Origin of the sequence: Bradyrhizobium sp. Rc2d (genome assembly GCF_900099855.1) — a bacterium.
Taxonomy (GTDB): Bacteria; Pseudomonadota; Alphaproteobacteria; order Rhizobiales; family Xanthobacteraceae; genus Bradyrhizobium.
In genome coordinates, this window is record NZ_FNCU01000001.1 from 744,317 (window position 1) to 800,951 (window position 56,635).

51 protein-coding genes and 1 pseudogene (2 of these 52 cut by a window edge) are annotated in these 56,635 nt (G+C 64.8%); 21 read left to right on the forward strand and 31 right to left on the reverse strand.

Annotated elements, in window-relative coordinates; translation table 11 throughout:
* The 4 genes in view from glgB to treY are tightly spaced (at most 3 nt apart) and all read left to right on the forward strand, a layout consistent with a single transcriptional unit that may run on beyond the window.
* A protein-coding gene (glgB, locus tag BLV07_RS03445; protein ID WP_176945314.1) for a 1,4-alpha-glucan branching protein GlgB crosses the window boundary here: on the forward strand, window positions 1-58 show its final stretch. Its footprint begins 2,081 nt before the window's first position; 58 of the gene's 2,139 nt are visible here — the last part of the coding sequence; its start codon lies off the left edge, out of view; its stop codon occupies window positions 56-58.
* Window positions 59-61: 3 nt separating this feature from the next.
* Window positions 62-2,140 carry a glycogen debranching protein GlgX gene (gene glgX / locus BLV07_RS03450; protein WP_091879658.1) on the forward strand — a complete coding sequence of 693 codons (2,079 nt, stop codon included), beginning with the start codon at window positions 62-64 and terminating at the stop codon, window positions 2,138-2,140.
* Window positions 2,137-3,891 carry a malto-oligosyltrehalose trehalohydrolase gene (gene treZ, locus BLV07_RS03455; RefSeq protein ID WP_091879661.1) on the forward strand — a complete coding sequence of 585 codons (1,755 nt, stop codon included), beginning with the start codon at window positions 2,137-2,139 and terminating at the stop codon, window positions 3,889-3,891. Before glgX ends, treZ begins: the two co-directional genes overlap by 4 nt.
* 1 nt (window position 3,892) lies before the next feature.
* Window positions 3,893-6,676 (forward strand): malto-oligosyltrehalose synthase, encoded by a 2,784-nt coding sequence (gene treY / locus BLV07_RS03460; RefSeq protein ID WP_091879664.1) that lies wholly within the window; start codon window positions 3,893-3,895, stop codon window positions 6,674-6,676.
* A 2-nt stretch (window positions 6,677-6,678) separates the two neighbouring features.
* On the opposite strand, the gene BLV07_RS03465 is transcribed toward treY, so the two are convergent.
* Window positions 6,679-6,996, reverse strand: coding sequence for a polyhydroxyalkanoic acid system family protein (locus tag BLV07_RS03465; RefSeq protein ID WP_091879667.1), 318 nt, complete (start codon window positions 6,994-6,996; stop codon window positions 6,679-6,681).
* A gap of 178 nt (window positions 6,997-7,174) precedes the next feature.
* On the opposite strand from BLV07_RS03465, the gene BLV07_RS03470 reads away from it, so the two are divergent.
* Entirely contained in the window at window positions 7,175-7,339 is a 165-nt protein-coding gene (locus tag BLV07_RS03470) for a DUF3309 family protein (RefSeq protein WP_018318514.1), read from the forward strand.
* Window positions 7,340-7,432: 93 nt separating this feature from the next.
* Here BLV07_RS03470 and ligD read toward each other — a convergent pair whose 3' ends face one another.
* Window positions 7,433-10,120 carry a DNA ligase D gene (gene ligD, locus BLV07_RS03475; RefSeq protein ID WP_091880350.1) on the reverse strand — a complete coding sequence of 896 codons (2,688 nt, stop codon included), beginning with the start codon at window positions 10,118-10,120 and terminating at the stop codon, window positions 7,433-7,435.
* Window positions 10,121-10,237: 117 nt separating this feature from the next.
* Here ligD and ku point away from each other — a divergent pair, with 117 nt between their 5' ends.
* Window positions 10,238-11,125: a non-homologous end joining protein Ku gene (ku, locus tag BLV07_RS03480; RefSeq protein WP_091879670.1), complete on the forward strand. Its 888-nt coding sequence runs from the start codon at window positions 10,238-10,240 to the stop codon at window positions 11,123-11,125.
* Window positions 11,126-11,260: 135 nt separating this feature from the next.
* Here the strand turns inward: ku and BLV07_RS03485 are convergent, their stop codons facing one another.
* The 6 genes from BLV07_RS03485 to BLV07_RS03510 all read right to left on the reverse strand — a co-directional run bounded on the left by BLV07_RS03485 (window position 11,261) and on the right by BLV07_RS03510 (window position 19,386).
* Entirely contained in the window at window positions 11,261-11,950 is a 690-nt protein-coding gene (locus tag BLV07_RS03485) for a response regulator (RefSeq protein ID WP_091879673.1), read from the reverse strand.
* Entirely contained in the window at window positions 11,947-14,670 is a 2,724-nt protein-coding gene (locus BLV07_RS03490; protein WP_091879676.1) for a DUF4118 domain-containing protein, read from the reverse strand. The genes BLV07_RS03485 and BLV07_RS03490 overlap by 4 nt, the downstream gene beginning before the upstream one ends.
* A 37-nt stretch (window positions 14,671-14,707) precedes the next feature.
* Window positions 14,708-15,310 (reverse strand): K(+)-transporting ATPase subunit C, encoded by a 603-nt coding sequence (locus tag BLV07_RS03495; RefSeq protein WP_091879679.1) that lies wholly within the window; start codon window positions 15,308-15,310, stop codon window positions 14,708-14,710.
* Window positions 15,311-15,419: 109 nt separating this feature from the next.
* The gene (kdpB, locus tag BLV07_RS03500) at window positions 15,420-17,534 is read right to left on the reverse strand and encodes a potassium-transporting ATPase subunit KdpB (protein WP_091879683.1); all 2,115 of its coding nucleotides are present in this window, start codon (window positions 17,532-17,534) and stop codon (window positions 15,420-15,422) included.
* A gap of 17 nt (window positions 17,535-17,551) precedes the next feature.
* On the reverse strand, window positions 17,552-19,255 hold the full coding sequence (kdpA, locus tag BLV07_RS03505) for a potassium-transporting ATPase subunit KdpA (protein ID WP_091879686.1): 1,704 nt from the start codon (window positions 19,253-19,255) through the stop codon (window positions 17,552-17,554).
* 41 nt (window positions 19,256-19,296) lie between these two features.
* Window positions 19,297-19,386 (reverse strand): K(+)-transporting ATPase subunit F, encoded by a 90-nt coding sequence (locus tag BLV07_RS03510; RefSeq protein WP_091879689.1) that lies wholly within the window; start codon window positions 19,384-19,386, stop codon window positions 19,297-19,299.
* A gap of 387 nt (window positions 19,387-19,773) precedes the next feature.
* Between BLV07_RS03510 and BLV07_RS03515 the strand changes: the two genes are divergently transcribed.
* The 4 genes from BLV07_RS03515 to BLV07_RS03525 all read left to right on the forward strand — a co-directional run bounded on the left by BLV07_RS03515 (window position 19,774) and on the right by BLV07_RS03525 (window position 22,783).
* Window positions 19,774-20,241, forward strand: coding sequence for a hypothetical protein (locus BLV07_RS03515; RefSeq protein ID WP_091879692.1), 468 nt, complete (start codon window positions 19,774-19,776; stop codon window positions 20,239-20,241).
* 6 nt (window positions 20,242-20,247) lie between these two features.
* Entirely contained in the window at window positions 20,248-20,376 is a 129-nt protein-coding gene (locus BLV07_RS49690; protein WP_283806504.1) for a hypothetical protein, read from the forward strand.
* A 166-nt stretch (window positions 20,377-20,542) separates the two neighbouring features.
* Complete coding sequence (gene upp, locus BLV07_RS03520) at window positions 20,543-21,178, forward strand: uracil phosphoribosyltransferase (RefSeq protein WP_091879695.1); 636 nt, start codon at window positions 20,543-20,545, stop codon at window positions 21,176-21,178.
* 33 nt (window positions 21,179-21,211) lie between these two features.
* Window positions 21,212-22,783, forward strand: coding sequence for an AMP-binding protein (locus BLV07_RS03525; RefSeq protein WP_091879698.1), 1,572 nt, complete (start codon window positions 21,212-21,214; stop codon window positions 22,781-22,783).
* A gap of 5 nt (window positions 22,784-22,788) precedes the next feature.
* Here BLV07_RS03525 and BLV07_RS03530 read toward each other — a convergent pair whose 3' ends face one another.
* The 11 genes from BLV07_RS03530 to BLV07_RS03580 form a co-directional block, all read right to left on the reverse strand.
* On the reverse strand, window positions 22,789-23,700 hold the full coding sequence (locus BLV07_RS03530) for a flagellin (protein WP_091879701.1): 912 nt from the start codon (window positions 23,698-23,700) through the stop codon (window positions 22,789-22,791).
* Between the two features lie 12 nt (window positions 23,701-23,712).
* A complete protein-coding gene (flgK, locus tag BLV07_RS03535; protein ID WP_091879704.1) occupies window positions 23,713-25,488 on the reverse strand; it encodes a flagellar hook-associated protein FlgK in 1,776 nt (591 codons plus the stop codon).
* Window positions 25,489-25,506: 18 nt separating this feature from the next.
* Window positions 25,507-25,980, reverse strand: a complete 474-nt coding sequence (locus BLV07_RS03540) for a flagellar protein FlgN (protein WP_176945315.1) — start codon at window positions 25,978-25,980, stop codon at window positions 25,507-25,509.
* Between the two features lie 8 nt (window positions 25,981-25,988).
* Window positions 25,989-26,249, reverse strand: a complete 261-nt coding sequence (locus BLV07_RS03545) for a hypothetical protein (RefSeq protein ID WP_091879707.1) — start codon at window positions 26,247-26,249, stop codon at window positions 25,989-25,991.
* Window positions 26,250-26,252: 3 nt separating this feature from the next.
* Window positions 26,253-27,518 (reverse strand): flagellar hook protein FlgE, encoded by a 1,266-nt coding sequence (flgE, locus tag BLV07_RS03550; protein WP_091879710.1) that lies wholly within the window; start codon window positions 27,516-27,518, stop codon window positions 26,253-26,255.
* A gap of 31 nt (window positions 27,519-27,549) precedes the next feature.
* Complete coding sequence (locus BLV07_RS03555; protein WP_091879713.1) at window positions 27,550-28,215, reverse strand: flagellar hook assembly protein FlgD; 666 nt, start codon at window positions 28,213-28,215, stop codon at window positions 27,550-27,552.
* Window positions 28,216-28,478: 263 nt separating this feature from the next.
* The gene (locus BLV07_RS03560; protein WP_091879716.1) at window positions 28,479-28,751 is read right to left on the reverse strand and encodes a hypothetical protein; all 273 of its coding nucleotides are present in this window, start codon (window positions 28,749-28,751) and stop codon (window positions 28,479-28,481) included.
* A gap of 166 nt (window positions 28,752-28,917) precedes the next feature.
* Window positions 28,918-29,346: a flagellar export chaperone FliS gene (locus BLV07_RS03565; RefSeq protein WP_176945316.1), complete on the reverse strand. Its 429-nt coding sequence runs from the start codon at window positions 29,344-29,346 to the stop codon at window positions 28,918-28,920.
* Window positions 29,347-29,363: 17 nt separating this feature from the next.
* Window positions 29,364-31,046, reverse strand: a complete 1,683-nt coding sequence (gene fliD / locus BLV07_RS03570; protein WP_091879722.1) for a flagellar filament capping protein FliD — start codon at window positions 31,044-31,046, stop codon at window positions 29,364-29,366.
* A 61-nt stretch (window positions 31,047-31,107) separates the two neighbouring features.
* Complete coding sequence (locus BLV07_RS03575) at window positions 31,108-31,932, reverse strand: flagellin (RefSeq protein ID WP_091879725.1); 825 nt, start codon at window positions 31,930-31,932, stop codon at window positions 31,108-31,110.
* Window positions 31,933-32,075: 143 nt separating this feature from the next.
* Entirely contained in the window at window positions 32,076-32,768 is a 693-nt protein-coding gene (locus BLV07_RS03580; protein WP_091879728.1) for an RNA polymerase sigma factor, read from the reverse strand.
* A gap of 513 nt (window positions 32,769-33,281) precedes the next feature.
* On the opposite strand from BLV07_RS03580, the gene BLV07_RS03590 reads away from it, so the two are divergent.
* The 3 genes from BLV07_RS03590 to BLV07_RS03600 are packed head-to-tail and all read left to right on the forward strand — an operon-like array spanning window position 33,282 to window position 37,621.
* Window positions 33,282-35,696 carry a hypothetical protein gene (locus tag BLV07_RS03590; protein WP_091879731.1) on the forward strand — a complete coding sequence of 805 codons (2,415 nt, stop codon included), beginning with the start codon at window positions 33,282-33,284 and terminating at the stop codon, window positions 35,694-35,696.
* Window positions 35,697-35,755: 59 nt separating this feature from the next.
* The gene (locus BLV07_RS03595; protein ID WP_091879734.1) at window positions 35,756-37,072 is read left to right on the forward strand and encodes a hypothetical protein; all 1,317 of its coding nucleotides are present in this window, start codon (window positions 35,756-35,758) and stop codon (window positions 37,070-37,072) included.
* Between the two features lie 12 nt (window positions 37,073-37,084).
* The gene (locus tag BLV07_RS03600) at window positions 37,085-37,621 is read left to right on the forward strand and encodes a hypothetical protein (protein ID WP_091879737.1); all 537 of its coding nucleotides are present in this window, start codon (window positions 37,085-37,087) and stop codon (window positions 37,619-37,621) included.
* A 99-nt stretch (window positions 37,622-37,720) separates the two neighbouring features.
* Here the strand turns inward: BLV07_RS03600 and BLV07_RS03605 are convergent, their stop codons facing one another.
* On the reverse strand, window positions 37,721-38,887 hold the full coding sequence (locus BLV07_RS03605; protein WP_091879740.1) for an acyl-CoA dehydrogenase family protein: 1,167 nt from the start codon (window positions 38,885-38,887) through the stop codon (window positions 37,721-37,723).
* 288 nt (window positions 38,888-39,175) lie between these two features.
* Here BLV07_RS03605 and BLV07_RS03610 point away from each other — a divergent pair, with 288 nt between their 5' ends.
* Together BLV07_RS03610 and BLV07_RS03615 are read left to right on the forward strand one after the other, a co-directional pair.
* Entirely contained in the window at window positions 39,176-39,628 is a 453-nt protein-coding gene (locus tag BLV07_RS03610; RefSeq protein WP_091880357.1) for a MaoC family dehydratase, read from the forward strand.
* Window positions 39,628-40,479 carry an HpcH/HpaI aldolase/citrate lyase family protein gene (locus tag BLV07_RS03615; protein WP_176945317.1) on the forward strand — a complete coding sequence of 284 codons (852 nt, stop codon included), beginning with the start codon at window positions 39,628-39,630 and terminating at the stop codon, window positions 40,477-40,479. Before BLV07_RS03610 ends, BLV07_RS03615 begins: the two co-directional genes overlap by 1 nt.
* A gap of 67 nt (window positions 40,480-40,546) precedes the next feature.
* On the opposite strand, the gene BLV07_RS03620 is transcribed toward BLV07_RS03615, so the two are convergent.
* The 5 genes from BLV07_RS03620 to BLV07_RS03640 form a co-directional block, all read right to left on the reverse strand.
* A complete protein-coding gene (locus tag BLV07_RS03620; RefSeq protein WP_176945318.1) occupies window positions 40,547-40,930 on the reverse strand; it encodes a hypothetical protein in 384 nt (127 codons plus the stop codon).
* Window positions 40,931-41,081: 151 nt separating this feature from the next.
* Entirely contained in the window at window positions 41,082-41,879 is a 798-nt protein-coding gene (locus tag BLV07_RS03625) for a fumarylacetoacetate hydrolase family protein (RefSeq protein WP_176945319.1), read from the reverse strand.
* Window positions 41,880-42,064: 185 nt separating this feature from the next.
* Entirely contained in the window at window positions 42,065-42,400 is a 336-nt protein-coding gene (locus tag BLV07_RS03630) for a hypothetical protein (RefSeq protein WP_091879749.1), read from the reverse strand.
* Between the two features lie 85 nt (window positions 42,401-42,485).
* The gene (locus tag BLV07_RS03635; protein WP_091880361.1) at window positions 42,486-42,977 is read right to left on the reverse strand and encodes an Hsp20/alpha crystallin family protein; all 492 of its coding nucleotides are present in this window, start codon (window positions 42,975-42,977) and stop codon (window positions 42,486-42,488) included.
* Between the two features lie 80 nt (window positions 42,978-43,057).
* Window positions 43,058-43,519, reverse strand: a complete 462-nt coding sequence (locus tag BLV07_RS03640; RefSeq protein ID WP_091879751.1) for an Hsp20 family protein — start codon at window positions 43,517-43,519, stop codon at window positions 43,058-43,060.
* Window positions 43,520-43,956: 437 nt separating this feature from the next.
* Here BLV07_RS03640 and BLV07_RS03645 point away from each other — a divergent pair, with 437 nt between their 5' ends.
* Entirely contained in the window at window positions 43,957-45,456 is a 1,500-nt protein-coding gene (locus BLV07_RS03645) for a glycosyl hydrolase family 79 N-terminal domain-containing protein (RefSeq protein ID WP_091879753.1), read from the forward strand.
* On the opposite strand, the gene BLV07_RS03650 is transcribed toward BLV07_RS03645, so the two are convergent.
* Window positions 45,442-46,758, reverse strand: coding sequence for an MFS transporter (locus BLV07_RS03650; protein ID WP_091879755.1), 1,317 nt, complete (start codon window positions 46,756-46,758; stop codon window positions 45,442-45,444). The two genes, BLV07_RS03645 and BLV07_RS03650, sit on opposite strands and share 15 nt — an antisense overlap.
* 159 nt (window positions 46,759-46,917) lie before the next feature.
* On the opposite strand from BLV07_RS03650, the pseudogene BLV07_RS03655 reads away from it, so the two are divergent.
* The 3 genes and pseudogenes from BLV07_RS03655 to BLV07_RS03665 all read left to right on the forward strand — a co-directional run bounded on the left by BLV07_RS03655 (window position 46,918) and on the right by BLV07_RS03665 (window position 50,688).
* Window positions 46,918-48,131, forward strand: a pseudogene (locus tag BLV07_RS03655) (ABC transporter substrate-binding protein).
* A 6-nt stretch (window positions 48,132-48,137) separates the two neighbouring features.
* On the forward strand, window positions 48,138-49,871 hold the full coding sequence (locus BLV07_RS03660) for an FAD-dependent oxidoreductase (RefSeq protein ID WP_091879757.1): 1,734 nt from the start codon (window positions 48,138-48,140) through the stop codon (window positions 49,869-49,871).
* A 22-nt stretch (window positions 49,872-49,893) separates the two neighbouring features.
* Window positions 49,894-50,688 (forward strand): IclR family transcriptional regulator, encoded by a 795-nt coding sequence (locus BLV07_RS03665; RefSeq protein ID WP_091879759.1) that lies wholly within the window; start codon window positions 49,894-49,896, stop codon window positions 50,686-50,688.
* Between the two features lie 239 nt (window positions 50,689-50,927).
* On the opposite strand, the gene BLV07_RS03670 is transcribed toward BLV07_RS03665, so the two are convergent.
* From BLV07_RS03670 to BLV07_RS03690, 5 genes are read right to left on the reverse strand one after another with little or no spacing between them, the layout of a single operon-like run.
* On the reverse strand, window positions 50,928-51,707 hold the full coding sequence (locus BLV07_RS03670) for an SDR family NAD(P)-dependent oxidoreductase (RefSeq protein ID WP_091879761.1): 780 nt from the start codon (window positions 51,705-51,707) through the stop codon (window positions 50,928-50,930).
* Between the two features lie 40 nt (window positions 51,708-51,747).
* On the reverse strand, window positions 51,748-52,491 hold the full coding sequence (locus tag BLV07_RS03675; RefSeq protein ID WP_091879764.1) for an aspartate/glutamate racemase family protein: 744 nt from the start codon (window positions 52,489-52,491) through the stop codon (window positions 51,748-51,750).
* Window positions 52,492-52,500: 9 nt separating this feature from the next.
* Window positions 52,501-53,766: an NAD(P)/FAD-dependent oxidoreductase gene (locus tag BLV07_RS03680; protein ID WP_091879766.1), complete on the reverse strand. Its 1,266-nt coding sequence runs from the start codon at window positions 53,764-53,766 to the stop codon at window positions 52,501-52,503.
* A gap of 3 nt (window positions 53,767-53,769) precedes the next feature.
* Window positions 53,770-55,431: a thiamine pyrophosphate-binding protein gene (locus tag BLV07_RS03685; protein WP_091879768.1), complete on the reverse strand. Its 1,662-nt coding sequence runs from the start codon at window positions 55,429-55,431 to the stop codon at window positions 53,770-53,772.
* Entirely contained in the window at window positions 55,428-55,622 is a 195-nt protein-coding gene (locus BLV07_RS03690) for a hypothetical protein (protein WP_091879770.1), read from the reverse strand. Before BLV07_RS03690 ends, BLV07_RS03685 begins: the two co-directional genes overlap by 4 nt.
* A gap of 96 nt (window positions 55,623-55,718) precedes the next feature.
* On the opposite strand from BLV07_RS03690, the gene BLV07_RS03695 reads away from it, so the two are divergent.
* Both BLV07_RS03695 and BLV07_RS03700 read left to right on the forward strand, forming a co-directional pair.
* Window positions 55,719-56,408, forward strand: a complete 690-nt coding sequence (locus BLV07_RS03695) for an aspartate/glutamate racemase family protein (RefSeq protein WP_091880364.1) — start codon at window positions 55,719-55,721, stop codon at window positions 56,406-56,408.
* Window positions 56,408-56,635, forward strand: partial view of a TetR/AcrR family transcriptional regulator gene (locus tag BLV07_RS03700; protein ID WP_091880367.1) — the 5' end (the start) only. 423 nt of this gene lie beyond the right edge of the window; the window shows 228 of its 651 coding nt (coding positions 1-228); its start codon is at window positions 56,408-56,410; its stop codon lies off the right edge, out of view. The genes BLV07_RS03695 and BLV07_RS03700 overlap by 1 nt, the downstream gene beginning before the upstream one ends.

The following is a 56,635-nucleotide window of genomic DNA, read 5'->3' on the forward strand; positions in this document are numbered from 1 at the left end:
CGAGCTCCGCCTCACCATTCCGCCACTTGCCGCGATCTTCCTCGTTCCAGAAAGTTGACACATGCGCTTGACTGCTGGATCGCCCGCACGCCTCGGCGCAAGCTGGGACGGACGCGGCACCAATTTCGCGCTGTTCTCCGCCAACGCACAGAAGGTCGAGCTCTGCCTGTTCGACACGCAAGGCCGCCGCGAGCTCGAACGCATCGAGTTGCCGGAGAGGACCGAAGACGTCTGGCATGGCTATCTCAACGACGTCTCGCCCGGCCAGCTCTATGGCTATCGTGTGCACGGCCCCTACGAGCCCGAGCACGGCCACCGCTTCAACGCCAACAAGCTGCTGCTCGACCCCTATGCCAAGCGGCTGGCCGGACGGCTGGTCTGGAGCGATGCGCATTTCGCCTACCGCACCGGCTCGCCGCGCGAGGATCTGTCGTTCGACCGGCGCGACAATGCGCGCGGCATGCCGAAGGCCGTCGTCGTCGACGAGACCTTCAACTGGGGCCGGCGCGAGATCCGTCCCAACATCCCCTGGGAAGACACCATCATCTACGAGGCCCACGTCAAGGGCCTGACGCAGAAGCGCGACGACGTGCCGCCGAACCTTCGCGGCACCTATGGTGGCCTGTCATCGCCGGCGATGATCGAGCATCTGAAGAGGCTTGGCGTCACCACGATCGAGCTTCTCCCGATCCACAGCTTCGTCGACGACCGCATCCTGGTGGAGAAGAAGCTCGCCAATTACTGGGGCTACAACACGCTGTCCTTCTTCGCGCCCGAGCCGCGCTACGCCCAGGACAACGCGCTGGATTCCTTCCGCACCACGGTCGCGCGGCTGCACGATGCCGGCATCGAGGTGATGCTGGACGTCGTCTACAACCACACCGCCGAGGGCAATCATCTCGGCCCGACGCTGTGCTATCGCGGCATCGACAACGCCTCCTATTACTGGCTGAACCGCGAGAACCCGCGCTATTATGACGACTTCACCGGCTGCGGCTCGTCGGTGAATCTCACCCATCCGCGCGTGCTCCAGATGGTGATGGATTCGCTTCGCTACTGGGTCGAGGTCTGCCATGTCGACGGCTTCCGTTTCGACCTCGCCACCACGCTGGCGCGCGGCCCGAACGGCTTTGATCGCGGCATCTCGTTCCTGACCGCGGTTCGGCAGGATCCGGTGCTGGCGACCGTCAAGCTCGTCGCCGAACCGTGGGATCTCGGGCTTGGCGGCTATCAGGTCGGCGCCTTCCCCTCGCAATGGTCGGAGTGGAACGATCGCTATCGCAGCGCCATGCGCCGCTACTGGAGCGGCGAAGGCAGCCTGATCGGCGACATCTCAAGCCGCATGACGGCGTCATCAGACCTGTTCAACCATGACGGGAGGCGGCCGCGCGCCGGCATCAACCACATCACCGTGCATGACGGCTTCACGCTCGCCGACCTCTTCAGCTACAACGAGAAGCACAACGAGGCCAACGGCGAGGACAATCGCGACGGCTCCAACGACAACCACAGCAACAATTGCGGCGTCGAGGGCCCGACCGACGATCCCCAAATCCTCAGCCTGCGCCGGCAGCTTCGCAAGAACGTGCTGGCCTGCCTGATACTGGCGCAAGGCGTTCCGCTGATCCTCGCCGGCGACGAGGTCGGCAATTCTCAATCCGGCAACAACAACGCCTATTGCCAGGACAACGAGGTCGGCTGGGTCGGCTGGGACAATCTCGGCAAGGAGGGCGACGACATGGTCGATTTCGTCGCCCATCTCGCCGACATCCGCCGCCGGTTCTCGCAACTCCGCAGCCATCGCTGGCTCGACGGCCGCACCAAGGACGGCATCTCCTACGGCGCGCTGTGGCTGACGCCCGCCGGGGACGAGATGACGGAGAACGACTGGAAATTCCCGGAAGGGCGGTTTCTCTCCTATGTGATGGGGCCGATGGAACCGGGCAGCGCCGCGATCTTTATCGTTCTGAACGCCGCTCCCGAAGAGATCGCATTCAAATTGCCCAAAATGACCGAATACAAGAGCTGGCAGCAGATCCTCAACACGACCGAGGCCAGGCTGAACTCGATCGACTTCCTGCCCGGAAGCGACAGCAAGGCGCCGCCGCGATCCGTGCTCGCCTTCGCGGGGGCGCTATGAGGCCATCCTTCGGGGCGAGGCCGACCAAGGATGGCGCGTCGTTCCGGCTGTGGGCGCCCGGCGCGCGTCGCGTCGATCTCCTGCTCGACAGAAGGCACGCGATGCAGCGCCGGCAGGATGGCTGGTACGTGACCGACATTGCCGGCCTGCGCGCCGGTAGCAATTACAAATTCCGGATCGACGACGAGATCGACGTGCCCGATCCGGCCTCGGCATTCCAGCCCGAAGATGTGTTCGGCCCGAGCGAGGTGATCGATCACGACGCCTTTGTGTGGCGCGCGCGCGATTGGCGCGGCCGTCCCTGGGAAGAGACGGTGCTGATCGAGACCCATGTCGGCACCTTCACGCCAGAGGGCACCTACCGCGCCATGATCGACAAGCTCGATCATCTCACGGCGAGCGGCATCACCGCACTGGAATTGATGCCGCTGGCCGATTTCGCCGGCCGCCGCGGCTGGGGCTATGACGGCGTGCTGTGGTATGCGCCCGACAGCGCCTATGGCCGCCCTGAAGACCTGAAGACGCTGATCGACGAGGCGCATTTGCGCGGGCTCATGGTGTTCCTCGACGTCGTCTACAATCACTTCGGCCCCAAGGGGAATTACCTCGGCCGCTATGCGCCGACCTTCTTTACCGACGCGCACACGCCCTGGGGCAGCACAATCGACTATCGCGTGCCGCAGGTGCGCGCGTTCGCGGTTGAGAACGCGCTGTCCTGGCTCGGCGACTATCGTTTCGATGGCCTGCGGCTGGATGCCGCCAACCACATCATGGCCGTGCCCGGCGAGCAGTCCATGCTGCAAGACCTCAGCGTCGCTGCCGGCGAGCTCGCCAAAGCCACGGGACGGCACATCCATCTGGTGCTCGAGAACGGTGACAACCGCGCGAGCCTGCTCGATGCCGCGCAGGAGCCGCCGAACGGCAAATATCGTGGACAGTGGAACGACGACTATCACCACGTCTGGCACGTGATGCTGACCGGCGAGCTCGCCGGCTACTACGCGGACTACCAGACGCCGCGCATGGATCTTGCGCGCGCGCTCGCCTCCGGCTTCGTCTACCAGGGCGAGATCTCGGAATTCTGGGGCAAGAAGCCGCGCGGCGAGCCGAGCGGCGAGCTGCCGCCGGCGACCTTCGTCAACTTTCTCCAGAACCACGACCAGATCGGCAACCGCCCGCTCGGCGACCGGCTCGAGAGCCTGGCATCGCCAAAACAGATCGAGGCCGCGCTCGCGGTCACCCTGCTCGCGCCGATGGTGCCGATGCTGTTTCAGGGCGAGGAATGGGGCTCCACGGTGCCCTTCCCATTCTTCTGCGACTTCCACGACGGATTGGCCGATGCCGTGCGCAAGGGGCGCAAGCAGGAATATGCCTGGGCCTATGAGAAATACGGCGACGAGGTGCCTGATCCGCTCGATCCGGCAACGCTGCAATTGGCCGTGCTCGACTGGAACGGCCGCACGCCCGAGCAGGACGCGCGGCTTGCGCTGGTGCGCGAGCTGCTCGCGCTCCGGCGCAAGGAGATCATGCCGCGGCTGAAAGGAGCGAGGTTCGGCGATGCCGAGGCAGCAGATACCGGCTTGCTCACTGCACATTGGCGCATGGGGGACGGCGCGACGCTCCACCTGACCGCGAATCTCTCGGACAAGGATGTCGCGTATTCCAACAGCAATGCGGGCACGCCGATCTGGGGCGGCGAGGCCGGCGAGCGGCTTCCGCCCTGGTCGGCGGTTTGGCATCTCGGAGGTTAGCATGCCTCCCGCCATTCCGCTCGCGACCTACCGGCTCCAGCTCACCGCGGATTTCGATTTCGACAAGGCCGCCGCGGTCGTACCCTATCTCAAGGCGCTGGGGATCACGCATCTCTACGCCTCGCCGGTGATGAAGGCGCGCAAGGGCTCGACCCACGGCTACGACACCGTCGATCATAGCCAGCTCAGTCCCGAACTCGGCGGCGAGGCCGGCTTCGCACGGCTGAGCGAGACGCTTCAGCAGCACGATCTCGGCCTCATCATCGACTTCGTGCCCAATCATGTCGGCGTGCATTTCGCCGACAATCCCTGGTGGCTCGACGTGCTGGAGTGGGGCCAGGCTTCACCGCATGCGGTCTCCTTCGACATCGACTGGGATCAACTTGCCTTCCGCGCCCGCGGCGGCGTGCTGCTGCCGATTCTCGGCGTGTCCTATGGCGAGGCGCTGGAGCGGGGCGAGATCGAGCTGCGCTACGATCCGGATGAGGGAAGTCTTTCCGCCTGGTATTTCGAGCATCGCCTACCTGTCGCGCCGGAGCGCTATGGCGAAGTGCTGCGGATGATCGTTAAGGAAGCGGACGCGGCAGAAACGGAGCCCGGCAAGCGCCTGCTCGCGCTCGCGGCGCGCTACACCGGACTGCGCCGTCCCAACCGCAAGGAAGCTCCCGCCTTTAAGGCAGAACTCAAGGGCATTGCGGGTGCTGCCGACATCATCGCGCGAGGTCTTGCCGCCTATCGCGCCGCCAAAGACCGTCCCGCGCACACGCTGGCGCTGCATCATCTGCTCGAGCGTCAACACTACAAGCTCGGTCACTGGCGGCTCGCCTCCAGTGACATCAACTATCGCCGCTTCTTCGACGTCAACGGGCTTGCGGGCTTGCGCGTCGAGGATCCCGGCACGTTTGCCGCCACGCACCGGCTGGTCAAGCAACTCATCGCTGACGGCAGATTGCAAGGCATCCGCCTCGATCACATCGACGGCCTGCGCGATCCCGCGCAATATTGCCAGCGACTGCGCCGGCTGGTCCGCGACGCGCAGGGTACGACGAAGCCCTTTTATACCCTGATCGAGAAGATCCTGTGCGAGCACGAACGCCTGCCGCACTTCGCCGGCGTCCAGGGCACCACCGGCTATGAATGGATGAACGTCATCACCCAGGTCCTGGTCGACGGCAAGGGGCTGGCGGCGCTGGACGAGACCTGGCGGCAGATCAGCAACCGGCCGCCCCGGCTTGCGCCTTACGTCAAGGACGCCAAGCGGCGGGTGCTGGAGACACTGCTGACCAGCGAGTTCACCGTGCTGACGCGGCTTTTGGCGCGCATCGCCAACGGGCATTACTCGACGCGCGATTTCTCCGCCGACAGCCTACGCCAGGCGCTCGAACTCTATGTGCTGCATTTCCCGGTCTACCGCACCTACCTCACGACGAGCGCGCCGACCGCGCACGATCGCAAGCTGATCGAGGAGACCATCGCGCGGGCGCGCGCAGAATGGTTCGCCGCAGATGACGGCATCTTCGACTTCCTGCGCGACGCCCTGACCATGGACCTGCTCAAGCCCGGCCGTCCCCCGCACAGCGCCCCGCGCGTGCGCCGCTTCGCGCTGAAGGTGCAGCAATTCACCGGACCTATGATGGCGAAGTCGCTGGAGGACACCGCGTTCTATCAATTCCACCGGCTGCTCGCGCTGAACGAGGTCGGCGGCGACCCCGCGAGCATCGGCCTTACCCTTCCTGCCTTTCATCAGGTGATGCAGGCCCGCGCCAAGGAATGGCCGCACGGCATGACCGCGACGGCCACCCACGATACCAAGCGCGGCGAGGATGCCCGCGCGCGTATTGCTGCGCTCAGCGAGATTCCCGGCGAATGGACCAGCGCGGTGGCGCGCTGGAAGGTGTTGAACGCGCCGCATCTCACACACCACGGCAGTTTCCGCGCGCCGTCGGCGACCTTCGAGTACATGCTCTACCAGGCCCTGCTGGGGGCCTGGCCGCTCCAGGGACCGGATGCCAGCTTCATCGAGCGCATCCAGGCCTATGCCCTCAAGGCCGCGCGTGAAGGCAAGGAGGAGACGAGCTGGCTCAATCCGCATGAAGCGTATGAAAACGGCGTCAAGAGCTTCATCGGCAAGATCCTCGATCCCGCTCAGTCCGCAGAATTCCTGGACGCGCTGCAGACCCTGGCCCGCCGCGTCGCACTGCTCGGCATGTTGAACTCCCTGGGTCAGCTCACGCTCAAGGCAACACTGCCGGGCGTGCCGGACTTCTACCAAGGCACCGAATTCTGGGACCTGTCCCTGGTCGACCCCGACAACCGTCGTCCCGTGGACTTTGTCGCCCGCCGTGCGGCCCTGAGCTCACTGGACAAGCCGGATTGGCGTGGCCTGATCAAGGCCTGGCCGGACGGCCAGCTCAAGCTGGCCTGGACGCGTCATCTTCTCGAGCTGCGCAACCGGCTTCCCGACATCTTCGTCCGGGGCGACTATCAGCCGCTCGAGGTAAGCGGCGGGCATGCTGACCACGTCATCGCCTTCGCCCGCCGCCATGGCCGCGCGGCCGCGATCGTCGTGGTCGGGCGTCACTTCGCGCCGTTCACGCAAGCGGGCCGGGAATGGCCCGCGCTGGAGGGCTTGGGTGCCACCGTCGACATCACCGGCTATGCCGCGACGGATCTTGCGAGCAACGAACTGCCGCTTGCGCAGGCTCTGCGCGATCTTCCCGCGACAATCATCGAGGCGCGCACCGCCAGTGCAGCGAAGCCGATGCGGCAGCGCGTGCGCGCCTGAGGCTACTTGCCGCCGTCCTTGGTCAGCAGCAACTGTCCGCGCTTCCTGATCGCGGCCTGGGCCATCTCGGCAAAGCGCTGCAACAGCCAGGGCAGCACCACCTCGACCCGGACGTGATCTTCGGTGACGTCGACCTGGCCGGTCGCGATCTGCCCGAGCGCGCGGATGCGGAAATTCATGCTGTCGCCGCTCCAGCGCTCCTCTTCGACTTGCAACACGGGAATGCTTGCTGCGGCGCGGCCAAGCCCCGTCTTGAGCCGGCGCACCGCCTCATCGCGGCCGAGACGATGCGGAATTGAAACGACGAGCGGTTCTGACATGGCCGTGGCCCTGCTGACTGCCCCTCACCTGATCATGCCGCATGAAATGGCAAAAGTTCCATGCATGTTGAGTTGGGGCCCATTTGCGAAGGCGGAACTTTAAAACCTGCGGCAAGTTGCCCCCGCACGACGGGACAGGTGCAACGACCCTTTCAAGAAAGGGCTGGAGGAGACTCGCATGTCTATCGGCACGATCATTCTGATCATCTTGGTCATCGCCCTGCTCGGCGGCTTCAGCGGCATCGGCGGCGGGCCGTTTTACGGCACCGGCTATTACGGCGGCGGCGGCCTCGGACTCGTCATCGTCATCCTGCTAATCCTGCTCCTGATGGGACGGATATAGGCACGCTTGTAGGGTGGGTTAGCGAAGCGTAACCCACCACGCTTCTGCGAATATTGAACGAAATTGGTGGGTTACGCCTTCGGCTAACCCACCCTACTTCACCTTCGACGCCAGCTTCTTCATGGCCGCCTTGATCGACGCGGCGGCATCATCATAACCCTCCCACGCTTTCGATCGCGCCAGCAGGCCCGGCACGGTGCGCATCGTATAACGCTTCGGATCGAGATCGCTCTTCACCTGCGCCCAAGTCAGCGGCATCGACACCGTGGCACCGGCGCGCGCACGCGGCGACAGCGGGGCTATCGCCGTCGACATACGGTCGTTGCGCAAATAGTCCAGGAAGATCTTTCCCTTTCGCAATTTCTTGGACATGTTGAGCAGATAGCGTTCGGGATCGTCATTGGCCATCCACTGGCAGACGCCTTGCGCAAACGCCTTGGCCTCCTTCCAGCTCACCTTGTCGCGCGCGCCGTGGAGCAGCGGCACCACCACATGGATGCCCTTGCCGCCAGTGGTCTTGCAGAAGCTGTCCATGCCGATATCGGCGAGCCGCTGCCGCATCTCCTTGGCCGCCTCGATGACGTCGGCGAAGTCGACGTCAGGCGCAGGGTCGAGATCGAACACCAGCCGGCCCGGCGTGTCATAGGCATAAGGCGCGCAATTCCAGGGATGCAGCTCGACGCCGCCGACCTGCGCCACCGCGGCGAGCCCTTCGATCCGATCGATCTGCAGGTACGGCTTGCGGTCGCCGGAGACCCTTGCGAGCTCCAGAAGGTTCGACGTCCCCTGCATGGCATGGCGCTGGAAGAAGCATTCACCCTTGATGCCGTCAGGAGCGCGGATCAGCGAGCAAGGCCGGCCCTTCAGGTGCACGATCATCCATTCGCCGACGGCTTCGAGATAGCGGGCAAGGTCCAGCTTGGTGATGGCACCACCATCGCCGACATCGGGCCAGAGCTCCTTGTCCGGCTTGGAGATGACGACACCCATGACCTCGGCATTGCTGCCGCTGGGGGCCGATCGCGCGCCTGGCTTCGCTTTTGCGCGCTTCACTCCTTTGGCCGAGGGTTTGGCGAGCTCGGTGTCGACTGGCGTCTCGGCCTCGACCTCCTCGGCCGGCTTGTCCTGCCGCAGGCCTTTGAAAGCCGCTTGGCGGACATTGCCGTCGGCGGTGAAGCCGGCGAACTCGATCTCGGCGACAAGCTCCGGCTTCAGCCAGTGCACGTCGCGGGTCTTCTTCGGCGCATTCTTGCCGCCGAAGGGGCTTTCCTTCGCCTCCATGGCCTTCAGTGACGGCATGATGCGCTTGATCTTGTCCGCGCCAAAGCCGGTGCCGACGATGCCGACGAAGGCGAGATGATCGCCGCGCTGCACGCCGGCCATCAGTGAGCGGAACTTGCCGTTCGTGGTCTTGTAGCCGCCGATCACCACCTCGTGGCCGGCGCGGCATTTCGACTTGACCCAGCTCTCGGTGCGGCCGGAACGATACGGGGCATCCAGCTTCTTCGACACCACCCCCTCGAGCTCGAGCTTGCACGCCGATTGCAGCACGGCATCGCCCCCGCTCTCGAAATGTTCGACATACCGGATCTGGCTCGACTTCCGCTTGCGCGATTCCAGGAGCTCCTTCAGCCGGGCCTTGCGTTCGCCGAGCGGCAGTCGACGGTAATCCTGATTCTCCGCGAACAGGAGGTCGAAGGCAAAGAAGATCAGCTCGTCGGTCTTGCCATCGGACAACGCAGCCTGAAGCGAGGAGAAGTTCGGCGCGCCGTTGTGATCGAGCGCGACGATCTCGCCGTCGATCATTACATCCGGCAGCGCGCCCGCATCCTTGGCAATGGAGGCGAACTTGCCGGTCCAGTCGAGACCCTTGCGCGTCTTGAGCGTCGCCTCGCCGTCCTCGACCCGGAGCTGGACGCGATAGCCGTCGAACTTGATCTCGTGGCACCAGCCCTGGTCGGCCGGCGGCCGCTCGACCAGCGTACAGAGCTGCGGCGCCACGAAATCCGGTATCTCTGAAACTTTCTTCGCGTTTGCTGCTGTCGTCGCCTTCTTCCTTGTCCTTCCGGCCTTCAACGCCGTGCGCGGCGCCGGCTTCACCGTGCGCCCTTTCGCCTCCTCGGCGCGGTTGGACTGCCAGACTGCATCGGCCTTGCCCTTGGGACCCCTAAGACCCTTGGCCAGCATGAAGGGTTTGGGCGCGCGGCCCTTGCCCTCGGCGATCTGCTCCATCGCGCGGCCGGAGGCGACGGACTTGTCCTGGTCGAGGATGTCGTTGTCGGCGCCTTCGCGGACATGTTCGTCGCGGTGCTTGATCAGCAGCCAGTTGGTCCGCTTTTCGCCGCCGCGGTTGCGCATGCGCACCAGCACCCAGCTTCCGTGCAGCTTGTCGCCATGCAGGGTGAATTTGAGATCGCCCTTCTTGAAGCCGGCTTCCGGATCTTCCGATTCCCAAGTGCCTCGATCCCACAGCATCACGGTGCCGCCGCCGTACTGCCCTTCTGGAATCGTACCTTCGAAATCACCATAGTCGAGCGGATGGTCCTCGACCTCGACCGCCAGCCGCTTGTCGTGCGGATCGAGCGAGGGCCCCTTCGTCACCGCCCAGGACTTGAAGACACCGTCCAACTCGAGCCGGAAGTCGTAATGCAGCCGACTGGCATCATGCTTCTGGATCACGAAGCGCCGCTGCTTCGAGGGCGCGACAGCGGTCTTGCCTGATGGCTCGGGCGTCTTTTCGAAATCACGCTTCTGTCGGTAAGTGGAGAGTTTTTGCAGCACGACTGGTCCCGCTTCTCTTTCGGCATTCAAGCCTATCACGGCCAAAGTCCCACCCGGAACCAAAACCCCACGGAAGGGTTGGGGTTCCAAAACGCCTTGAAAACGCTGGAGAATGGAATGGCCCCGCGTGCCTATTGGAAGGGAACGTTGAAGCTCTCGCTGGTCAGCTGTCCGGTCATGCTCTATCCGGCTGCGACCGCCGCGGAGAAGACTCGGTTTCATCTCATCAACCGCGAGACCGGGAACCGGCTCAAGCAGCAGATGATCGATTCCGAGACCGGCGACGTCGTCGAGAGCGACCAGAAGGGGCGCGGCTACGAGCTGAGCAAGGGCAAATATGTCGAGGTCGAACCGGAGGAGCTCGAGGCGGTCCAGATCGAGAGCAACCACACCATCGACATCGAGAGCTTCGTGCCGAGCGAGGAAATCGACCAGCGCTACCTCAACCACCCCTATTACATCGCCCCCGATGGCAAAACCGCGGTCGACGCCTTCGCGGTGATCCGCGACGCCATGAAAGATCAGGACCGCGTGGCACTCGCAAAAATCGTGCTCACCAACCGCGAGCACGTGATGGCGATCGAGCCGCTCGGCAAGGGCCTGCTCGGCACCACGCTGCGCTATCCTTACGAGCTGCGGGACGAGGATCAGTTCTTCGAGGACATCAAGAGCCCGAAGATCACCAAGGACATGGTCGAGCTCGCCGGCCACATCCTGCACTCCAAGGCCGCGCATTTCGATCCTAGCGAATTCAAGGACGAGTACGAGAACGCGCTGAAGGCGCTGGTGAAGCGCAAGGCCAGCGGCAAGAAGATCGAGCTGCCGGAGCCCGAAGAACGGCCGAGCAACGTCGTCAGCCTCATGGATGCGCTGAAGCAGAGCCTGAAGGGACGCGGAAGAGGGAAAAAGACTGCGGCGAAGTCCCATGCGCGGCGTGCGCAGGGGCGGCACCGAGCCGCCAGGAAGGCGCACCGTTCGCCGGCGCGGCACAGGAAGGCGGGCTGATTCACTCCGTCATTGCGAGCGCAGCGAAGCAATCCAGAATCTTCCCGCGGAGGAACCCTGGATTGCTCGCTGCGCTTGCAATGACGATGTGGATACAGGCTCGCGCGACAACTCAGTCGTGACCAGGGGAAGGACCTAATCCCCCGCCTTCAGCCTGTACCCGATTCCCGTCTCCGTCAGCACATATTGCGGCCGTTCCGGGTCGGCTTCGATCTTCTGGCGGAGCTGACGGACATAGACGCGCAGATATTGCGCATCCGTCAGCTCGTCCCAGAGCTCCTTGAGCAGGAAGCGGTGGGTGAGCACCTTGCCGGCGTGCTGCACCAGCACGCGAAGAAGATCGTATTCCTTCGGCGACAGCTTCACCTCGCGCTCGCCGACCTTGACGATGCGGCGCACGAGATCGACGGAGAGATCGCCGGTGCGGAACACAGGGCGCTCGCCTTTGACCTGAAGCTGGTGGCGGAGTGCGGCACGCAAGCGGGCCAGCAGCTCGTCCATGCCGAACGGCTTGGTCAGGTAATCGTCCGCGCCAAGGTCGAGCGCCTGCACCTTGCCGGCCTCATCGCCGCGGCTCGACAGCACCACGATCGGCACGCCCTCGTTGCGGGCGCGGATGGAGCGCAGCAGCTCGTGGCCCTGGATGTCGGGCAGGCCGAGATCGAGGATAATCAGCGCTGGCTCCTCGGCAAGCTTGTCCAGCGCGGTCTTGCCGTTCGACGCCTCCAGGATCTCATAGCCCTGCGTCGACAGCCCCATCCGCAGCAGTTTACGGATCGGCGGCTCGTCATCGATGACCAGGACCTTGATCGGGGCAGCACTCATGCAGCGGTATCCAATGCGTGGGTCTGCACTGGGACGGGCAGACGGATGGTGAGGATCGCGCCGCTCCGGTCGCTGCGGTTGGCGGCCGAGATCGTGCCCTGCATCGCCTCGACGAAACCGCGGGAGATGGCAAGGCCGAGCCCGGTGCCGGGCCGGACATGGTCACCCTTCTGCACGCGATAGAACTTGTCGAACACGCTCTCGAGCTCGTCGGGTGGGATGCCGCCGCCCTCATCGGCGATCTGGAGAACGACGTGATCCCGCTCGCGCTGACTGCGGATCGCAATCGTGGTGTCGGCCGGCGAATATTTCGCGGCGTTGTCGAGCAGGTTGAACAGCACTTGCTCGAACAGCACGGCATCGAGCTCGAGCATCGGCAGATCGGCCGCCAACACAAGCTCGACCTTGTGGGCAGCGAGGATCTTGGCCGCCCGCCGCAGCGCGCTACCGACGATCTCGCCGAGATCGTGCAGCGCCGTGTTGGGCACGATGGCGCCGGATTCCAGCTTGGTCATGTCGAGCAGATTGGCGATGAAGCGGTTGAGCCGTTCGGATTCGTCGATCACGGTCGCGAGCAGGTCGCGCTTCTCGGTGTCCGAGAGCGCGCCGGCGAGATCGCGCATGGTGGAGGCCGCGCCGAGCACCGAGGCCAGCGGCGTCTTCAAATCGTGCGAGATCGAGGTCAGGAGCGCCGAGCGCAGCCGCTCGGATTCGACGGTGCGCTTGACGCGGTCCATGTCCTCGACCAGCAGCACGCGCTCGATCGCGAGTGCGCCCTGGTCGACCAGCGCGTCGAGCAGGCGGCGCTGGTCCGGGGTCAATAACGGGCCGGTGCGGTCGTTGTCGATGCCGATGACGCCGATTGGCCCGCGCCCGGTGCGCATCGGCAGGAACAGCCGTTTCGCACCCGGCAGCGTGTCCGAGCCGCGGCCTGCGGGGCGGTCGTTGCTCCAGGCCCAGTTGGCGGCGGCGAGGTCGGCCTGATCGAGCTCATCCTCCGGCGGATAGCCGGATTTCACCGTGAGCAGGCCCTCTTCCGGCAGCAGCAACACGACGCGGACCTTCAGCATCAGCGCGATCTGGTAGGCGGTCGCCCACAAGACGTCGTCGAGCGTGGCGGTGCCGGCGAGCTTGCGGCTGAAGGCATGGAGCTGCTCGGTCATCCGGATCCGGCCGATCGCGGTGTCGGCCTGGATGCGCACGCGCGCCGCGACATTGGAGACGATCATCGCCACCACCATGAACAGCACGAAGGCGGCAACGTTGGTCGGGTCGGTGATCGTGAAGGTGTAGATCGGCGGAATGAAGAAGAAGTTGTAGCAAAGCGACGCCGCCACTGTTGCCATCAGGGACGGCCACAAGCCATAGCGGACGGCAACCGCGACGACCGAGGTCAGCAGCACGAGATCGACGTTCTCGAGGCCGAAATAGGGCTGGATCAGCTCGGCGGCGCCGAGGCCGATCAGCACGATGCCGAGCGCCTTCAGATAGGGCCGCGGGTTGAACGGCTCCGAGCGAGCAGCGGTCTGCACCGCGGTCTTGGGCACGGCCTCGCCGGGCAGCTCGTCACCGGCGATGACATGGACCGTGATGTTGCCGGCGCGGCGCACCAGGTCATGCACGACTGAGCCGCGCGTCATCTCGAACCAGCGCGAACGCGTCGACTTGCCGATCACGATCTGGGTGACGTTGTTGCCTTGTGCGAAGTTGACGACGTCGTCGGCGATGCGGCGGCCGACGGCGGGAATCGTCAGCGCCTCGCCGCCGAGCGATTCGGCAAGCCGCAGCGTATCGGCCAGCCGGTCGCGCTCATCGTCGGACAATTGCAGGGATCGCCGGGTCTCGATCGAGAGCGCGGTGAACGGGGCATGGAGCCGGTCGGCCAGCCGCTTGGTATAGCGCACGAGGCCAGCCGCGCGCGGATCCTCGCTGACGCAGACGAGGATGCGTTCGCCCGCTGCCCAGGGACCGGCGATGGCGTTCGCCTGCATATGGGTGAGCAGTTGCTCGTCGACCCGCTCGGCCGTGCGCCGCAGCGCGAGCTCGCGCAACGCGGTCAGGTTGCCCGGCGAGAAATAATGCTCCAGCGCCCGCTCGGCCTGCCTGGGCACATAGACCTTGCCCTCCTTCAGCCGCTGGATCAGATCATCTGGCGTGAGGTCGATCAGTTCGATCGCATCGGCCCGATCGAACACCGAATCCGGCACGGTCTCGCGCACCCGCACATGGGTGATCTGGGCGACGACGTCGTTCAGGCTCTCGATGTGCTGGATGTTGACGGCGGTATAGACGTCGATGCCGTGGGAGAGCAGCTCCTCGACGTCGAGATAGCGCTTGGGGTGGCGGCTGCCCGCCGCGTTGGTGTGGGCGAGCTCGTCGACCAGCGCAATCTGCGGCCGGCGCGCAATTACGGCGTCGAGGTCCATCTCCTCGACGACCTGGCCGCGGTAATCGAGCCGCTTGCGCGGGACCACCTCTAGCCCGCGCACCAGCACCTCGGTCTCAGCGCGGCCGTGGGTCTCGACGAAGCCGACCACGACGTCGATACCCGCCTTGCGCTTGGCGTGAGCGCTTTGCAGCATCTCGTAGGTCTTGCCGACGCCGGGGGCGGCGCCGACGAAGATCTTCAGCCTGCCGCTCGCGCTCTCCTCCCGCCGCGCTGCTTCCAGCAGCGCCTCGGGCGACGGACGTTGTTCGGGATCACGGCGCTGTTGAACCATCAGGCCAATATAATCACCCCCGCGTGCCGAGCCTAGACTACTTCGCGGCGCGGTCGAGCGCGAGATTCAGCGCCAGCACGTTGACGCGGGGCTCGCCGATCAGGCCTAGCAAACGGCCTTCGGTGTTGGCAGCCACGAGTTGCTCGACTTGATCCTCCGGCATCTTCCGCGCCTTCGCCACGCGCGGCACCTGGAATTGCGCCGCCTCCGGCGAGATATCAGGGTCGAGGCCGCTGGCCGACGTCGTGACCAGGTCGACCGGCACGGCCGCATTCGGATTCTCCGCCTTCAGCTTATCCACATCTTCCTTCAGCCGGTCGGCCAGCGCCTTGCTGGTCGGGCCGAGATTGGAGCCGCCCGAATTGGCGGCGTTGTAGGGCGCCGGAACCGTTTTGGTTGAATCATTGGGGTCCGGTGCAACCGTCGCCGAAGGGCGGCCGTGAAAGTATTTGTCCTCCTTGAACTCCTGCCCGATCAGGGCGGAGCCGATGACCTTGCCGTCCTTCTCGATCAGGCTGCCCTGCGCCTGCACGGGAAACAACGTGCCGGCGATGGCAGTCATTGCGAGCGGATAGGCAAGGCCCGTGATGGCGGTGAGCGCCAGCAACAGCACGATGGCGGGGCGAATTTCTCTGAGCATGTTAGTCTCCTATTTCTTCCGTCATTGCGAGCGAAGCGAAGCAATCCAGAGTCTTTCCATGGAGGCAGCCTGGATTGCTTCGTCGCAAGGGCTCCTCGCAATGACGGGGCTATGCCAAATGCAAGGCGGTGACGACGAGGTCGATCGCCTTGATGCCGATAAAGGGAATGACGATGCCGCCGAGGCCGTAGATCAAGAGGTTGCGTTGGAGCAGCGCGCCGGCGCCGACGGCGCGGTAGGCAACGCCCTTCAGCGCCAGCGGGATCAGCGCGATGATGATGAGCGCGTTGAAGATGATCGCCGACAGGATGGCGCTCTGCGGACTCGACAGGTTCATGACGTTGAGCACGCTGAGTTGGGGGTAGAACGCCAGGAACATCGCCGGGATGATCGCAAAATACTTGGCGACGTCGTTGGCGATCGAGAACGTGGTCAGCGCACCGCGCGTCATCAAGAGCTGCTTGCCGATCTCGACCACCTCGATCAGCTTGGTGGGGTTGGAATCGAGGTCGACCATGTTACCGGCCTCGCGGGCGGCCTGAGTGCCGGTGTTCATGGCGACGCCGACGTCGGCCTGCGCGAGCGCCGGCGCGTCGTTGGTGCCGTCGCCGCACATCGCGACCAGCTTGCCTTTGGCCTGCTCGTCGCGGATCAGCTTGAGCTTATCCTCCGGGGTTGCCTGCGCCAGGAAGTCGTCGACGCCGGCCTCCGCCGCGATCGCAGCCGCCGTCATCGGATTGTCGCCGGTGATCATGATGGTGCGGATACCCATGCGTCGAAGCTCGGCAAAGCGCTCGCGGATGCCGCCCTTGACGATGTCCTTGAGCTGGATGACGCCGAGCAGCTTGCCGTCCCTGGCGACCGCCAGCGGCGTGCCGCCGGCTTTGGCGATCTCGTCGGCAATGGTCTGGATCTCGCGACCGAGATCCGACAGCGCGGCCGGCTGGATTGCCCGCGCCGCGTTGCCGGAGGCAATGACCAGCGGTGCGCCGCCGCCGACATAATTCAGCATGGCATCGACCGCGCCCTTGCGCACCGACGAGCCGCCGGCATCGACGCCGCTCATGCGGGTCTGTGCCGTGAACGGGATGAAAGTGGCGCCAAGCTCGGCCATGTCGCGGCCACGGATGCCGTATTTCTCCTTCGCCAGCACGACGATAGAGCGGCCCTCCGGTGTCTCATCGGCGAGCGAGGCGAGTTGGGCCGCGTCCGCCAGCTCCTGCTCGGTGACGCCGCGCACAGGACGGAAGGCCGTCGCCTGCCGGTTGCCGAGCGTGATGGTGCCGGTCTTGTCCAGCAGCAGCGTGTCGACGTCGCCGGCGGCCTCGACGGCGCGGCCGGACATCGCCAGCACGTTGAAGCGCACCAGGCGGTCCATGCCGGCAATGCCGATCGCCGACAACAGCGCGCCGATCGTGGTCGGGATCAGCGTCACGAACAGGGCGACCAGCACGATCACCGAGATCGAGCCGCCGGCATAGGCCGCATAGCTCGGGATGGTGACGGTGGCGAACACGAAGATGATGGTGAGACCGGCGAGCAGGATGTTGAGCGCGATCTCGTTCGGGGTCTTCTGCCGCTCGGCGCCCTCGACCAGCTTGATCATGCGATCGATGAAAGTCGAGCCCTGGGCTGCGGTGATGCGGACGCGGATCCAGTCCGACAGCACCTGTGTGCCACCGGTGACCGCAGAGCGGTCGCCGCCGGATTCGCGGATCACGGGCGCGGACTCGCCGGTGATGGCGGCCTCGTTGACCGAGGCGACGCCCTCGATCACCTCTCCGTCGGAAGGGATGGTGTCACCGGCCTCGACCAGCACGATGTCGCCGACCTTGAGGCTCGTGCCAGGCACGAGCTTGAAGGGCTGCTCGGCACCGATCAGGAGCTTAGCCTGGCTTTCGGTGCGGGTCTTGCGCAGCGATTCGGCCTGCGCCTTGCCGCGGCCTTCGGCCACCGCCTCGGCGAAATTGGCGAACAGCACCGTGAACCAGAGCCAGACGATGATCTGGAAGGTGAAGCCGAGGCTGGCACCACCGGTGACGATGTCACGCAGGAAGATCACCGTGGTGAGCGCAGCCACGACCTCGACCACGAACATGACAGGGTTCCTCACCATCAGCCGCGGATCGAGCTTGGTGAAGGAGGCGCGGATCGCGGGCATCACGATTCTGGGATCGAGCATTGCCGACATCGGCGCACGTTTTTGCAGTTTCATCGTCTCCATGGAGGTCACTCCAACAATCAGAACAGGTTGCCGGCGTTCATCGCCAGATGTTCGACGATCGGGCCGAGCGCGAGCGCCGGGAAGAAGGTCAGGCCACCCATGATCAGGATGACGCCGACGACGAGGCCGACGAACAGGGCGCCGGTGGTCGGGAACGTGCCCATGGACGGCGGGATCGACTTCTTCTCCGCAAGCGATCCCGCAATCGCCATGGCCGGGACGATCATGAAGAAGCGGCCGACGAACATCGCGCTTGCCAGCGTCAGGTTGTAGAAGAAGGTGTTGCCGGTGAGCCCGGCGAAAGCCGAGCCGTTGTTGCCGGCCGCCGATGTGAAGGCGTAGAGCACTTCGGTGAAGCCGTGCGGTCCGGCATTCGCCATGGAGGCGACGGCCGCCGGATAGACCACGCCGACGGCGGTCCAGCCGAGGATCATCAGCGGCAGCACCAGGATGGCCAGCATCGCCATCTTGACCTCGCGCGCCTCGATCTTCTTGCCGACATACTCCGGTGTGCGACCGACCATGAGTCCTGCGACGAAGATCGCGAGAATGACGAACAGCAGCATGCCGTACATGCCGGCGCCGACGCCACCGACGATGATTTCGCCGAGCTCGATGTTGATCAGCGGGATCATGCCGCCGAGGGCGGTAAAACTGTCATGCATCGCATTGACCGCGCCGCACGAGGCGGCGGTGGTGACGACCGCGAACAGCGAGGACGCCACGATGCCGAAGCGGACCTCCTTGCCTTCCATGTTGCCGCCGGTCAGACCCAGCGCATGGAGCGTCGAGGTGCCGTTTGCCTCCGCCCAATAGGTGATGGCGACGCCGGCCAGGAACAGCACGCCCATCACGGAGAGGATCGCCCAGCCCTGGCGCTGGTTGCCGACCATGCGGCCGAACACGTTGGTGAGCGCGGCGCCGAGCGCGAAGATCGAGAGCATCTGCACGAAGTTCGACAGCGCCGTCGGGTTCTCGAAGGGGTGCGCGGCATTGGCGTTGAAGAAACCGCCGCCATTGGTGCCGAGCATCTTGATCGCGACCTGCGAGGCGACCGGCCCGACCGCGATGGTCTGCTTGGCGCCTTCGAGCGTCGTCGCCTCGATATACGGCCCGAGCGTCTGCGGCATGCCCTGCCAGAGCAGGAACAGCGCATAGACGACGCAGATCGGCAGCAGCACGTAGAGCGTACACCTGACGACGTCGACCCAGAAATTGCCGACCGTGCGCATCGAGGCACGCGAGAAGCCGCGGATCAGGGCCATCGCCAGCGCGATCCCGGTCGCGGCCGACAGGAAGTTCTGGTGCGTCAGGCCGAGCATCTGCACGAGATAGGACAGCGTGCTCTCGCCGCCGTAGTTCTGCCAGTTGGTGTTGGTGATGAAGGAGACCGCGGTGTTGAAGGAGAGATCCTCGGCGACAGCGCCCTGCCCGGCCGGATTGAAGGGCAGCACGGCCTGAAGCCGCATCACGCCGTAGATGATGAGGAAGCCACCGACATGGAACAGCAACATGGCGACCGTGTAGGTCAGCCAGTGCTGCTCGCGCTTCTCGTCGACGCCCGATACCCAGTAGATTCCGACCTCGATCGGACGCAACACCGGCGACAGGAACGTCCGCTCGCCGTTGAACACGCGCGTCATGTGCCAGCCGAGCGGCTTGGTCAGTGCAACGATAATGGCGCAAAACAGAATGATCTGGAGCCAACCGATCACAGTCATGGAGAGAGCCTTTGTGGAATTCGCGTTTGAGCGGCGCCCGCTCAGAACCGTTCGGGCCGCAGTAGCGCGTAGGTGAGATACATCAGGAGGCCGAATGAGACGGCACCGGCGAGCGCATAATCGAAGATCATGGCCCGCTCCCTCAAAGCCGCTCGCAGGCGTAGGTGTAGCCGACCGCGAGCGCGAAGAAGGCAAAGCCCAGCGCCAGCATCAGAATGTCCATCATGGAGATGATCCTCGTCGCGTCCATACGTCCGGCAATTATTCTCGGCCTGCCGGCGGCACGACGCTGACGTGCCACCGTGAACATAGGTTTTCGAGACGAGGGCCGCGGCGAAGTTATAGGAATCTCATAAAGGCCTGCGGGGCCGGCTTGCCGTGGTCGGTCAGGCAAGTGCATCCGCGCCTTTATGAAATCCTTATATCTTCCGCCCCTTCCTCACCTCGTTTTCAAATGCCGTTCCAGCCATCTTGAGACGCCGGCCGACTGACCGACGCAGATATCCACGAGCCCTAAAGTGACCGCCGCTCTCGAACGCCGTGATCTGCTCTTGCTGAGCGAACGCATTCGCGCCGCGCGCGCAATGACGCCGCCGTTGATGATCGAGATCATCGATACGGCGTGCCGACGCTTCCCCTCGCTCAGGCAAAGCGCAGGCAGGGCGCGCGTCATGTGCCTGATCGATGTCGAGGCTTGGGCCGATGCCGCGCTCGCATTGATGGAGCTCGAGCTGCCGCTTTGGCAGGTCCGCCGTATCGCCTATGACGATGGGGAGTGGCATTGCGCCCTGTCGCGCCAACGCGAACTGCCGGACTGGCTGGACTCCGCGGTCGAGGCCCGCCATGCGGACCTTGCGCTCGCCCTGCTGTCGGCCTTCGCCGAGGCGCAGGTGCTGACCGCGGAGGCAGCCCGGCCGAGCGTTCCCTCTGTTCGTCCAGCCCGCGATCCGCTCTACGAGCCGATCGGCTGCGACAATGTCGGTTAGACGCGCATGCAGACCGGCACGCGAAATCTGGAGCGAGTGGTCACCGTGATTGTCTTGACCATGACGCTGAGCCTGATCTGGGGCGCCGTGCTGACGCTCGTGATCACGCTGGCAGCACGCGGCCTGGGCGTTTAGGGTCGTGCCACCGCGCGCGGCAACTGCACGGGAGCTGACCATGGCCGCCTTTGAAGCGAGCAACCGGGCGCGCAGCGCGGTCGCGATGCCCGGTTGAGGCGGCATATCCCGCGGAAAAGACCCGGTCGATCTGGCGCAATTTCACGGAACCGTGTAGAGCGGTTTCATGAGCACAAGCAGCGTCAACGTCGTCGCCCACCCCCTGGTCCAGCACAAGCTCTCCTTGATGCGGGAGAAGGACCGCTCGACCAAGAGCTTTCGCGAGATCCTGAACGAGATCGGGATGCTGCTCGGCTACGAGGTGACGCGCGACCTGCCGCTGGAGCTGGTGGACATCGAAACGCCGATCGCGCCGATGCAGGCGCCGAAGATCGCCGGCAAGAAGCTCACGCTGGCGCCGATCCTGCGCGCGGGCGTCGGCTTCCTCGACGGCATGCTGGCGCTGATGCCCTCGGCGCGCATCGCCCATATCGGGCTCTACCGCGACCCCGAGACATTGCAGGCCGTGGAATATTACTTCAAGGCGCCGCAGGACCTGTCCGATCGCACCGTGATCCTGATGGATCCGATGCTGGCCACCGGCAATTCGGCCTGCGCCGGCGCCTCGCTGCTCAAGGCGCGCGGCGCCCGCGACATCCGCTTCGTCTGCCTTTTGGCCGCGCCCGAGGGCATCGCGAAGTTCCAGAGCGAGCATCCCGACGTCCCGGTCTGGACCGCCGCGATCGACGAGCGGCTCAACGACCACGGCTACATCGTGCCGGGCCTGGGCGATGCCGGCGACCGGATGTTCGGCACCAAGTAGACAGCTTTGCGCGATCGGGTTACTCCGATTGCCATGCTGACCGACAGATTTTCGCTGCAATCGCTGATCCGGACCGAGACCGCCAGTCCCGCCTTCGTGTTCGACGGCACGCCGGTTTCGCGCGCAGAGTTCGCAGGAAGGATCGAGCAGACCGCCGCCTGGCTCGCCGCCCAGGGCATCGGCAGGGGCGACGTCGTCGCGGTCTGGCTGGTCAACCGGATCGAATGGCTCGCACTGCTGTTCGCCGCTGCCCGCCTGGGCGCGGTCGTTGCCGCCGTCAATACGCGCTATCGCAGCGCGGAAGTCGCGCATCTGCTTCGCGTGTCCGGTGCCAAGCTGATGGTGGTCGAAGCCGCGTTCCGCTCGATCGACTTTGCCGCCATTCTCGCCGATATCGCCAAGGACGAGGTGCCCGCACTGCGACAGCTCGCGGTGGTCGGCGCGGATGCCATCCCGGCACACTGGCCTTGTGTGCGGTTCGATGCGTTCGACCGGGCCTATCCGCCCGCCCCACCGGCTCAGGACGATATCGACCTGCCGGTCCTGCTCTACACGACATCGGGCACGACCAGGGGCCCGAAGCTCGTCGCGCATTCGCAGCGGACGCTGGCGACGCACGCCGCCTCTATCGTCCAAGCGCTCAAGCTTGATCCACAGCGCCATTCGCTGCTCGCGATGCTGCCGTTCTGCGGCACTTTTGGCATGACGAGCCTGCTCGGTTTCATCGCAGCGGGCGCCGCCATCCATGTACTCGACGCCTTCGAAGCGGCGCCGGCGGCGAAGATCCTCAGCGAGTGCAGGATCACGCATTCATTCGGCTCGGATGAGATGTTCCGCCGCATCCTCGCGCTCACCGATGCACCACGTCCGTTTCCGCATCTCGAAATCTGCGGCTTCGCCGCGTTCCAGCCCGGCTGGCGCGAGCTGGCCGCGAAGACCGAGGCGCGCGGCATGCCGCTGTTCGGCCTCTACGGTTCGAGTGAGGTGCAGGCGCTGTTCTCGATCGGCCGCGGCAGCGATGCCTTCGCCGATCGCATCGAAGGCGGCGGCTGGCCGATGTCACCGGACGCGAAAGTCCGCGTCCGCGATGTCGAGACCGGCGAGCTTGCGGCCCGGGGCGTCTCCGGCGAGATCGAGATCCGCGCGCCGTCGCGCTTCCTCGGTTACTTCAACAATCCCGAGGCGACGCGCGAAGCGATCACCGCCGACGGATTCTTCCGCACCGGCGACATCGGCCACCTGCGCGGCGATGGTTCATTCGTCTACGAGACCCGCGCGGGCGATGCGATGCGGCTCGGCGGCTTCCTGGTCGCGCCCGGCGAAATCGAAGACGAGCTCAAGTCGTGCGCTGGTGTGGCCGACGCCCAGGTGGTCGCGGTCGATTTGAAGGGCCAGGCGCGCTGCGTCGCCTTCGTGATTCCGGCTGGAGAGCCACCGCGACAGGACGCGCTAACTGCCCATCTGCGCGAGCGGCTCGCCGGCTACAAGGTGCCGGCGCGGATCTATGTCGTAGACGCCTTCCCCGTCACCGACAGTGCCAACGGCGTCAAGATCCAGCGCGCCAGGCTTCGTGCCATGGCCATGGAACGGATCGCCGCCGAATAGGCCGCCTATTTCAAATAGCTCGCGAGATTGAGGCTGAGGATCTTGGCGAGTGCCGAATAGGACGCGGTGAGCTGGGCCTGGTAAGTCGAAAGCTGTGCCGTGATAGCGGCCACGTCGACGCCGGTGAGGTCGTTCGACAGCGTCTCGGCATAGCTCTTGTAGTCGCTCTGGCGGGCGCTCGCGCTCTCGATCGACGACGCCGCGCTGGACAGCTTTGCCTGCACGGCCGCGGTGTCGTCGAGCGCCGTGCCGGCGAGATCGAGCGCGCTGGCAATATCCGAGGACGAGAGCGAGGTGCTGTTGGCGACGAATTTCAGCACTCGCATCACCTCCTCGAACGCCGAATTGTCGGCGGTGACGCCGTACGACACCGTCTCATCCGAGACGACGCGGACCGAGGCGATCTCGTCGTCGCCGTAATAATAGCTGGTGTCCGCCGTGGTCGTGGAGCCGGTCCCGGACGAAAAACTCGTGAGATCGACCGGCGCCGTATCGGTCTTGCCGCCGGCGAACACATACTGGCCGTCATATTGCGTGTTCATGAGCGAACCCATCTGCTCCAGCATCTGCTGGGCGGTGGTGATCACCGAATTCGTCTCGGTCGAGCTGCCGGTCGAGGCCGCGCTGAGCTGGGAGCGGAGCTGCGTGAGAATATCGGTCATCGAGCCCACGGCCGAATACATCACCTGGATCTTGCTGTCGGCCAGCGTCGCGGCATCGATATAGGATTGCGCACGCGTCACCGAGACCTGGAGATTGACGACATGCTGCGCGTCCGCGCCGTAGCCGCCGAAATCGGTCGAGACGACGCCCGACGATTCCTGGATCTGCTTGTTGGCCATGACCGTCTCGACGCGCATCGCGTCGGCGATCATCTTGCTCGACTGCGCGAAGGTCGCAACCCGCATTGCAACCATGGCCTTCCCCTCTTACGTCGACTGCACGGCGGTGAGCAGCGCCGAGTACATCGAGTTGATGGCCTGGATCAGCGCGGATGCCGCGGAATATTTGTTCTGGAGCGTGCTGAGCTTGGCGGATTCCTCGTCGAGGTTGACGCCCGACTGCGACGCCAGCGAGCTCGCATAGGTCGACTGCGCGGTCTCCTTGGCGGTGTAGCTCGTCGACGCCTGGGACGCCTTGCTTGCGACATCGGCGACGATGGCCGAGGCGTAGTCGGTCAGCGAGCCGGTGGTGGCGGCAAGCCCACCGGTGGAGGCAAATGTCCGCGAGTCCGTCAACGCGTCGTAGAAGGCATTGACCACGGTGGCCGACCCCGACGACAGCACGGAGCTGCCGACCGTCAGGCTCGATGAGGAATCCAGCGTCGCGAGTTGGAGCTCGTTGGTGCCCGACAGGATCTTGCTGCTGACCGCGATATCCGCCGCGCTCGTTCCGGTCACGAGATCGTTGAGGCCGAAATACTCCGAAAATCCCTCACCCGAGCCTCCCACCGCGCTCGTCATCTCGTTGATGGCGACACCATTGCCTGATCCGTTCGCCGTGATCGAGAGATGGCCGTCGGAATCGACCGAGGCGGATAATCCGGAAATGCCGTTGATGGCCGTGACGAGATCCCCGACGGTGGAATAGGACGACAAATCGAGATCGCCATAGGAGACCAGATTGCCGCTCTGATCGGTGACGGCAATGCGCACCGTTCCGGTGGCGGAGAGCGCCGTAGAGCTGGTGACAGCGGTCGTGCCGGTGAGGCTCGTCGGCGCCGGCACCGACGAAGCGCCGTTCGAGACGCTGTTCATCGCCGAGGCAAGCTGCTGCGCGAGCTGGTCGAGCTGGGACTGCGCCGCCGGCAGGGTCGTGTCGCGAAGCGTGATGAGCGCGCCGATATCGCCGCCTGATATCTGGGAGGTGATGTCGACCCCGTTCACCGTGATCGCGCTGAAGCCGCTCGACGACGAGCCGGCGGTGTAGGTCGTCGATGCCGTCACGTTGGCCGCAGCGGTATAGCTGATCGTGTGCGCGGACGAATCGACCAGCGCCTGGCCCGAATTGGTGTAGATCTGGAGATCGCCGTTCGACGCAGTGAAATAGCTGATGTTCATCTTCGAGGCGAGATCCTGGAGCGCGGTGTTGCGCTGGTCCTCCAGGTCTGCGGTCGACTGGCCCGCTGCCGCCGTCTGTTTGATCTGGGCATTCAGATCTGCGATCTGCCCCAGGTCCGCGTTGACGTCGTCGATCGCGGACGCAATGTCCTGGTCGGCATCGGCGCGGAGCTTCTGGATGCCGCTCGAGGTCTCCCGCAACTGGCTCGCGACGTCGTCGAGTGCGCTGACGACGTTGGATTGCAGCGAGGCGCTGCTCGGCGTGCTCGCCAGTGACGACAGCGCCGATTCGAGCGAGGCAATGCTGTTGGCGAGCGAGGTCCCGGTCGACGAATCGTCGGTGCTGCTGGTCGAGCCATAGAGCTTCTCCAGCGATGTCAGATAGGTGTTGGCCGTGTCGGCCGAGCCGAGCTCGGAGGTCGCAGCGATCAGCGACTTCAGCAGCAGCTTATCGACCGTCGAGGTGATGCCGGTCACCGTGACGCCGGTGCCGACACCGTTGGTGACGCTGCTCGACTGGTTCGCGGTCTTTCGGGTGTAGCCCGTCGTGTCGGCATTCGAGATGTTCGACGACGTCACGCTGATCTGCACGGACGTCGACGACAGCCCGCTGAAGGCGATCGATCGTGCGATATCGAGTGACACGGCGGCTTCCTCGGCTCGTCAGGCGCTGCGGCAGGTGCCGCTGGAGACCGCGCGCGCGGCGACACGGCCCGAGGCCCCGTAGGGCGACACCGTCGCGATCTGCTCGCGGATCGCCTGCATGACCGCTTCGATCCGGCGGTTGCTGGCCTCGATCGCCGCGCGCAGGCGCACCAGGTTCTCGTCCATCGCCGCACGCAGCTTCAGGATCCGCTCCATCAGCTGCTCGCGCAGGATCCGGTCCCGCACGTTCAGGCTAGTCGTGCCCGCTGCGCATTCGGCAACGGTCCGTTCGAAGATCTCCGCCAGCTGGTTCTTCTCGTCGACCTGCCTCAAGCGCGAGGCCGGCAGGCCCTTGGCAAGCTCGGCATTCTCCTCCACGACCAGCGCGGTCAGCGCATCGATGAGCACGATCAGCGACTTGATCAGTGCATCGCCGTTCGCAGGGTTTGCCCTCGTGGCTTGGCTCTTGGCTTGGGCTACACTCATGATCATCGCCTTCTCTAGTTGTGCCGTTTGCCGCGACCGGCTTGCGAGTTGCGCAGATACGTGCCGATTGCGGTCGCCCTGACAGTGGCCCGCCTCATCTCGCCTTCGATCTCCGCGCACTCCTTCAACAGGCCGCGGCGGGTCGTCTCGAAATCGTCGAGCAGCGCGAGCAATTGCTTGCGGTCGCGGCCCGTGACGGTCGCGGCGCGGCCGACCAGCCGCCGCAACCGGTGCAGCAGCGCTTCGCCCGCCGCGCTTGCCTTTTCACCGGGCATCGCTCACCTCATCGCCGAGATCAGGGTGTCGTACATCTTATTGACGGTGGAGATGACCTGGGACGCGGCGGAATAGGCCTGCTGCGCCGAGATCATGCTCGAGAACTGGCTCGAAGTGTCGGTGGTCGAGGATTCCAGCTCGCTGCCGTAGATCGTGCCCGCACCGTTCTCGCCGGAGGCCTGCAAGGCGGCGTTGCCCGACGTCACCGTCGCCGAGTAGATGCCGTCGCTGGAAGCCGCGAGCCCGTTGGGATCGGCGAAGGTCGCCACCGCGATCTTGTAGATCGCAATGGTCTGGCCGTTGGAATAGGTGGCGTCGACCACGCCGTCCTTGCCGATCGAGATGCTGGATAGTTTTCCGTAGGACAGGCCGTCCGAATCGATGCTGGTGACGTTGACCGAGGGCGTGGTCTCGCCGGAGGCGTATTGCGTCAGACCATCGGTGCCCCCGGCGGTGCCGAGGTCCATCGTGATGGTGCTGTCGGCCGCACCGTCGGTCCAGCCCGTGATCGACACGGTGGCCGGGTCCGGGCTGGTGCTGGCCAGCGAACCGTCGCTGTTGAAGGTGATGTCGATCGTGCCCGAGACCGTGCCCGTCGCGGTCGTGGTGTCCGAGGCCGACGTTGGATTGGCGAAGCTCGCGTTCCAGGCGTTGGTCCCGGTCTTGGTCCAGGTGATCTGCATCGTGTTCGCCGCACCGAGCGAATCGTAGACCGTCATCGAGCTGGTATAGGTGTCGCCGGTGGCGGCGTCCGACGGCAGGTTCGCCGCGATCGTGGTCTTGGTGGTGGCGCTGCCACTGGTCGAGGCGACCTGGGTGTTGATGGCCTCGAGATTGCTCGCCGATTCACTGCCGACGACGTTGCCGTCGGCATCGGTGCGCCACCCCTCGAGATAGTAGCCGTTGTTCTCGAGATAGCCGGCATTGTTGATCGTGAAGGCGCCGTTGCGGGTATAGGCGACGGTGCCGCCGGTGGTGGCATTGGTCACCACGAAGAATCCGGACCCCTGGATCGCGACGTCGGTGGCATTGGAGGTCGCAGCCAGCAGGCCCTGCTGGGTGATGTTGGCGCGGCCCGAGACGGTGACACCGCCCGAGGCGTAGGAGCTCGTATTGCTGGACGCCGTCACGAGCGCGTCGAACATCGCCGAGGTGGTCTTGTAGCCGGTCGTATCGGAGTTGGCGATGTTGTCGCTGATCATCGACAGGGACTGGCTCTGGGCGCTGAGCGCCGAGATCGCCGAGGACAATGCACCGGTGAGACTCATGATGAAACTCCGAGGAAATCAGGACGTGAGATCAGGACGTGACGCCGAGGATGTTGGCGGCACTGACGGCGACACCGTTCACCGTGAGCGAGGGCGTGGACGTCGAGGTGTCGATGCCAGTCACCGTGCCGGTGACGGTCGTGTAGTTGAGCACCGAGTTTCCGGCGGAATCTGTCGCCGTCACCGAGATCGTGTACTGGCCGCCATCGGAGAGCTGATTGCCGCTGGAGTCCTTGCCGTCCCACGTGAAGCTGTTCGAGCCGGCATTTCCCGCTCCGGTGCCGGTGTAGACGACATTGCCGGAAGAGTCCGAGATGCTGATCGACACGTTCGAGGCCGCCGAGGACAGCGAGTAGCCGAAGGTCGCCGAGCCGTTGCTCAGGGTCGACGTGTCGGTCTTCGCTTCGACGGTGTGGCCGATGTAGTTCACCGAGTTGAGCGTCACGAGGCTCGAGAACGAACTCGCCAGCGACGACATGTTGGAGTTGATCGACTGCTGCTGAGTGAAATTGGCGTATGAGGTGAGCTGATTGATGAAGTCGGTGGTCGACGTCGCGTTCAGCGGATCCTGGTTCTGAAGCTCACTGACGAGCAGGCTGAGGAAGTCGCTGGAGGTCAGCGTCGAACTGGACGACGTGCTCGACGACGACGTCGTCGTGGTGGCGGTCGAGACGGCGCTCGTTGCGGAAACGGTCATCAGTCACTCCGGTTCTCGTGCGGCCGGCGGTGACGATGTCGGCGGGCGGCACGTGAAATCTGTGTGCTGATGAAACGCGTGGGCGCGTGGATTCAGGCGCGGATTCGCCCGCGCAAAAACCGCTTTTGACACGGCAAACTCTGCCGTGCGCGCGCTTAGAAGTGCGATGATGTCAGGTTGATTTAGCGGCGCGCTGCCGCTGCGTTCCCTCTCCCCGCCTGCGGGGAAAGGTGAAAGAGACACAATTTGTCAGAAGGAGCCGCTCAGCTCTCCGCCGTCTCGCCTTCGGTGCGCGGCTCGGCGGTCTCGTCTTTCATTTTCGCCGCCGCAGCGACGATGCGGTCGGCGAGGCCTTTGGGCGCTTGGACCGGAGGTACGGCGAGCGCATGGCGCAAGGCGCGTGCCTGTTCCAGCAGCGCTTGCGCGGCGGACGATTGCGTCAGCAGCTCTTCGGCGGGCAAACGCCGGTCATCGGGCCAGAGCGAGAGATCATCGCCCAGCCGATCGATCAGTTCCTCAAACTCGGTGACGTCCATCGCCCGCCGATCCCGCTTCGGTCAGGCCCGTCATAAAGCATTGCGAGCATGCCGAAAACCGGATTTCGGCGGACTGAAGCGCCAAAAGCGCCAGCAGCGCTACGGAAACCGGCCGGAATGGAAGGCCGGGACGATTCCCCTTCCCTCTGGATCGGGAAGCCGAGGCCTAGCCCGTGCGGACCGAACCGGTGGGCGCAGCCTTGCCGCCCCGTACGGTCGCATCGACGGACTCCCAAGCCTCGCGCAACTCGGTCAATGCGGCAATGATCCGCTGAAAACTTTGTCGGACGTGCGGCCGGCCGTAGGCCTTCAGGCTCGCCAGGATGAGGGCATTGTAGCTCTGGAACAGCCGCTCGGCGACCGCCCCGCCCTTGGCGAAATCGAGATTGTGGCTGAGGCCGCGGAGGATCGCAGTCGCCCTCATCAGGTGTTCGTGCCCTTCCTCGAAGCGGCGCGCCTCCTGGGCGGCGAGCGCCTTCTGGAGGTAGGTGATCGCGCCGCCGAGCAGCATCGACACCGCCTTGAGCGGCGGTACGGTGGTTGCCGTGCCCCGATAGGCCTGGTTGGCCATGTACGCGGTCGGATTATGCATCATCAATTCACTCGGTCTGATCAATCGCTCGACGAGCTGTTCAGCAATGCCTTGAGATATGTCAGCGTGCTGTTGGCGCTCTCGATCGCGGCCTGATATTTCGCGTATTGCGTCTCCAGCTGCGACTGCAGAGTCGATGCCGCGCTGTTGATGTCGTCGACCTTCTGCTGCAGCTCTTCATCGCGCGTCGTGAGATTGGTGATCAGCGTTTGCAGCGCGCCAGTCGAGGACGAGTAGTTCTTCGCGACCTGATAGAGTTGCGTCGCGATGCCGGAGGTCGATGTCACCGTGATCGACTGCGAGGTCGATCCGCTATAGGTGAAGGCCATGCCGGCATAGATCGAGCCGGAGGCGCCGATGATGGTGTTGCCGCTGACCGTGAACAGCGAGGAGTCGCCGCCGACCGAGGCCGAGCTGAGGTTTCCGTCGGAATCGACCGCCAGATCCAGGGTGAAGGATTGCGGCGATGTCCCGGTATTGATGACGCTGAGCTGGCTGGACGACGTCGTCGTCTGCGCCGACAGCAGTTTGGTCATGCCGCTGAGATTTGTGGTCAGGATGTCAGACAGCGTGCTGGTGTCGAGCTCGAGCTCGTTGTTCTCGTTGAACGACAGACCGAGGTCGGCCATCGTCAGCCCGCCCACGGTGCTGTTCAGGGCATTTTGCAGCGCATCCATGATATTGCGCATGGTTCCGTCGCCGAACAGGACTGCGGTCGAGGCTGCCGTTCCGTCCGTCGCGGTCGCCTGCTGGGCGATGACCTCGTCGCGAAACGCGTTGTAGTTGGTGACGAAGGTCTCGATCGCCGATTCGATCTGGCTGGTATCGGGCTCGATGCTGACGTTCAGCGTCGTCCCGTCGGGCGTCGCCTGGAGCAGGCTGAAGGTGACCCCGCTCAAGACGTCGGAGATGTCGTTGGTGTCGCGGGTCATCGCGATGCCGTCCAGCGTGAACTCCGCCGATTGCGCCTCCTGAAGCACGTCGGCGAAATTCCCCGAACTGTCGGTCACGCCGAGCTCGTTCAGGATGTCGTCGCCCGACGTGCTGGAATAGGTGATGTCGGCGGCATCCTCCGTGCCCGTCAACACCATCTCGTATGAGCCGCTGGAGACCTGCACGATCGATGCCTGGACGTTGGTGGTCGAGGTCTGGGCATTGATGGCATCGACGACGTCCTGGAGTGACATCGTGCTGGTGACGGTGATGTCGGACGTAGCACCGCCTTCGAGACCGATCGAAAACGTGCCGGAATAGCCGAGCTCATCGGTCTGGCTCGACTGTGAGGTGCCGATCACCTTCTCCGCAGTCGCGAGCTGGCTGATCGTCAGCGTGTGGTCGCCCGTCGCAGCTCCATTCTTGATCGTCATGGACAGCGCCGAGGAGGCGCTCACGTCTCCGGTCGAACCGATGCTGGCCGCGCGCGTCGCAAATGCGCTGCTGGACAGCGAGTTGACGACCGAGGTCGCCAGCGACGCCAGCCCCGAATACAGCGTCTTCAAATCGCTCTGGAGCGTCTGATAGGCCGAGATCTTCGCCTCGTTGTTCGTGATCGAGGTCGAGATCGTCGTGGCCTGCGCGGTCTTGGCGTCGACGGCGGCCTGGATCAGCGCCGACCAGTCGATGCTGCTCGAATTGGTGGTCCCGCTCGTGGTGACCGAGACTGCCGAACTCGTGGAGCTTGTGCTGGAACTGACGGTGGTCACTTTGCGTGGCGGTCCCTGATAGAGGGCGGGCCGGCATCATGCCGGCCCGCGCTGGTTTTCATCAGCCCAGCAGCTTGAGCAGGTACTGCGGCATCTGGTTCGCCGCGGCGAGCGCCGAGACGGCAGCCTGGGTCTTCACTTCCGCGGAGGAGAGCTTGGATTGTTCGGCCGCGATGTCGACGTCCTTGATGGCCGAGTTGGCGGATTGCAGGTTCTGGGTCTGGGTCGAGATCGAGTCCGCGCTGAAGTTGAACCGCGACTCCTGGGCGCCGATGCTGGCGCGGGCCGCGGAGACCGTGTCGATCGCCGTATCCAGCGCGGTCAACGCCGAGGTCGCATCCGACAGCGTGCTGACGTCGAGCGAGGACACGCCGAGCGAAGAGGCCGTGAGGCTCGTGAGCGTGATCGTGATGGTGTCCGAGCCCGAGGAGCCGACCAGCACCGAAACGCCGGAGGCGAACACGCTCGAGCCATCGAGCAGGCTCTGGCTGGAGTAGCGGGTGCCGGAGGCGATCGAATCGATTTCGCTCGTGAGCTGCGTGAACTCCGAGTTGATATAGGCGCGGCTGGAGTCGGTCGTGGTGCCAGAAGCGGATTCGGAAGCCAGCGACTTCATGCGCGCCAAGATGTCGGAGATGTTCGAGGCGCCGCCGTCGGCGGTCTGGAGGATCGCGGTGGCCTGCGAGGCATTGGTCGCGGCCTGCTGCAAGGTGGTGACGTCCGAGGAGATGCGGGTGGAGATCGCAAGGCCGGCGGCATCGTCGGACGCAGACGTGATGCGCGAACCGCTCGACAGCTTCGAGAGCGAGCTGGTTTCCTGCGAGGAGTTGATGTTGAGGTAGCGGACCGCGGCATTGGCGGCGGTATTGGTATTGATTGCGGGCATTGGAAGCTCCTGTGCTGATGGGCAAGCGTGCCGCATCGTTGAAATCGACTTACGACGACGCGGACCGCAGCCCCGTCCGTTCGCTCAAACGGCGGAGCGCTAGGAGATCAGGCGCGAAATTTTTCGCGAGGCAATTTTTATGGTTAGCAGTCGGTAAACGCGGTGCGGATGTCGCGCTCGTGCTTGCGCAGGAGCTGTCGGAGCTGCTGGCGGCCGCGCTTGAGCAGCGACTCCACCGCAGCCACCGTGGTGTCCATCACCTGGGCGATCTCGCCATTGCTCATGTTCTCGTGATACGACAGGATCACCGCGATGCGCTGCTGCTCGGGCAGGCGCTGCATCGCCAGCTCCAACATGTCGTTCAGCTCGTTGCGCTCGATGATTTCGACGGCGCCGGGCTGGGCGTCGGCGACTTCCGGCACCGTCTCGACATTCTCCGTGCGCGGCTTGCGGCGCAGATCGATGCAGCGGTTGGAGATGACGCGGTAGAGCCAGGTCGAGAATTTGGCGCGGCCATGCTGCCAGCGTCCGCGATGGCTCCAGATCTTGAGCATGGTGTCCTGCACCACATCCTCAGCGTCCGCGGCGTTGCCGACGATGCGCAGCGCGATCGCGTAAGCGCGATCGATATGGCGCTCGACCAGCATGCGGAACGCGACTTCGTCGCCGGTGGCGAGCCTATCCAGCAGTTCGCTGTCTTCGTCGAAGACGACATAGGCGGTATCAGGCGTGCTATCAGGCGCGAGCGGCACCGAGGGCGTCAGCGGCATGACCGCATCGACCGGCGCCGTCATCTCGGCCTCGGCGGGAGCCATGACATCAGCAGCGTAACTCATCCCGCAACCTCCAACCCGCAATGCCGCCGGCGCACATGCCACACGGCTTCCAGGCGTTGAACGCAGGGCCCGAACAATCCAGGCGGAGAATTTTTGTTGTTTTTCAAGATGTTAGCGGGTCACTTTTGCCGAGTGTCGGGCAATAATTGCCGACTGTGCGCGAAGTGCGCGCGTCAATCCTGCAATCATCACATCGTCTCGCGCCATGGCGGATCATCCATCCTGAACAGATGTAGCGGTGAGAAAACGCTGACATTACGCGGCACTAGGTGATCGCACGCGACACGCGTGCAGCGCTTGAAGAAGGGATTGTTTCCGAGTGTGAATGAACGCGCGACGACTTCTGCACTCGGCAACTTTTTCCGAATCACCTTTTTCGAACCTAGCGATTTTTTTGAATCTGTCAGTCGCGACGAGCGCGATTTTGAATCGCGCGTGAATTTTTTTCGCATTTGTGCCGCCTGACTCCACGCATGCGCACGTTAATCGTGTTGGTGGACGGGGAATTGCAGCATGAAGTTAGCGACGGCCGGCGCAGAGCGCCGTGCGCAAATTGTTTCTGCTTGGTCATTCGATGTTTTCGATACGTTTCTGCTGCGCGCCTGCACGACGCCGGATGGCGTATTTGAAAGGACTTACGAGCTTTTGGACATTTCAAGATCTTGTCCGAATGCTTCCACGAGTTTCGTTCAGCATCGAGTCCAGGCCGAATCGCGCGCGCGCCGAACGGCGAAGGAGAAGCGCGGTGCAAGCGAAGTGCACATCGCCGAGATCTATTCCTATTTTCCGTTCAGGCTGTTCGGCCTTTCACGCGGCGACCTGAGCGACTTGGTCGAAGCCGAGTTCGCCGCCGAGCTCGAGCTCTGCCGCGCCAATCCCGACATGATCAGGCAATATCTGGACATGAAGCGCGCCGGCAACCGCGTCGGGTTCATCTCCGACACCTATTGGGATTCGGGTCAGCTGGGCCATTTGCTGCGGGCTTGCCGTCCCGGGCTGACATGGGACTTCCTTTATGCGTCCTGCGACCATGGCAGCAGCAAGAGCGAAACACTATTCGCCACCTATCTCTCCGAGCAGGGGATCGACGCCGCGACCTCCTTCCATGTCGGCGACAACGACAAGGCCGACATCAAGGGCGCCAAGCGCCACGGCATCCACCCCCGCTATTATCCGCAGGCGACCGCGCAATTGGCCTCAAAGTTTCAGCGCGAGACGGCAGTGTTCGAGTTGCTGTGCACGGGCGCGCCATCGCGGCTCGATCACGGCGCGCGAACGCTGCGGCGCGTCGTCGCCGCCCACAGTGTCGAGAGGTCTCCAGCCTTCCATCTGGGACTGACCGTTCTAGGCCCCGTGATGGCGGCATTCGACGCTTTCGTGGCGCGACGCCGCGAAGACCTTGCGGGCAACGGCCGGCAGGTCGCGCTCGGCTTTCTCGGCCGCGACGGCTTCCTGTCACACCGGATCTGGCAGGATTTGCATGGCGGGACGGCTTCCTATCTCGAGATCAACCGCCGAGTCAGTCTGATCGCTTCGGCCGACACGATGCAGCCGCTGGTCGATCTTCTCGGCAAGGTCTTCAAGATCGACGCGCCGACCTTCCACGACATGCTCAAGATCATGCCGCCGAAGGTGGCAGCGTTCTTCGCCGGCTGTCCCGGTGGCATCGCCTCCGGCGAAGAGCTCGCCGAGGCGCTTCCCGGACTGATGGATCCGGCCGAGATCGTCGCGCTCGGCGCGGGCCTGCGCGCCCGGCTGCTCGCCTATCTCCGCCATGCCATCCCCGGCTTCGACGATTGCACCGATCTTGTCCTTGCCGATCTCGGCTATTCCGGCAGCGTACAAAAGGCGCTGCGCCGCGTCTTCGATTTGGAAGGCATCAAGATCCGCCTCCACGGCGCCTATCTGATGACGCTCGACGACGCCTTCGACGATCTCACCGAGGAGGACAGCGCGGCCGGCTTCATCTCCGATCTCGTGGTCACGCCGCACGTCAAACGCATGCTGATCCGCAACGTCGCGTTGCTGGAGCAGGCCTGCTGCGCCGCCGACGGCTCGGTGCGCGATTACGACGGCGGCGCGGTGCTGCGCGAGATCAATCCGCGTCCCGCCAAGCAGGTGGCGCTCGCCGCTGAGATCCAGGCCGGCGCGCTGGCTTTCGCGGCGAGTGGCGGCGAGATCGCGCGCAACCACCGCCTCGATCCTCACGCTGCACCCGACGTCGCCGCGCGGTGGTGCGCGGCGACGCTGGCACGGCTCCTGCTGCTGCCTGACGATGACGAGCTGGCGCTGCTCGGCACGTTGAAGCACGACGTCAATCTCGGCACCCATGCGCTCGCGCCGTTGCTCGACAAGCAATTCGTACGCGATCAGATCACCGCCCGCGGGCTCTCGGCCGCCTGCACCGCGGCTGCGCCACCGATGTGGCTCGCCGGCAGCTTTGCCGCCCTGTCACCGTCCTACGGCTATCTCTATGTGCTGTTCGGCGCCAACCGCCTGCCCGCAGACGTCTTCGAGGAAAGGCCCTGCGAGCGGGTTCAGGTCGGCCTGTTCCGTGCCGACGGGAGTGCAACGATGGAGAGCGTGACCATCCATCGCAACGGGCTCGGCGAGCTGCGCCTGCGCGTTCCCTTGGCCCGCACCATGGCAATCGCCGTGATCGCCCTGCCGCTGGCAAAATTCGCGCCCGAGGGCCTCCTTCATGGCATGACCGTGCAGCACGGCGAGGACGTTCGCGATGCCGCCGGCAGCCAGGACGTCATCGGCATTGCGGCCGACGTCCTGGTCTATGCCGGCGTGCAGCGGACCGGCGGCCACTATCGCACCGAGACCGAGGACGGCTGCCTGCTGATCCCGGTCCTCCCGATGACGCAGGAGATCGCGATCTATTCCATTGCGATCACATCGCTCGCCGCCAGCCCGAAATAGTCCGCCTGATCGTGCCGCCCCAACCGTTGAAGTCCAAGGGCTTACGAGGGGGCACGGAATTGACGGACGAGACACACGCGAATCTTGATCGGCTGCTGCAATCCGGCGGCATCCGGCTCGGCCGGCCCCAGCGCGACCGGCTTGCCTGGCTCGTCGGGCAGTACGGTGCGCCGACGCTCGACGGCGTCCCGGACGGGCGCAACGGCGTCATCATCCTCGAGCAGCCACCGAGCGGCGCGGCAGCCGAGCTGCTCTACCGCGCGCTCAATCCCGCCTGCGCCGTCGTCATTCCCAGAAGCGAGAATCCCGGCTTCGATTTCCTCAAGTCCAAGCTGACCGAATTCGGCACCGTCGGCCCCTGCGGCGCGGACGGCCCGCACGAGATGTGGTGGGGCGGCATCGGCTGGTCGAAATTCCTCCTCACGGCCGACGCCTGCACGCTCCGGCCGCGCATCATCTCCTGCTATCCGCGCGGCAGCGATGAGGCTGCGCCCCTCCGCCTCCGTCAATCGGTCGAACGCCTCCACCTCGATTGCCATATCGAGCCGATCGAGACGGAGTTCGACAACCGCATCCTCTGCTTCGAGAAGGCGGAGTTCGTGGTGCGGATGTGGAACAAATATCGCGAGCCGCTGCTGTACGTCGACGCCGGCGCGGCCTTGCGCGAAGCGCCGCTGCTGCCCTCCTTCCTCGGCTGCGACGTGGCGCTGCACAAGTGGAATAGCTGGGAAATGTCAGCGCGCACGCTCTATCTCTGCCGCTCCGCCCATGCGGAACGGCTGCTGCGCACATGGCAACAGTTTGCCGCCTCCTATCCCGCGATCTGGGAGGGCTATCTGCTGGATCAGGCCTGGAGCCTGACGTCGTCGCAGGTGCCGCTCGACACCGTATGGCTGCCGCGGTCCTATCACGCGCTGAACGGCGATCTCGGTGCGATGCGGGCCACGATCCTGCATGACCAGCCGACGACGACACTCGAGCTCGGCCCCGATCCCGGCTTTGCAGGCATGGTGCGCACGGCCCGCCGTGCCGGCCGCACCGGCGCCCGCGACGCCTTCATGGTCATGACCTCGAAAGCCGAAGCCGGCAACGGCATCGCCGTGATCCTGCGCGACATCTGCGCCAGCGACGCCGGCGCGGTGGCCGCGACCGTGGAGGCCGTGACGGGCGCTTATGCCGCCGATTGCGGCGGCTACGGCCGGCTGGAGCTGTCGCTCTGCGCCTGGCAGGACGACGTCGGCGCCGTACGCGAAGCCGCTGGCCTGGCCCGTTACCGCATCCTGGAGATCGCGCCGGGACAGCGCATCGCCAACGATTTCTTCGCCACCTGTGCTTGCGACGACGCGGTCACGACCGCACGCCGCCTCTTCCCCTGAGGAACATCCCAGATGCTCAAGACCATCATCCTGCTCACCGACACCGTGCAACAGCAGCAGCCGCTGGCCAATCTGCTCCGCGAGCACAATCGCGAGCTCGCCTTCTGCTCGGCACTCCGCGCATCCGACCTCGACGCGATCGACCCGGAGATACTGAGCGAAGCCCGTCTGGTGTCCTTTGCCGCCGGCGCAGCCATCTCCGAAAAATTCCTGCTCCAGCTCGGCTATGGCGCCTACAAATTCTACGCCGCGCCGATGCAATATCCGGGCTTGCCGCCCGCGCCCGACGAGAGCGACGAGGATCCACGCTGCTACTCCGTGATCGCGCAGTCGATGACGATCTGGCCGGATTTCAAGAAGGTCGTCGGCCTGGAAACCGTGACCATCCCCGATGGCACCGTTCCTGCCGAGCGCGAGCGGCTGGTGTTCTCGCGCCTCGCCCACTTGTTCTGGCAGATGTCGGGCATGATCGCCGGCGAGGCGGCGGATCTGCCTGGGATCATCGAGTCCGGCGAGAGCCAGCGCCCGACGCTTGCGATGATGAATTGAGTTATCTCGCGAAGCCACGCAGCTGCATCAACAGCCGTCAGTTGGATCGATCAGCGAGGTCTCTCCGGACATCGCAGATCCTGCCGGACAATCCGCAGATCAATAAGACTTGGCGAGGCCAAGCACTTTTTCCGCGATGAAGCTGAGAGCGAGCTGCGGACTGACCGGCGCGATGCGCGGGATCAGGATCTCGCGCAGGTACCGCTCGACGTGGAATTCCTTGGCGTAGCCAAAGCCGCCATGGGTCATCACCGCCTGCTCGCAGGCCGAGAAGCCGGCTTCACCCGCGAGATACTTTGCCGCATTGGCGGCGGCGCCGCAGGGCATGCCCTTGTCGTATTGCCAGGCCGCCGACATCACCATCAGCCAGGCCGCCTCGAGCTCGACCCAGTTCACCGCCAGCGGATGCTGGATGCCCTGGTTCTTGCCGATCGGGCGGTTGAACACCACGCGCGTCTTGGCGTACTCGGTCGCGCGCGACAGCGCGAGCTTGCCGAGGCCCACGGCTTCCGCGGCGATCAAGATGCGCTCCGGGTTCATGCCTTCGAGGATGTACTGGAAGCCTTTGCCTTCCTCGCCGATCCGATCCTCCATCGGAATTTCAAAGTCCTCGAAGAACAGCTCGTTGGAATCGACGATCTTGCGGCCCATCTTCTCGATCTCGTGGACCTTGATCCTGTTGCGGTCGAAATCGGTGTAGAACAGGCTGAGGCCGTGGGTCGGCGAGCGTACCTCTTCCAGCGGCGTGGTGCGCGCCAGCAGCAGGATCTTGTGCGCGACCTGCGCGGTCGAGATCCAGACCTTCTGGCCGTTGACGATGTAGCGGTCGTTCTTGGCGACCGCGCGGGTCTTGAGCTGGGTGGTGTTGAGGCCGGTGTTGGGCTCGGTGACGGCGAAGCACGCCTTCTCGCGGCCTTCCACCATCGGCGGCAGCATGCGCTTGCGTTGCTCCTCGGCGCCGAACACGACGACGGGATTGAGTCCGAACACGTTGATGTGCACCGCAGAGGCGCCGGACATGCCGGCGCCGGATTCGGCGATCGTGCGCATCATGATCGCGGCTTCCGTGATGCCGAGCCCGGAGCCGCCATACTCCTCCGGCACGCAGATGCCGAGCCAGCCGGCATCGGCCAGCGCCTTGTGGAAGTCGTGCGGGAAGCCGCCGTCGTGGTCCTTCTTCAGCCAATAGGCATCGGGGAAGCCTTCGCATATCTTGGCGATGGCGTCGCGAATGGCTTCCTGCTGATCGGTGAGCGCGAAATCCATGTTCTTGATCTCCTTATTGGGAGCAGCGGCGACTCACGTGCCCGATCTTTGAGGCGAGCCAGAAAATGACCGTGGAAGCCGCGACCGCGCGCAATCTCTCTTCTCTTCGCGTGACCCACCCAAAAGGCTATGGCCAATTGCTACCCGGACGTTCCCTCGGTTGCGTTCTTTAGCTCGAAAAACTGAATACAGATACGTGAATTTGTCTGCCAACTGTGTGTACCATGCATGGGGTCATGCGGCGCGACTGTGCGAGCGCGCTGTTATTTCGCAGGGAGGGAAACCGCGATGGCCGGACTTTGTTACGAGGATTTTTCCGTGGGCCAGGAGTTCAGGCATCCGCTGACCCGGACCGTCACGGAGATGGACAACACCATGTTCAGCCTGCTGACACTCAACCCTCAGCCGCTGCACATCGACGCGCATTTCTCCGAAAAGACCGAATTCGGCCAGCGCATTTTCAACAGCCTTTACACCCTCGGCATCATGATCGGCATGACGGTCTATGATACGACCCTGGGGACTACCGTTGCCAATCTCGGCATGACCGACGTCACTTTTCCAAAGCCTGTCTTCCATGGCGATACGTTACGGGCAACGACGAAGGTGCTTTCGTTGCGGGAATCGAAATCGCGCCCCAGGGCGGGCATCGTCGAGTTCGAGCACCACGCTCTTAACCAGAACGACGAGGTCGTCGGCAAATGCCGGCGCATGGCGATGATGCACAAGAGGCCAGTCTGATGCGTTCGATGCTGTTCGTGCCGGGTGATTCCCCGCGCAAATTCGAGAAGGCGAGCGAAGGCAAGGCCGACGCGCTGATCATCGATCTCGAGGACTGCGTCGTCATCGAGAAGAAGGACGAAGCGCGCGGGTTGACGCTGGCGATGCTGAAGAGCTCTCGCGGCCCGCATCAGCTCTACGTCCGCGTCAACGCGCTCGACACCGGCATGACGCTCGCCGATCTCGCCGCCGTGATGCCGGGCGAGCCCGACGGCATCGTACTGCCGAAATCGCAAGGCGGCGACGACGTACGGCAGGTGGCGACCTGGCTCGAAGCGTTCGAGGCGGCGTCTGGCATCACGATCGGCACGACGCGTATCGTCTGCGTCGCGACGGAGACCGCGGGCTCGATCTTCGGCCTCGGCAGCTACAAGGGATGCTCCCCGCGCCTCGCCGGCCTGATGTGGGGCGCGGAAGACCTCTCGGCCTCGCTCGGCGCCACCGAGAAGGCGTCGGGCGGCGTGTTCCACAGCCCCTATCGGCTCGCGCGCGATCTCTGCCTGATGGCGGCGGCGGCGGCCGAGGTCGCACCGATCGATACCGTCTACACCGACATCGACAATCTCGCCGGCCTCGAAGCCGAAACGCGTGCGGCACGGCGCGACGGTTTTTCGGCCAAGGCGCTGATCCATCCCAAGCATGTCGATGTCGTCAACGCGGCCTTCGAGCCGACCGACGCCGAACGCAGATGGGCTACGAGGGTGATCGCCGCGTTCGCGAGCAATCCCAATTCCGGCACGCTGCGGCTCGACGGTCAGATGATCGACAAACCACATCTTCGCGCCGCGAAGAAAATCCTCGGCCAAGCCTAGATCAGGACGCGGGCCTCGCCATGATCGTTCGCCAAGCCGCGCTGATTGCGCGGACTATCGATCGGCCTCAGTCGAATCCCTGAACGGGCGGCGTCGAGGTTTGCGGCGGCACGGCGGGCGCGGCTTGCACCGGCGGGGTCGGATTGCCGGCAGCTCTCATCTGGCCGTTGGCAGCCATCGCCTCGCGCGTGGGCGATGGGACGCGGGTCGTGGCCGCGCGGCGCGGCGGCTGGCGGTGCCTTGCCGACTGCGAACCTCTCATGCCCCAGGATCGGGCGATCGAAGGTCCGGCGGTGTAGCCGACCAAAGCTCCGGCGACGGCTCCGACCGGGCCCAGCACGACCGCACCGGATAAGGCGCCGAGCGCTGCATCGCCCGCGCGCTCCTGCGCAACTGCGCTCGCGGGCACGCAAGCCAACATTGCAATGGCGGTGATCAGAGCCTTGTTCATCGGAGTGCCTCCCTCGCGGGAGATCACTCCTGCTCAAATATGGCCGTACGAAGTTCGCTTGCCGGCCAACAAGGGGCAATCGACCATGGAACTCACCGTTTCCAGCTTGCGCCCTCAACCGGAGTTGTAAGCCGGCCACTCAGCGCAACTGCTACACGATCTTGATCGACATGTCCGGCAAGCCCTCGAGCTTGCACACGAGCACATCGCCCTTCACCACCGGGCCGACATTCTCCGGCGTGCCGGAATAGATGATGTCGCCGGCCTTGAGCTCGAACGCTTCCGACAGCTTTGCGATTTGCTCGGCGACGCTCCAGATCATCTTGCTGAGATCGGAGTTCTGCCGGACGGTGCCATTCACCGCCAGCGAGATCGCACCCTTCTCGAAATGGCCGGTCTTGCTTGCCGGATGAATCGGACCGAGCACGGCAGCATGATCAAAGCTCTTGCCGATCTCCCACGGCTTCTTCTCCGTGGCCATGCCGTTCTGGAGATCGCGCCGGGTCATGTCGAGACCGAGCGCATAGCCGTAGACATGGTCGAGCGCCTTCTCGACGGGAATGTTGGTGCCGCCGGATTTCAGCGCCGCGACCAGCTCGACCTCATGATGATAGTTCTTGGTCAGCGACGGATAGGGATGATCGGCGACCTCGCCGATCGCGACGTTCTGGATCGCGTCGGTCGGCTTCTGGAAGAAGAACGGCGGCTCGCGGTTCGGATCCGAGCCGCGCTCGATCGCATGCGCCGCGTAGTTGCGGCCGATGCAGTAGATGCGGCGGACCTGGAACACTTGAGTCTCGCCGACGATCGGGATCGTCACCATCGGCACCGGGAAGATCGGCTTGGGCCCGGCCTGCGCGGCGGCCGGTGCGACGTCCGCCATGGTGGCCGCGGTCGCGACCGCGGCGGTTGCGAGCAGATCGCGTCGCGTGGGTGAGGTCCTCTTCATCTCAGGTGCTCCCTTCGCCTTCTTGGGCGGCGTCATGCGCGCCGATCTGGCTGATAATCGATATTTGGTATGCCAGCAACACTGATCGGCGCGGCGACTGGATTACCGCGCGGGGACCAAACCTGCGCCACATCGACCTTTGGCCGGGCCAAGCAGCACGAGCGCCAGAACGGTGTGCGTGAGCATCATGCTGCTCGCCGCTCCGCTGCGGCCGAGGGCCGCCGCAGCCGCATCGGGACGCCGCCGCCGCGCGGCGGGTCGTCATTGTCATTGTCGCCGTCGAGCCGGCGCAACGCCGTCAGAATATCGGCGAGTCGGACGGTGTGGCTCGTGCCCGGCATCTCGCGCAGAGCGGGACAGGATTCGACCGCGTATATGTCGGACGCCCAGGACGAGAGGATGATCCGTTTCTCCGGTGTGGAGAGTTCCTCAGCATTCAGGACGTCGGCAGGTGAGTCGTAATGGGCAGCGGGATGAAACAGCGGGTTGAGAGTGCCGGCATTGGTATTCACGTTGGTCATCGGTCGTGCCTCCCCTCATGCTCCTTTCCAAGGGACGGGTTTGTTGATGATGGACGGCGGCGCCCACCGCCGCCGCCCGTGGTTGCTAATGCGTGTTGATCGCGATGCGCTTGACGCCTTCGCGTGCCTTCTCGGACTTCGGCAGCGATACGGTCAGGACACCGTCCTTAAACGATGCCTCTGCCTTGTCTTCATCGACGTCCTCAAACGGAATCTGCCGCTCGAAGGCGCCGTAGTAGCGCTCGGTGAAGTATTTGCCTTCGTGCTTGCGCTCATCCTTCTTCTCGCCGCGGATCGTCAGGACGCCCCTGGCGATTTCGATCTGGACGTCCTTCTCCGTCATCCCGGGCAGCTCCGCCGAGATCGTCAGCGTTTTGTCGGTGTCGCTGAGCTCGATCTTCGGCCAGCCGAAGCGCCCCTCCATGAGCGGCGACAGGCCGGGTCCGCCGAAGCCCCGGAACACATCGTCGAACAGACGGTTCATCTCGCGATGCAGCGTCATGAACGGATCGTAGTTGCCGCGCGCCTGCACAAGCTCCTGGTTTCTCGACCAGGGAATAAGATCGCGAATAGCCATGGTATTCTCCTTCATTCAACGGTCTCGGGAGCGCGGAGGCCACATGCCGTCCGCGCTCCAAGACAACGCTTTGGACGAGCCTAAGCTGCTTTCTGCTGCTCGATCTGCGACGTAGGAGATGTGCAGCTCGCGATCTCGATCCGGCGCGGCTTCATGGCTTCCGGAACCTCGCGGACGAGGTCGATGATCAGGAGCCCGTCCTGGAACGAGGCCTGCTTCACCTGAACATAGTCGGCGAGATTGAACACGCGCCTGAAGGGGCGGGCGGCAATGCCCTGGTACAGGTATTCGCGCGCAGCAGTCTCGGGCTTCTTGCCCTCGATGGTGAGCGCGTTCTGTTCGGCCGTCACCGCGATGTCGTTAACGCCGAACCCCGCCACGGCAAGGCTGATCCGGTAGTGGTCTTCACCGGAACGCTCGATGTTGTAGGGGGGATAGTTGTCCTCGGTCGCCTGGCGCAGCGTGCTGTCGACGAGGTCGGCCAAGTGGTCGAAGCCGATGGTGGAGCGCCACAAAGGCGCGAAATCAAAATTGGTCCTCATAACCAAGTCCTCCAAAGAGCAAGATGGATACGAAGGAGCGCAAGGCGGGGGTTTCAGACGGGTCCGAAAAGACCAGCCCGGCGCCCGTGCCGGACCCGATTCTGGCATCCGGCACACCGCTCTCGCGGCGAAAAACGACTTAGAAAAACGGATATCGATTTCAAGGGGGCTGCCAGAAATTTTTTCGCCCTACCCGCGTTGATCGTCGGCTGTCGGGCTCGTCCCAGCAGGCCCTCGCAACGGGTTCTCCAGGCGCCCCGGCGCGGATGCCCCGGAAGCTCTCGGCGGCGACGTCAAAGGAAGATAGAAATGTCGATTTAGGCAAGGGCCGGGGGGTGCCCCTTATGCATGTGGACCCGCAGCGGGCATGAAGAAATATCATGCATGATCGACAAGGCTCCCGAACGCGCCGGACCGCTTGCGCAGCAGCAGGGGCGATGACGATTGCGCTGCTCGCGGCCGCAACGTTGTGCGCGGCGCGCGCCGACGACAGCACCGTCGCGGCAGCGCAGTTGAAGGCGGTCGCAACGATCGATACGCGCTTTCAGTCCTACAACATCGAGATGGTGGAGGTGACCGGCGGACGGTTCTGGAAGCCCTATCCGCGAACGGCACGAGGCTTCGACCAGCGGGATCGTTACAGCGCAAGACCGCCGATCGATCTGGCCAATGCGCGCCTGCGCCTGCTCGCGGCCGCCTTGTCGCCGGCCTATCTGCGCGTCAGCGGAACCTGGGCGAATGCGACGTTCTTTGCCGACGCGCCGGGAAAGCCGCCGCCGGGATTCAACTCCGTGCTCAGCCGTGCGCAGTGGCGCGGCGTCGTCGAGTTCGCGCGCGCGGTCGATGCGGAGATCGTCACCTCTTTTGCGATCAGTCCCGGCAGCCGCGATACCGATGGCGTGTGGAAACCGGACCAGGCGCAGCAGCTGGTCGACACTACACACGCGCTGGGCGGCCGCATCGCCGCCGCCGAATTCATGAACGAGCCGACGCTCGCAGCGACCAACGGTGCACCGGCCGGCTATGACGCGGCCGCATATGGCCGCGACTTCAAGATCTTCCGCGACTGGATGCGGCGCGCCGCGCCGGAGACGCTGATCCTCGGCCCAGGCTCGACCGGCGACGCACCATCGCCATCCGGCGCGGCCATCACAACGCGCGACCTGCTCGCCGCATCCGGACCCGGCGTCGATCGCTTCTCCTATCATCACTACAACACGATCTCGCCACGCTGCGGCGGGCACGATGATCCGGCGCAGGCGCTCTCGGAGGAATGGCTGGCGCGCACGGATGCGACACTCAAGACCTACCAAGCCCTGCGCGATGCCTTCGAGCCGGGCAAGCCGATCTGGCTGACCGAGACGGCTGATGCGGCCTGCGGCGGCAGCCGATGGGACCAGACCTTTCTCGACACCTTCCGCTATCTCGACCATCTCGGACGCCTAGCGAAGGCCGGCGTCCAGGTGGTGATGCACAACACGCTGGCCGCCAGCGATTACGGTCTGCTAGACGAAGCAACGTTCCGACCGCGGCCGAGTTACTGGGCTGCGCTGCTCTGGCGCCGGCTGATGGGAACGATCGTGCTCGACGCAGGCAAGGCCGCTTCGTCCGATCTTCATCTCTACGCGCATTGCCACCCGACCATGGCGGGCGCGGTGTCGCTGCTCGCCATCAACGCCTCGCGCAGCGCATCGCACCTGCTGACGCTCTCGGATTCAGCCAAGCGATACGCGCTGCACGCGGCGCGGCTCCAGGGCCCGACCGTGCAGTTGAACGGCAAGACGCTCGCGCTGACTGCCGATGGCATGCTGCCCAGGCTCGAGGCGCAGGCAACACCGGCGGGAGCAATCCGGCTTGCGCCAGCGACCATCACCTTTCTGGTGATTCCGAACGCGGCAAATCCCGCCTGCTTGCCGCGACGCTCAGGACTTCAGTGACTCCCGCGCCGTCTCCGGCGCCATCAGCGTTGCGACGATCGTGATGATCGACAGCGCGACGATGTAGACCGACACCGCCCAGTACGAGCCGGCCCATGCCAGCAGCGCGGCCGCAATCAACGGCGAGAAGCCGCCGCTTAGCGCTGCCGCGACGTTGGCGCCGAGCGAGGCACCGCTGTAGCGCACCTGGGTGCGGAACAGTTCCGGCATGAACGCGGCCTTTGGCCCGAACAGCAGCGCATGGGTCAGCGTCATGGTGACGACGAGCGCGAGCGTGATCAGCGCCGGCTCCCTGGTGTCGAGGAACCAGAACAGTGGGAACGCCAGCGCCACCGAGAACACGCCGCCGGCGAGATACAGCGCCTTGCGGCCGAAGAGGTCGGAGAGCCACCCCGCGAGCGGCAGCGTCGCGAACTCGACGATGGCGGCACAGACGACCGCGTCGAGGATCACCTGCCGCGGCAGTCCGAGCTTCGTCGTGGCATAGACCACGGTGAAGACGGTGAGGAGATAAGCGAGCCCGACCTCCGACACCGTGATGCCGATTGCCAGCAGAAAGCTGCGCCAGTCGCGGCGCAGCACCTCGAGCACCGGCTGCGCCAGCACCTCCTTGCGCTCGACCACCTCCTTGAAATGCGGCGTTTCCGCGAGCTTGAGCCGCACGATGAAGCCGACGCCGACGAGCAGAATGCTGATCAGGAACGGCACGCGCCAGCCCCAGCTGAGGAAGTCGGCCTCGGGCAGCTTCGTCATCAGGCCGAAGATGCCGGTCGAGGCGGCGACGCCGACGGGAAAGCCGACCTGCACCAGGCTGCCGTAAAAGCCGCGGCGATTGCCGGCGTGCTCGATCACCATCACCACCGCGCCGCTCCATTCGCCTCCGAGCCCGATGCCCTGGACGAAGCGCAGGCAGACGAGGAGGATCGGCGCCCAGACGCCGATCTGGCTGTAGGTCGGCAGGCAGCCGATCAGGAAGGTGCCGAACCCCATCGCGATCATGGTCGCGACCAGCATGGTCTTGCGGCCGAACCGGTCGCCGTAATGCCCGATGATCGCTCCGCCGATCGGCCGCGCCACGAAGCCGACCGCATAGGTCGAGAACGCCACGAGCGTACCGGCGAAGGGATCGAAGCTCGGAAAGAACAGCTTGTTGAAGACCAGCGCCGCCGCGGTGCCGTAGATCAGGAAGTCATACCATTCGATCGCGGTGCCAAGCGCGCTCGCCCACACCACATGCGCCGTCGTCGATTTCTCCGCCGAAACGGAGAGCCCCGTTGCTGCTGGCTTTCGCCAGGACGACACTGACTATTGGGCGCCGATATTCCAACTCACCGTTCCAGCCCGCTGCCCCATGGAACCTCCTCCCCTTTTATTCGCCATTGGCAAACTTATTTGCTAATATCTAACTTGTCGCCAGAAATAACCCGCCGCACCAAGCGGCCCATAAGAGAGGGAACCACAATGAAAGGGCTTCTGGCCTGCGCCATGCTCGCGGCCATGACTTCAGCTGCCATGACCACAGCGGCCACTGCGCAAGTCTCCGACGACGTGGTGCGGATCGGCGTGCTGACGGATCTGTCGAGCTGGGGCCGCGACAATAGCGGGCCGGGCTCTGTCGAAGCGGCGAAGATGGCGGTGGAAGAATTCGGGCCGACCGTGCTCGGCAAGCCGATCGAGATCATCAGCGCCGACCACCAGATGAAGACCGATGTCGGCGTGCAGATCGTGCGCGGCTGGTTCGACAACGGCAAGGTCGACGCCGTCGTCGACATTCCCAATTCCGGCATCGCGATCGCCGTCCGCAACATGGTGCGCGAGCGGGGCAAGGTCGCCCTGCTCTCGGGCCCCGGCGCGAGCTCGCTGACCGACGAGCTGTGCAGCCCCAACACCGTGCACTTCACCTACGACACCTACGCGCTGTCGAAGGTGACGGCCTCCGCCGTGATCAAGGAAGGCGGCAAATCCTGGTATTTCATCACCGCCGACTACGCCTTCGGCCAACAGCTCGAGAGGGACGCAACCCGCTTCATCAACGAGATGGGCGGCAAGGTGCTCGGCGGCGTCAAGCATCCGACCAACACCGCCGATTTCTCCTCCTTCGCGCTCCAAGCGCAGAGCTCGAAATCCGACGTGGTCGCGTTCGCCAATGCCGGCCAGGACACCGACAACGCCATCAAGCAGTCCGGCGAATTCGGCCTCGTCCAGGGCGGCCAGAAGCTGGTCGGCCTTTTGATGTTCGACACCGACGTGCACGCGATCGGCCTCAAGGCCGCGCAGGGCACCTACATGACCACGGCCTCCTACTGGGCCATGGACGAGGCGACCCGCGCCTGGTCGAAGAAATTCTACGAACGCACCAAAGTGATGCCGACCATGATCCAGACCGGCGTCTACGGTTCGGTGCTGCATTATCTCAAGGCCATCAAGCCGCCGGAGCTGACGAGTCCGCCAAGGTGATGGCCAAGATGCGCGAGCTGCCGATCGAGGATACATTCGTCCATGGCGGCAAGTTGCGCGAGGACGGCCGCGTCATCCGCGACATGTATCTCGCCAAGGTGAAAAAGCCCGAGCAGTCCAAGGAACCGTGGGACTATCTGGACATCGTCAAGACCGTGAAGGGCGAGGACGCCTTCCGCCCGGTCTCCGAGTCCAAATGTCCGCTGCTGAAGAAGTGAGGCCACATGACCGGTAACGAGCGCAGCGCAATTGAGACTTACGAGTGCGATGTGCTCGTGGCCGGATCAGGCGCCTCTGGCATGTCGGCGGCGATCACCGCGCGTTCTCGCGGCCTCGACGTGCTCATCGTCGAGAAGGAGCCGCGCTTCGGCGGCACCACCGCCCGCTCCGGCGGCTGGCTCTGGATCCCCGGTACCTCTCTTGCCAAGGCCTATGGCATCGAGGAAACCCCGGAGCAGGCGCGCACTTATCTGCGGCACGAGGCCGGCAACAATTACGACGCCGCGCGCGTCGATGCATTCCTGAGCGCCGGCCCCGAAGCGGTCGATTTCTTCACCACCAAAACCGCGCTCCGCTTCGACATGCCGCTGGTGTTTCCCGACTACCACGCCGAGGCACCCGGCGGCGCGCAGGGCGGCCGCTCCATGGTGACGCGCCCGTTCGACGGCCGCGAGCTCGGCGATCACATCAAGACGCTGGGCATGCCGCTGCCCGAGCTCACCGTGTTCGGCATGATGTTGGGCTCCGGCAAGGAGATCATCCACTTCATGCGCGTCACGAAGTCGCTGACCTCCGCGGTCTATGTCGCCAAGCGCCTGTCGCGGCATTTCATGGACGTGCTGCGCTACGGCCGTGGCATGACCTTGACCAACGGCAATGCGCTGGCCGGACGGCTGGCAAAATCCGCGCTCGATCTGAAGATTCCGATGTGGTTGTCCTCGCCGGTGCGCGAGCTGACGGTCGAGAATGGCGCCGTCACCGGCGCGATCGTTTCGCGGGAGGGACGCGATATGCGCGTCCGTGCGCGACAGGGCGTCGTGCTCGCCTGCGGTGGCTTCCCGCACGATGTCGAGCGGCGCAGAAAGATGTTTCCACATGCGCCGACCGGCACTGAGCACTATTCGCCGGGACCGGCCGGCAACACCGGTGACGGCCTCCGCCTCGCCGAAAGCGCCGGTGGGCATGTCGAGGATCGCCTGCCGAACGCAGCCGCCTGGGTCCCGGTATCGCTGACCACGCGCAAGGACGGCTCAAAGGGCGTGATGCCGCATTTCATCGACCGCGCCAAGCCCGGCGTGATCGCGGTGATGCGCGACGGCAGGCGTTTTGCCAATGAGGGCAATTCCTATCACGACTTCGTCCAGGCCATGGTGAAGGCGGCCAAGCCCAGTGAGGAGATCGCCGCCTTCCTCGTTTGCGATCACAAGACGCTGCGCAAGTACGGCCTCGGCTGCGTGCCGCCGTTCCCAATGCCGCTCGGCCATCACTTGCAGACCGGCTACCTCATGCGTGGCGACACGCTGGAGGCACTGGCGGCGAAGGCCGGCATCGATGCCAAGGCATTCACCGAGACCGTCAAGCAATTCAATACGACCGCGCCGCAAGGCCACGATGCCGCCTTCGGCAAGGGCTCGAAGGCCTATAATCGCTACCAGGGCGATGCCCTGCACGGCCCGAACCCCTGCGTCGCACCGATCGAGAACGGGCCGTTCTACGCCATCAAGATGGTGATCGGCGATCTCGGCACTTATGCCGGCATCGTCACCGACGAGAACGCGCGCGCGCTCGACGCCGAAGGCCGGGTGATTCCCGGGCTCTATGCCGCCGGAAACGACATGGCGAGCATCATGGGCGGCAATTATCCCGGCGCCGGCATCACGCTTGGGCCGGCGCTGACCTTCGGCTACATTGCCGGACGACACCTTGCCGACAGCGCCGCCAAGCGCAAGGCGGCCTAAGCGGACGCACGCCAGGAGGCGCATGAAGAGGGAAAGCCGCGGCATCCAGTCGATCGAGGTCGGCGGAGAACTGCTCCGTGCGCTCGCAAGGAGCGGCGAGCCGATGATGCTGCGTGATCTCGCCCGCGAGGCCGGCATGACGCCGGCCAAGGCGCATCCTTATCTCGCCAGCTTCTCCCGCATCGGGCTGATCGAGCAGGACGAGACCACCGGCCGCTACGAGATCGGCGCGCTGGCGCTCGAACTCGGCCTGATCAGCCTGCGCCGCCTCTCCGGCGTGCGCATCGCACGTCCCAAGATCGCGGCGCTCGCGAGCCAGATCGGCCACGCGGTCTCGCTCGCGGTCTGGGGCACACACGGTCCGACCGTGGTGCAACTGGAAGAGCCGGCCCAGCCCGTCCACATCGTGATGCGGGCCGGCTCGGTGATGGCGCTGCTGGAGACCGCAACCGGCCGTGCCTTCGCCGCCTTCCTGCCGGAGAAGACCATCAATGCCGCGCTCGAAAGCGGCCTCGACCGCCACGGCGTCGGCTACAATCCCAAACGCGCGGTGAAAGGCGCGAAGGTCGCCGAGATGCTCGCTGAAGTCCGCAAGCACGGCCTCGCCCGCGCGCTCGGCGATCCCCTGCCCGGCGTCAATGCGTTCTCAGCACCGGTGTTCGATCATTCCGGCCATGTCGCGCTTGTCATCACCGCGATGGGCCCGGAAGGCACGTTCGATGCGCGCTGGGACAGCCCGATCGCCCATGCGCTGCGCGACTGCGCCGGCGCCATCTCGAAGCGGCTCGGCCACGGCATGACGGTCGCGGCGGAGTGAAGGGCGAGCTGGCTGCACAACCACCGCTGTCATGCCCCGCCTAGTGCGCAATTGCGCACGGGGCGGGGCATCCAGTACGCCGCGGCCCATCGGTTCTATCACTGCTGTCTCGGAGTACTGGATCGCCCGGTCCCGGCTACGCTAAGGCTTCGCCGGGCGCTTCAGTGTTGGGCCGGCGAAGCTTTTGCGAAGACGGCAAGCCGGGCGATGACAGCGAGTGTGGGACGACCTTCCCAGCCCTACTTCTCCCTCACCGGCACCGTGTAATTCAGGATCAGCCGCCCGCCATCCGGATAGATCGTCTGCCCGGTGATGTAGGACGCATCGTCACTCGCAAGGAACGCCACGACCGACGCCACCTCGCTCGGCTCGCCGCCGCGGCCTGCTGGCGTGCGCGACAGCACGGTCTTGCGCGCATCCTCGGACGTGTAGATCGCCGAGGCCACCATATCGGTCAGGATCGTGCCCGGCCCGACCGCGACGACGCGGATGTTGTGCGGCGCGAGCGCGACGGCGGCCACCGACGTCAGTTGCTTCATGCCACCCTTGGAGATGGCGTAGGTCGCAAGCGTCGGAATCGCCAGCAGCGCGTTCACCGAGGACATGTTGATGATGACCCCGCCGCCGCCCTGCGCGATCATCTGCTTCGCGGCGGCCTGCACGCCAAAGAACGCACCCTTCAGATTGATGCCGATGACCTCGTCGAAATCCTGCTCGGAGATATCGAGGATGTCCTGGTTGCGGGCCACGCCCGCGTTGTTGACCATGATGTCGAGCCGGCCGAACTCCCGGACTGCTGTGGCGACCGCGCGATCGACGTCCGCGCGCCGCGCGACGTGGCACGGCAGGGCATACAGCTCCTTAGGCTTGCCCAGCTCGTTGACCGTCTTCTCGAGCGCATCCGTGTCGACGTCGGAGATGACCACCTTGACGCCGTCGTCCAAGAATCTCTTCGCGCAGGCCTTGCCGATGCCGCGCGCCGCGCCGGTGATGACGGCGACCTTGCCGGATAATTTCATGGTCTCCACTCCAGGACTTGTGATGATTTCACGAACGCGTTCACGCAAAGACGCGCGGGCGCAGTCCAGCATGAAACCAGGTGATCATGGAATAGATGTCGTAAACCGGCAATCCGACCTCGGCCTGAAGCGCGGCCGCATAGGGCGGCATGTTGGTACATTCGAGCACGATCGCGCCGACATCCGGGTTCCCAGCGACGAGCGCCTTGCCGGCCTCAACAACGTCGCGCTCGGCCTGCGCGACGTCCATGTCGTCCTTCTCGGCCTTGATCAGGACGCGGAAGAATTCCTTACCGTTCTCGGTGCCGACCAGCGGCGTATCGAGCGGCACGCCGGCACCTTCGAGATGGGCGGGCGAGAGCGTCGAGCCCGACACCGTGACGAGGCCGACGCGCTTGCCCGGCGGCAAGGTCGCCTGCACCCACGGCACCTGCATCAGCGATGAGGTCGCAACCGGCACGCCGACGGCGGCCGCGATCTCCTTCTGGAACAGCGACAGGAAGCCGCAATTGGTGGTGATCGCTTCGGCCCCGAGCCGCACCAGATCCTTGGCCGCATCGATGAAATCAGGCAGCAGGCCGGCCGCGCCCTTCAGCACCACCTTCTCCGGCGAGGCGCCGCTCACCACGCGATACAGCACGGGGAACGGCCAGGTCGTGCCGTTGCCCATGTCGCCGGGAATGCGAGGAAAGCGCGCTTCCAGCATCAAAATGCCGAGCGGCGCGCCATAGATGGCCTTGCCGCCACGGGCGATGCGGGAGGACGAATTGGCTGGATGGGTCATGGTGCGATCTCAGAGGAAACGATCGGGTGCGAACGGCGCGAGCGGGATCTCGGGCTGCTTGCCGCTGAGAAGCTGCGCGACGAGACGGCCGGTACGCGCCGAGCCGACCAGGCCGACATGGCCATGGCCAAAGGCATAGACGATGTCGCGCGAGGCCCGCGCATAGCCGATGCAGGGACGTCCATCCGGCATACTCGGCCGATGACCGAACCAGGTTTTGATGCGCGAGGCCGGAATGTCCTTCGGCAGTTTTGGGAACATGCTGATGAGGTGGTTGCGCAGAATCTCGGCACGCTTCCAGTTCGGCGCGGCCTCTAAGCCGGCGATCTCAACCGTGCCGGCGGCGCGCAGGCCCTTGTCGGTCCAGTTCACCACCATTTTCGCATCTGACGCCATCATCGAGCTGCGCGGGCCCGATTCCGGGTTCTCGATCATGACGTGATAGCCACGCTCGGTCTCGAGCGGCAGCGGATCGCCGACCGACGCAGTCAATTGCTTCGAGCGGGCGCCGGCCGCCACCACGGCGGCATCGCAAGGGACCTCGCCGCTCTCGGTGACGACGGCGACGAGCGTGTTGCCGGAGAGCTTGAGACCCGTTGCCTTGGCCCGCACGTGCTTCGCACCGCTTGCCAACGCATGTTGCGCGAGGGCCGCGACATAGGCGCCGGGATTGCGGCAGCGGCCGGCCTCCTCCACCACCACACCAAAGGTGTAGCGCGGATGCAGGTCCGGCTCGCGCTGGCGCATCTCTTCGGCGTTGAGCTCGAGCCATTCGACACCGACCTTCTTGCGCAGGCGCCAGCCGAGATCGTTGTCGAAATTGCCGCGCGATGGGAACACGTGCATCACACCGTTGCGCTCGATCAATTCAGGCACGCCCGCCTCCTCCGCGAGCTTCTTGTGCAGCAGCGGTGCGTCCTTCAGCAGATCACGCAGCGCAAACGCCGTCTTCTCGACCCGCGCCTCGGTCCAGCCCGCGAGCAAATACTTGATCAGCCAGGGCAGCGCCTTCGGCAGATACGACCAGCGGATCGCGAGCGGGCCGAGCGGGTCCATGAGATAACCCGGCACCTTCTTCCAGACGCCCGGCTCGGCCGGCGGGATCACCGAATGCGACGACAGCCAGCCGGCATTGCCGTAGCTCGCCGCCTGCTCGCCACCGGGCTCGCCGGGATCGATCAGCGTGACGCGATGGCCCTCGCGCAGCGCCTCGATGGCGCTGATCACGCCGACCGCGCCGGCGCCGATGATGGCGACGTGGCGGCCGGTCGCCATCGCTTAAGCCTTCACCGCTGGCACAAAATCCTTGCCGACCGAGATCGCGCGCGGATCGATAATGCAGTGGAGGATGGACGGCTTGCCCGAGGCGAGCGCGCGCTCGAACGCGGGTGCGAACTCCTCGGTGCGCTCGACGCGCTCGCCATGGCCGCCGAACGCCTTCGCGTACATCGCAAAATCGGGGTTCTTGAGCTGGGTGCCGACGACGCGGCCGGGATAGTCGCGCTCCTGGTGCATGCGGATGGTGCCGTATTGCGAATTGTCGACGACGATGACGATCAGCGGCGCGTCATACTGCACGGCGGTCGCGAACTCCTGGCCGTTCATCAGGAAGCAGCCGTCACCGGCAAAGGCGACGACGACGCGATCCGGGTATTGCCGTTTTGCCAGCACGCCCGCCGGCACGCCATAGCCCATCGAGCCCGAGGTCGGCGCAAGCTGCGCGGCAAAGCTGTGGAAGCGGTGATGACGATGGATCCAGCCGGCATAATTGCCGGCGCCGTTGCAGACGATCGCGTCCTTCGGCAGGCGGTCGCGCAGCCAGGTCATGACCTGGCCGTACTGGAACCTGCCCGGCAGCTCGCGCGCTTTTTCGGTCCAGGCGAGATAATCGGCATGTGCCTTCGCGGCCTCGCCCTTCCAGGCCACCGCACCGGAAGGCTTCAGCGTTTCGACCGCGGCGGCGAATGCGGCGGGCGTCGCCTGGATCGCAAGGGCCGGCTGATAGACGCGGCCGAGCTCTTCCGAGCCCGGATGCACGTGGATCAGCTTCTGCTGCGGGGTCGGAATGTCGAGCAGCGTGTAGGACGAGGACGGCATCTCCGACATGCGGCCGCCGATGAGCAGAATGACGTCGGCGCCCTCGATGCGCGCCTTCAGCCCCGGGCTCGGCCCGATGCCGAGATCGCCGGCGTAATGCGAATGGTCGGCGTCGATCAGCGAGGCCCGGCGGAACGAGGTCGCGACCGGCAGGTCGAACCGTTCGGCGAATCGCGCGATGCTCCTGGTCGCCTCGTCGGTCCAGCGCGAGCCGCCGAGGATGACGAGCGGCGCCTTGGCGCCGGCGAGCATGGCGCCGAGCTTTTCGATGTCGGCCGGCGCGGGCCAGCTCACCGCCGGCTCGATCCGCATGGCGTCGGCGACCGCCGCGGTCTCGGTCAGCATGTTCTCGGGCAGCGAGATCACCACGGGACCCGGGCGGCCCTGCATGGCGACGCGGAAGGCGCGCGCGACCAGCTCGGGAATGCGATCGGGCCGATCGATCTCGACCGCCCATTTCGCCATGGTGCCGAACACCGCCTTGTAGTCGAGCTCCTGGAACGCCTCGCGCTCGCGCATGCCGGTATCGACCTGGCCGACGAACAGGATCATCGGCGTCGAATCCTGCATCGCGATGTGGACGCCGTGGCTGGCATTGGTCGCGCCGGGTCCGCGGGTGACGAAGCAGACGCCCGGGCGGCCGGTGAGCTTGCCATAGGCCTCCGCCATCATCGCGGCGCCGCCTTCGGCGCGGCAGATCACGACGTCGATCGGGCTGTCATGCAGCGCATCGAGCGCCGCCAGATAGCTCTCGCCCGGCACGCAGGTGACGCGCTCGACCCCTTGCGCGACCAGCTGGTCGATCAGGATCTGGCCCCCGGTGCGGGTGTTGCGAATGGTCATGACGGCTCCCTCAAGGCTTTGGCGATGCGCCCGAGCGCCTCGCCATTATGTGCGGAATTGGCGTAGGACAGGCCGACAGGACGCGCAAGATCGAAAGGCTTCTCGCCGCCTGCGCAGGCGTCATGCCCGCCCTTGCCGTTTGCACTGATCGGGCTTTGAGGCCGCGTCCGCGCAATCCCCGCGTCCGCCATGGGCCACACGCCAATCCGTCTATTTTCCCTATCACGATGGCGAGCTTCGTCGTCTTCGTCTACGATCCGGCCGGACCAACTCGTCTGGAGACCGGAATGCAAACCATCGGCCTGATTGGAGGCATGAGCTGGGAGAGCACCGCACTCTACTATAAGCTCATCAATGAGCGGGTCCGCGACCGCAAGGGCAAGCTGCATTCGGCCCCGCTGCTGATGTATTCCTACGATTTTCAACAGATCAAGGAAATGCAGTACGCCGATCGCTGGAGCGAGGCGGCGGCCAGCCTGGCGGAGGTCGCACGGCGGCTCGAAAGCGCCGGGGCCGGTGCGATCGTGTTGTGCACGAACACGATGCACAAACTGGCACCCGACATCACGTCGAGCTTGACCGTTCCATTCATTCACATCGGGGACGCAACGGCGCAGCGCATCCGGGCCAAAGGGTACCGGCGGCTCGGGCTGCTCGGCACGAAATTCACGATGGAGCAGGACTTTTACATCGACCGGCTGCGCGCGCATGATCTCGACGTCCTGGTTCCTCCCGCCGACGCCCGCGCCGACGTGAACCGCATCATCTACGATGAGCTGTGCCTTGGAACTGTCACCGCTCCCTCGCGCCGGCGCTATCAGGAGGTGATGGCAGCGCTCGTCACCGCCGGCGCGGAGTGCATCATCCTCGGCTGTACCGAGATCACGATGCTGGTCGGCCCGGACGACACGTCAGTCGAGACGTTCGACACGACGGCAATTCATGCCGAGACGGCGGCCGATTTCGCCATGGGATGATGCTCGAACGCATGCCGCTCCCATCGAAGCGCATCAACGACCCCGAGCGCACCAAGCGCGACATCCTCGAAGTGGCGATGACCGAATTCGCCCGCGAGGGCTATTCCGGCGCGCGGGTCGACGCCATCGCCGCCCGGACGCGCACGTCGAAGCGGATGATCTACTATTATTTCGGCGGCAAGGAGCAGCTCTACCTCGCGGTGCTCGAAGAGGCCTATCGCAGAATC

Bases quoted from the DNA above. Each gene is read 5' to 3' on its own strand.
- glgX (WP_091879658.1), top strand. From the start codon at position 62: ATGCGCTTGACTGCTGGATCGCCCGCACGCCTCGGCGCAAGCTGGGAC.
- treZ (WP_091879661.1), top strand. From the start codon at position 2,137: ATGAGGCCATCCTTCGGGGCGAGGCCGACCAAGGATGGCGCGTCGTTC.
- treY (WP_091879664.1), top strand. From the start codon at position 3,893: ATGCCTCCCGCCATTCCGCTCGCGACCTACCGGCTCCAGCTCACCGCG.
- BLV07_RS03465 (WP_091879667.1), bottom strand. From the start codon at position 6,996: ATGTCAGAACCGCTCGTCGTTTCAATTCCGCATCGTCTCGGCCGCGAT.
- BLV07_RS03470 (WP_018318514.1), top strand. From the start codon at position 7,175: ATGTCTATCGGCACGATCATTCTGATCATCTTGGTCATCGCCCTGCTC.
- ku (WP_091879670.1), top strand. From the start codon at position 10,238: ATGGCCCCGCGTGCCTATTGGAAGGGAACGTTGAAGCTCTCGCTGGTC.
- BLV07_RS03485 (WP_091879673.1), bottom strand. From the start codon at position 11,950: ATGAGTGCTGCCCCGATCAAGGTCCTGGTCATCGATGACGAGCCGCCG.
- BLV07_RS03490 (WP_091879676.1), bottom strand. From the start codon at position 14,670: ATGGTTCAACAGCGCCGTGATCCCGAACAACGTCCGTCGCCCGAGGCG.
- BLV07_RS03495 (WP_091879679.1), bottom strand. From the start codon at position 15,310: ATGCTCAGAGAAATTCGCCCCGCCATCGTGCTGTTGCTGGCGCTCACC.
- kdpB (WP_091879683.1), bottom strand. From the start codon at position 17,534: ATGGAGACGATGAAACTGCAAAAACGTGCGCCGATGTCGGCAATGCTC.
- kdpA (WP_091879686.1), bottom strand. From the start codon at position 19,255: ATGACTGTGATCGGTTGGCTCCAGATCATTCTGTTTTGCGCCATTATC.
- BLV07_RS03510 (WP_091879689.1), bottom strand. From the start codon at position 19,386: ATGATCTTCGATTATGCGCTCGCCGGTGCCGTCTCATTCGGCCTCCTG.
- BLV07_RS49690 (WP_283806504.1), top strand. From the start codon at position 20,248: ATGCAGACCGGCACGCGAAATCTGGAGCGAGTGGTCACCGTGATTGTC.
- upp (WP_091879695.1), top strand. From the start codon at position 20,543: ATGAGCACAAGCAGCGTCAACGTCGTCGCCCACCCCCTGGTCCAGCAC.
- BLV07_RS03525 (WP_091879698.1), top strand. From the start codon at position 21,212: ATGCTGACCGACAGATTTTCGCTGCAATCGCTGATCCGGACCGAGACC.
- BLV07_RS03530 (WP_091879701.1), bottom strand. From the start codon at position 23,700: ATGGTTGCAATGCGGGTTGCGACCTTCGCGCAGTCGAGCAAGATGATC.
- BLV07_RS03540 (WP_176945315.1), bottom strand. From the start codon at position 25,980: ATGATCATGAGTGTAGCCCAAGCCAAGAGCCAAGCCACGAGGGCAAAC.
- BLV07_RS03545 (WP_091879707.1), bottom strand. From the start codon at position 26,249: ATGCCCGGTGAAAAGGCAAGCGCGGCGGGCGAAGCGCTGCTGCACCGG.
- flgE (WP_091879710.1), bottom strand. From the start codon at position 27,518: ATGAGTCTCACCGGTGCATTGTCCTCGGCGATCTCGGCGCTCAGCGCC.
- BLV07_RS03555 (WP_091879713.1), bottom strand. From the start codon at position 28,215: ATGACCGTTTCCGCAACGAGCGCCGTCTCGACCGCCACCACGACGACG.
- BLV07_RS03560 (WP_091879716.1), bottom strand. From the start codon at position 28,751: ATGGACGTCACCGAGTTTGAGGAACTGATCGATCGGCTGGGCGATGAT.
- BLV07_RS03565 (WP_176945316.1), bottom strand. From the start codon at position 29,346: ATGATGCATAATCCGACCGCGTACATGGCCAACCAGGCCTATCGGGGC.
- BLV07_RS03575 (WP_091879725.1), bottom strand. From the start codon at position 31,932: ATGCCCGCAATCAATACCAATACCGCCGCCAATGCCGCGGTCCGCTAC.
- BLV07_RS03580 (WP_091879728.1), bottom strand. From the start codon at position 32,768: ATGAGTTACGCTGCTGATGTCATGGCTCCCGCCGAGGCCGAGATGACG.
- BLV07_RS03590 (WP_091879731.1), top strand. From the start codon at position 33,282: ATGAAGTTAGCGACGGCCGGCGCAGAGCGCCGTGCGCAAATTGTTTCT.
- BLV07_RS03600 (WP_091879737.1), top strand. From the start codon at position 37,085: ATGCTCAAGACCATCATCCTGCTCACCGACACCGTGCAACAGCAGCAG.
- BLV07_RS03605 (WP_091879740.1), bottom strand. From the start codon at position 38,887: ATGGATTTCGCGCTCACCGATCAGCAGGAAGCCATTCGCGACGCCATC.
- BLV07_RS03610 (WP_091880357.1), top strand. From the start codon at position 39,176: ATGGCCGGACTTTGTTACGAGGATTTTTCCGTGGGCCAGGAGTTCAGG.
- BLV07_RS03615 (WP_176945317.1), top strand. From the start codon at position 39,628: ATGCGTTCGATGCTGTTCGTGCCGGGTGATTCCCCGCGCAAATTCGAG.
- BLV07_RS03620 (WP_176945318.1), bottom strand. From the start codon at position 40,930: ATGAACAAGGCTCTGATCACCGCCATTGCAATGTTGGCTTGCGTGCCC.
- BLV07_RS03625 (WP_176945319.1), bottom strand. From the start codon at position 41,879: ATGAAGAGGACCTCACCCACGCGACGCGATCTGCTCGCAACCGCCGCG.
- BLV07_RS03630 (WP_091879749.1), bottom strand. From the start codon at position 42,400: ATGACCAACGTGAATACCAATGCCGGCACTCTCAACCCGCTGTTTCAT.
- BLV07_RS03635 (WP_091880361.1), bottom strand. From the start codon at position 42,977: ATGGCTATTCGCGATCTTATTCCCTGGTCGAGAAACCAGGAGCTTGTG.
- BLV07_RS03640 (WP_091879751.1), bottom strand. From the start codon at position 43,519: ATGAGGACCAATTTTGATTTCGCGCCTTTGTGGCGCTCCACCATCGGC.
- BLV07_RS03645 (WP_091879753.1), top strand. From the start codon at position 43,957: ATGACGATTGCGCTGCTCGCGGCCGCAACGTTGTGCGCGGCGCGCGCC.
- BLV07_RS03660 (WP_091879757.1), top strand. From the start codon at position 48,138: ATGACCGGTAACGAGCGCAGCGCAATTGAGACTTACGAGTGCGATGTG.
- BLV07_RS03665 (WP_091879759.1), top strand. From the start codon at position 49,894: ATGAAGAGGGAAAGCCGCGGCATCCAGTCGATCGAGGTCGGCGGAGAA.
- BLV07_RS03670 (WP_091879761.1), bottom strand. From the start codon at position 51,707: ATGAAATTATCCGGCAAGGTCGCCGTCATCACCGGCGCGGCGCGCGGC.
- BLV07_RS03675 (WP_091879764.1), bottom strand. From the start codon at position 52,491: ATGACCCATCCAGCCAATTCGTCCTCCCGCATCGCCCGTGGCGGCAAG.
- BLV07_RS03680 (WP_091879766.1), bottom strand. From the start codon at position 53,766: ATGGCGACCGGCCGCCACGTCGCCATCATCGGCGCCGGCGCGGTCGGC.
- BLV07_RS03685 (WP_091879768.1), bottom strand. From the start codon at position 55,431: ATGACCATTCGCAACACCCGCACCGGGGGCCAGATCCTGATCGACCAG.
- BLV07_RS03690 (WP_091879770.1), bottom strand. From the start codon at position 55,622: ATGGCGGACGCGGGGATTGCGCGGACGCGGCCTCAAAGCCCGATCAGT.
- BLV07_RS03695 (WP_091880364.1), top strand. From the start codon at position 55,719: ATGCAAACCATCGGCCTGATTGGAGGCATGAGCTGGGAGAGCACCGCA.